Genomic DNA, 57,671 nt, shown 5'->3' with positions numbered 1-57,671 from the left:
ATGACTCTCTGGGCCATATGTATGGGGATCATTTTTTGCAAGAAGTGAGTGATCGGATCAAAAAAAGCGCGGAAGGATTCGATGTGATGATTGCTCGTATGGGTGGTGATGAATTCGCACTGATCTGCCAAAATGTTGAAGATGATCACGAGTTTTCGACGTTGGCTGATCGAGTGGTCAAGGAAATCGAGATCCCCTATCGCTTGCAAGGAAAAGATTATTACGTCTCGGCGAGTATTGGAGTAGCCGTGTATCCCGATCACGGATGTAGTGAAGAGCAATTGCTCAAAAATGCTGATGCTGCCATGTACGGAGTGAAGAAAAACGGCAAAAACGGATTTCAGCTTTTTACCAATGAGCTCGATGACCAAGTGTTGATGCGTATCGAACTGGAGAGGGATTTGAGAAAGCGGTAAAGAATGACGAGCTGGTTTTGTACTACCAGCCACAGATTCAAACGCCCATTACCCGCAACGGAAGTAGAGATTTCTAAACAGTCGATGGAATCATTTTGAAATTATTGATACAATGATGAGAGTCCCTTCGGGGGCTATTTTTTTAAGGAGGGTTTTTCCGATGAAGAACATTACGTTCATCAAACATGTCTATGAAACTCAACTGGGGGGTGAAATCTACTATGAACCCTAGTATTTTGAATGGCACCAGAAATCATCTGATCAACCAGCTTGTCTTTTTTGACGAGCAGTATTCACTCTTTTACGATCAATATGTACGGAACTACGGAAAAGAAAAGCAATCCATCGATGAGATTGTCGAGCGTTACAAGCAAACACTCGAAAGCCTTTTGGCAAAAGAAGACAGTGCACTCTTTCAATCGCTTAAAGCAATTACTTTATTAGGCAGCAGCGTAAAAGTGCTATTTGAAGAAGATCATTTTGAGGAGTCATTTACTGTGGTGTATCCCACAGACATTGACCCGGATAACAACAGAATTTCATTCTTATCGCCCATAGGCAGGCAGCTGCTGCTAGCGGCTCCACACGATTCTGTTGTGCTGGAAAGTCCGGTTGGCAGGCAACAGGTGCAGGTACGGGAGATAAGCTTTACATATATGGGGGGATTCTCGTCACCTTAGAAATCTACCCATCGCATCGATCATGTAAAAAGACACTAACACGATGTTAGTGTCTTTTCTTGTCCATTTTAGTAAAATGCAAGAAAAGCAAGCTGTGCGTACAGGAGGAAAAGACGATGAAAACAATTGCCTGTCCAACATGTGATCAGGACGTGCAATGGGATATGAATCACCTGCAGAAGCTGAAGGCGCGGTGGGTGATAGTTTGCGAAAAATGTGGTAACTCGTTATTCAGCGTGTCAGAAGAAGAAAAGGAAATGATTCTGGCAGGCATCCGCTTGACGGAAGAGTATGTACCGGATATCATCCATGCTTATCACAATGAGGATGTAAAGAATCTCCCTTCTAGGGTTTGGTTTGGAGAAATCAAAAAAAGCAAGTGAGAGTAGGACTGATTGCAAGCTTTCATTATACTTCGAGAAACATGGAAAAATGGGTCCCTAGACGCTAGCAATTTGTTAGTGTCTTTTTATATTTATTCAGGTAAAATTTAGTCGAACGATATTTCGGAAAAATAGAGTGAAAAGAAGGGATTTCATGATTGTTCTTGGGATGATGATTTTCATTTGGTTGTTATCTCTCTGGCTACAGCCGATCCTACAACCTTATGTGGAAGCCTTTCTGCTCTCATTATATGGGGATAGATATGAAACGTACATTCCTTATAAAATGACAGCCTTACATTATGCGGTATATGCCATGGCACTTGGTTTCATCCTGGGACTGCCACTTGAAATTAAATACAAAAGGGCAAAGTCAAAATGTCTCAAGAAGCTCAAGTTTTTTGACAGCCTCGAGTCCGAGAATATCCTGTTTATTCTTTCTCTTGCGCGTGATCAGCAGGGCTATGTGACGCCAATGGATATCGCGTCCCAATCTACTCTTACGATAGAAAAAGCCCAAAATATTTTAAGTAAGCTTCAAAAAGACGGTTTCGCTGAGCTAAGTGTAACTGAAAAGGGTGACATTCTCTATTATTTCGCGGGCTTTACTGAAGGTGAGGAATGAGCGGCGAATGATTAAATTTTTTGGTAGGTTAGTGATTCTTTTTTATGTTGTTGGCTTTTTTCTCATCCTTGCTTTGCTTACTGGTTTTTTTGTCATTGATGGAATCTATCGAGTCTTAGACAACACAATCTTCTTAGCAATCTTTATGAGTCTCATTTCCATTGGTTACGCGTTGTTTTACATGGAAGGAAAAAGGCTGGAAAAAAAGCAAATGCAACGAACACAGCAAGCTGTTGCAATGACGGTCGCCAATCGTAATCATGGAGTCGTCTCTGTTGCATCGTTTGCTCTGGAATCGCAGTTGCCGCTATCGCAGTGTGAGAAAATTCTAAAAGAGATGGAACACCGAAAGGTTCTGAGGACTTCCTCCTTACTTGGCAATATGGCCGTCTATCAGTTGGATGATCACGTATATGGACAAATGCCTTATGAAAGTGACGACAACGAGGAGGCTGATGATGAGGACTCAGAGTATGATGAGGAGGACACAGAATATGATGATGAGGAAACACAAGAGCTGGAACAATCGCAGCGCATACGCAAAAAAAGAATCGTTCGTGCTGTATTAATTACAGTTATCGGCACATTGATTGTGATCTCCGAAGAACAGATCTTACTAAACGTGAGCGAGTATCTCTATGCTGCAATTACTGCACTTATCTTTCTCGTTTTTATCGGACGTTACCTATTGTCCTCCCATCGAAAAGCGGATCAACGCCATTCGGAACACGATGTTTTGAGGTATGTCATGGATAAGGAAGGGGAACTCAATCCGAAAGAGATTCCTTATTATACGCATGAAAGCTATCAATCGATGGAGCCCATGATCGATAAATGGCACAAAAGAAACTACTGCTCGATTACGCATCAAGAAGACGGGGGAATCATTTATCTCTTTCCGAATTATACGGATGAGTCGGAAGTGTGCGAATATGACGAAGAGTATGATCCGATCCCTGAATGGATCGATAAAAGGTCGAGATTTCTGCTGTTTAGCTGTTTAGCATTTTTATTCAGCTTTGTAGGCGGCTATGCTCTTGTACATTGGAACAGCCTTATTTTCATTCTCGCTTGTACCATCATAGGAGGGATCTACGGTCATTTTGTCTTCACACAAAAACCGGAGCTAGAGAGAATGGAGCGAATCGCACTGCAAGTAGCTACGAAGAAGGGCGGTGCATTAGCTGTTTACGAGTTGGCTTACAATGCCAGAATCACCATGGATGAAGCGGCGAAGGTATTAGAAAAATGGGAGCAAACGAACATTGCGAGAAAAGTGTATCCGGAGGAAGGCGTGCCAGTTTACATGGTGAGTGGCGTGGTTTCTAAAGAACAAAGATTAAGCTCGGAGCATGTTTGAATACACTCCCATAATCTGCACATACTACCATCACTCCATCAATCACAACCAGAGGTGAACAGCAATGGCACGTTCGAATTCCTTAGTTTCTGGACAAGCTCGCGCAGCACTTGATCAATTAAAGTACGAGATCGCTGCTGAATTTGGAGTCGAGTTGGGTGCAGATACGTCGGCACGCCAAAATGGCTCTGTCGGCGGAGAAATGACAAAGCGTTTAGTACAATACGCGGAACAACAAATGTTTCGTCTGTAATCCCTCCTTGTGAGGGATTTTTCTTTCGCTTACATTTGTCCGAAATATCGCGTATAGTTAGGGGGAGCGACGAGACAGTCGCATGGACCGAAGAACAGCAATAGGGGGATTCTTGGCTTGAATAGCGACAATTTGCATCACTGTTTGTTTTTCACTTCCAATCGTTTATCCCGTGTGATCACGAAAATGGCGGAGGAATCCTTCCAGCGTTACGGGTTTTCTCCTACTCATGCGTATCTCATGTTGGCTGTAAACGAAAAGGAGAAAGTGACCCCGACCCAATTGGCGCAAATTCTTCATATGACACCATCAACGATTACTCGTTTTGTAGATAAACTCGTTGGAAAAGGATTTCTGGAGCGAGAAGTAGAGGGGAAAAACATCTTCGTTTTGCCTACGAAAAAAGGGCGGGAAGCTCAAGTGAACATAGAGGAAGCCATTACAGATATGTACAAAAGCTATGTGGCATTGCTTGGAGAAGCTCAGGCAAAATCAGTCACACAGATGATTCACGAAACAGTCGAAATGCTGGAAACGAACGAGTCTGATTCTTGATTCCAGCATTTGTAAGGAGCAGGAGCGTTGACAGTGTCCTGCCCCTTCTGCTGTGTTGACGTATGGTTGGGCTTACGGATCTGAAGGAGACAAGCTGCATGGAAAAGAGCTTCTCCTCGCGATTTCTACGGGTGGACCTGAGGACGCTTATCAACGTGAAGGATACAACTACTATTCCATCAGCGAACTGATCAAACCGCTGCATGCGATGGCGAATTTAACGGGAATGAAATTCTTGAAACCATTCTTGTTCCAAGGGGTATTGGGGGCTTCGGATGAACAAATTCAGCACAGTGCAGAAGAATATGTGGCTCATGCACTGAACGCTTCCATGGAGCCGGTAGGAAAATAATCAGACACGAGAGACGATGAGAAAGTTTTCATCGTCTTTTTTGTATGGCTTGATGTGGTTCTGGGTGCCCCAGCAAAAACCCTTGACCAACAGGTACGCCAAGTGCCAAAGCGACAGATAAGTCTTCCGGCTCCTCGATTCCTTCCAGTACCAGCTGCATTTGATCTTGGCAGTAATGGACGAAAAGCGAGACGAGCTTTTGCTTATTCGGCATGGAGGACAATTGCTTGCCGAAGTACCTGTCGAGCTTAACGATATCTGGTTCATACTCCACAATCTTTTTTAATGACGCGGCACCCGAGCCGATATCATCTAATGCGATCAGGAATCCATGCTGACGCAGCTCACGTATTTTTTGTCCCAACAATCTTATCTCCCACATCTTGTCTTCTTCATTGGCCTCGTTAATCTCCAAGACAATTCGACTGTTCCACGACCCAAACAAGCCCTCGGTAATAAACGATAGGAAAGCAGGATTCAACAACGTAGAAGGAAACACATTGATGAACAAGAGCGGGACATGATCGTGAATAGTCACACTCGTAAAGTATGATTCAATTGCTGTTTTCATCGACAACGTATCCAATTCATACAAGTGTCCTTCTGCACGAGCCTTTCGAAAAAGGAATGCTGGTGAGTGGCGTGTAGAGGATCGAAGAAGTGCTTCGTACCCGAAAAATTGCCCTGTCGTCAGATGCACCAGGGGCTGAAAAACAGGATATGGCGGTTCCTTTGCCAATACAACGTTCATGGAATCATATTCCTTCCTGCACCAAAGATTTGACTTGAAGAAAAATTGTTTCCTTAAGGAAAGATAAGTTGTCGATATTTTACAATATTGCGGTGTTGTTTGCAATGCAAGCATCATGCACAATTAAGTTTTGCATCAAGGAAACAAAATTGGATGTGTACAAAATATTTTTCATCTTGTAAACTAGGCTTGTAACCGACAATCAAGATTGGAGGAAATAGGAAATGGAAGCCTTTACGTTACCGGAACTGCCATATCGCTATGATGAGCTGGAACCTTACCTCGATGCGAGAACGATGGAAATTCATCACGGAAAGCATCATGCAACGTATGTGGCCAACTTAAACAAGGCGCTAGAAAACTACTCGCCGTTCAGGAATGCTTCGGTCGAAGAACTAATCAGTAACTTGGAGGATATCCCGGAAGACATTCGCATGGCAGTTCGAAATCATGGGGGTGGGCATTATGGACACAGCTTGTATTGGTCGATCATGAGTCCGACTGGCGGAGGGAAACCAACAGGGGATATTGCGAAAGGAATCGACAAGTATTTCGGAAGTTTTGAGGAAATGAAGGATGAATTGACAAAAGCAGCTGTCAGTCGTTTCGGTTCAGGCTGGGGATGGCTCGTTGTCAACCGAGACAAGTTGGAAGTGACGAGCACGCCCAATCAGGATACTCCTTTTATGGAGAACAAAACGCCGATATTGGTCGTAGATGTGTGGGAGCATGCTTATTACTTGCAGTATCAAAATAAACGCCCTGATTTTGTCTCGTCGTGGTGGAATGTGGTCAACTGGGAGGAAGTCAATCGTTTGTATAACGAAGCAATCCGCTAAGGCAGGTCCAGCCATGAACAGACATGCGGTCTATTTTCAAGAACAGGAAAAACGTCGAGAAATTTTGGTGTTGCTTAAGAAGCGCCGTTCGGTTAGTGTACAGGAACTGTCAAAGCATCTCGTCATAACTAAAGTCGCGGTGCGTAAGCATTTAGATGTTTTGCATAGGGAACGGTATATCGAATCTCGAATCGTTCGCCAACGAACAGGCAGACCAGCCTATGTGTATCATCTAACGAATACTGCTGAACAATTATTTCCGCGTCACTACAGCGATTTAGCTACAGAGATGGTGGCGGGTATTCAGGATTTGTATGGGGAAACTTTCGTCGATCAATTATTTGAGATGCGAAAGGCGCGGATGCTGCAAACCTATCGAGAGATAATGAGAGGTCAAGGTTTTGACCAGCGAGTGAAAACGTTGGCGAGCATACAAAAGGAAGAAGGATACATGCCTCACTTGGAAAAAATCAGAGATGGTTTGTATACGCTCGAAGAAGCAAATTGTCCTCTCCTACAAGTAGCCATTGGCTATCGCCAAGCATGTCAATGCGAGCTCTCCTTGTTTGAGTCGCTAGTAGACGCGCATGTAGAACGCACTTCGTGTATGGCGGAAGGACAAGTGAAATGCCGTTACCTGATAAAAGATAAGCTCAGCCATGAAGAATCGTAGTGAGCAAGACATCCGTTACATGGGCGGATGTCTTTTTCTTGTAAGCAAGGGGGCGGTCGGTAATTCATCATTTTGGCAAGGCGGGGCAACGTCTTTCTCGGGTTTTAGGGAGAGGGGTGTTCTTTTTTGTCATGGGAAGACGAATTGTTTACCGAAAGGGCAAGTGTCTATACAACCTGACGGGCGATCACGTATGGATAAAGGGAGGAGTATTTGGATGGAAAGGAGTGAGGACATGCCGATTGACAAGAAAAATCCTAAGAATAGAAAGCCAATTCTTAACCATCGAGGCACCTTGAAAAAGTCGAGTGCATCACTCCCGCTCCTCTTTGTCGCACCGAAGGAACAGATGCAGCGTCAGGTAGGTGCCATGGATAAGCAGAAATTGTATCGCTCCAAGAAACCGAAGGGCAAACGAAACCATGCGCCCCGGACTCCGGTCAATCAGACAGCTACTGAACAAGTCACACCACAGTCCACTTCTCCCACCTCCATGGATGCCAAGGATCTTATGCAAGAAAACAACAGACCTCAGCAAGAACTGATTCAAGCAAAGGTAGTCTACGTGGAAAAGGCGGGTCAATCGTTCATGCAGGTTGCTTTCCTAGAAGAAATTTGGGACGTAGAATGGGTCCATTCCTTACGCGTGCCCTGGAAGCTTGATTGGAAAGAGATGGAATGTCAAAGTAAGATCGATGTCCAACACGTTCGCCACGATGATAGCAAAAAGATTGTCTGGCTGTCAGGTGAGGTGGAAATCAAGGGTTTGGGGTTCACTGTCCATTCGCAAAAAGTAGAGCATGAAACGATTCGCATTCCCTTTACCTCCACAGTATTACGACCTTCCTTGCCCAAAGAAAATGTAGGAACAAGTGCCATTCTCCTTACAGCTCCAGCTTGTCCGACCAATAGATGGGTAGAAACGGGGGACTGGCAAATCAACATCACGGCAGATCCGCTCACCCATTCGCAATCAGGATGGAAGGGGTTCAGCGGCTTGGCAACCATTAGCGGTCGTGTATGGTGGTATCGGAAGCAGCTGGTTCCCGTTCCGCCCCCATACATAACGAAGAAGGTAAACAGTCTGTTCTAGAAAAAAGGGCCGATAACGCTTGGCATTAGCCAAATCCATGTTGAATCTAGTCCATATAATATAAAGAGAGTAGGTGGCTAATAAAGGAGTGAGTAAAAATGGGTATACATGGTGATGGCTGCAAATGTGGCCAAACTGAAGTTACGCAAAATAGCTGCAGGGTGGAAAACGCCCGTATGTTTGGAATGGCTTCAACCGAAACCACTTTTCCTAAAACGATTAAAGTACCTGTAACGTTGGCAGAAACGGCTGCTGTCGTATGTGTGGAGGCTAATGTCCATTTGGAGAAGCCTGCACTGGAGATCGTTCGGGTATTAAAGAGTGTCATTCTAGAGCAATGTGAGCTAGTTCCCACATTCAGCCCGTTGTCTGCAAAGTTGTTTGTTAGTGGTTTTATTCGCAAACATATCGAGTACACCACAGTCGATCAAGCAACGGGAACTGCTGTATGCGGTGATGTACGGCATACAACGGCGCTGATTCCATTCGATTTCTGTACGGATCTGACCTTTCCGGCTACAGGACCGACTTTGCAACTGGCACCAGATTTTGAGTCACACGGCGAATATTTGAATAAATCGGGTCATGCGGCAAAGATTAACGTAGGTTTGTTCGGCAATCGAAAAGTTTACAACGAGAGACCGTTTTGTGAGCTGTTATTCACGGAATTCACCGAATTAGACATCGGTTTGGAAAGTAAACGTTGCAAAGACACAACCAGAACATTCTCGACCGTTCGTGAAAAAATCGTCCTGCGTATTGGTCTGAAGGTTTTGCAAGATCAACAAGTTCCTATTCCAACAACACCCCCACCAAAACCGACATTTCCGCCACCTTGTCCTCCTAAGAAAAAATGGTAGTACAAACAACATAGAACCTATGAGACTATCCAGAAGCGATAATGGTACTGGGTAGTCTCTTTTTTTATGGAAAGGAAGGGTGACCCAATGAACAAAGCACTTCAGTACGTCAGAATGCAAGCGGAACAACGGTATTGGAAGGTACGCTTCTGATTCCGAATGCTTCAGGTAAACATCCTGCAATTGTGTTGGTACACGGGTCCAACTCTTCTGAACGGGAAAAGTATCGACAAGAAGCCGAAACGGGGCATGGGTAGCCTCATTAGCGGCATCACAATCACAGAATGAAGTAGGCTACCTGATTACAGTTGGTGCAGTTGGTGTCAAGCCTGTCCAGCAGCAGTCATGGTTGCTTGAAAACAGGCTGAATGATCAAGGCGTAACATCGAAAGCAATGGTCCGCTCCATCACGCTGCATGGGTTGAAGTTTGCCGTCTCAGCAGGGATGTTTCTTTGTCTAAAGAGTGATTATTCTTAAAATTAACAACTTTATACCCCTCATCTTACACATTTAATTATATAATTACTTAAAAACCAAATTTTACCAGGAGGGGCTTTATGAAAAAAATCTCATTTTTTCTTCTTATTATCTTATTTTTGACTTCTATCTTTATCACTCCAGATCTTACCTATGCCAAACAATTGCCTATATCTCAAAACAATATAACAAAATTGGTTATTCATTCTTCAATCAACAAACTTACGATTCGAGGCACTCCTAATGCTAGTTCTATAGATGCTCATTTAACAACTATCAATAATCCTAATAATATAGACTTTAATTTAACGCAAGATAAGGATATAGCATATTTATCAATAAATCGAAAGGTTGAAAAAAAAGAAATAATCGATTTATTAATTACTTTGCCACCCTACTTAAATATCGAAATTGTTGATAAAAAAAGCATCCTTGAATTATATGATCTTTCTGGAGAAGTATCTATTATGGATAATGAAGAAGACATTTATATTGAAAATACTAGTAATTTATCAATAAAAGACAAATCAGGGAATATAAAAGTCAATAATCGTAACCTTTTGGATGCTCCAAGCTCAAATCAAACATTAGATATAGAGGATGGCTCTGGTAGTATTGACTTAAGAAATATGAATAGTTCCATAAAAATAGCAGATAGATCCGGCGATGTTCATGTTAGCAGAGTCCATGGTCATGTTGATATTACAAATGATGCTGGTAATATAACTGTTAAAGATGTTACACAAAAAGTTATTATTGATGATGGATCCGGTGATATAAATGTTGAAAGAGTTGGGAACTTAATTCTTAAAGAAACTGGCTCTGGAAACGTAACCTATGATAAAGAACTGCCTATCCCTTCTCCCTCGCTTAGACTCAGTTCAATGAGTAATAGGTATGAGGGCATTTATATACAAAAAGATGGTGGCGAAAAAACTCCATTTCATTCACCAACACCAATTGATATAGAACCAAATTCAAATATAGTCATTTCTATTTCAAACTATAAAAATTCAACATTTGATAATTTTCATTTTGATACAGACTCAAGTTCACTTATCCCTAGTTTAATTAGAAATATAGGGGAAGGCGCCTCAGTTACGATAAATATTGATAATAGCGCCAATGTAGAACTTTTCAATACTCTTATTGTAGGAGAAAAAAACTACGATGAAAATGATAATCTTCTTGAAGATACAACTTCTATAGAGCCTGCTTTCATTAAAGATTTAATAATTGGGACGATTGCTTCTAAAAGTAGTGTAAACGTAAATATCAATAATTCAGCAAATGTTACTTTAGCTAATAATGACTCTACATTACATATTGGGGGTGGAAGTTTGATTGAAAGTGTTATAAATGTACTTTCTGATTCAGGTTCCACAACTATTAACTCTGAAGAGATTAATGTGAATATTAACAATAGCGCTAATATTAAATCGAAATCAGGGAAAAATATGGGAATACTCAGTATATATAAAGGGCAATTAATTAATGAAATTGTAGATGGTAGAGTCATCTCGAATAGCAAAATAAATCTTAATATTGAAAATTCTAGCAACGTATCATCCAAATCAATTACCATTATGGATGGTGAATTAATCGATGAATTAATTGACTCTGAAGACATTAATTCTAGTGAAATTGAAGTGAAATTTGTTGATACTGGAAACGTTAATGCACTGACTAAGGTAGAAGTAAAAGATGGTGAACTTATTGATGAAATGCTTGATATGGAAAATATGTATACTTCAACTGTACATGTAAATTTATTAAGGACTTCAAATGTTACTAGTCCCCTATTATCTGTTTATGAAGGTGAGTTAATTGATGAAACCTTAGACGGTGAGGGGTATTATACTTCGAATATTCAAATAAATTTTAATGATTCTTCCAATTTTTATGGGAAACAGTTGTTTATTGAAGAAGGTGAATTAGTTGACGAGGTAATCGATAGTGAAATTTCTAATGCGTCTACCATAAAAATAAATCTGAACAATACTAGTAATATAGATTGTGAAGAAGTAAAAATTATCGAAGGTGAACTTATTGATGAAACTGTGGATATTGAGGATGATTTTACGAATACGGTTATGGATCTTACCATGACCTCATCGGCTAAAGTTTCTGGAAATAAACTTGAAATTATTGGTGGTGAATTAGTTGATGAGATAGTAGATGCAGCTAATGGTATACGAAGTAGCGTTAATGTTTCTATAAATGATACAGGAAATTTCGACAAAAAGGGGTCTCAACTAAGCGAGGTTCTCATAACAGATGGTGAATTAATGGATGAAATTTTAGATGTAAGTGAATCTATTTCTATGTCGAGTGGAAATGTAAATATTGAATCAACAGGAAATGTCACTTCTAATAAAGTTATCCTTACAGACAGCCAATTAATGGATGAAATAGTTGATGGAACTTATGTCGGGGTAAGTGCACTTCATATAAATGCTACCAATTCAGCTAACGCAAAAACTCCTTCGTTAACCCTTCTAGGTGATAGTATTTTACTCCCGCCTATTGATATTGACTCTATAGAACGATCAAATATTATTTATCATGTAAAAAATTCTGGAGTTCACATATAAACTTTTGCTTATGTTTTCTGGAGAAGAGCACCATTTAAAAGATAGTCCTACACCTTGCAAAAGCAAGTTAGGTGAAGGCTATCTTTTTTTTCAGAACTTCGTGATGGATTTTTATTATTTCCCAAGACTAACCACAAACAAAATCCGTTTCGGGGCATAAACTCTCCGTTCTTAGGTAGTAGCGGTCACGCATTTCTTTTACCATTTTTATTAAAAAGCCGTGCGCTTTGGAAGGAGAAGGATGTGCGATGTTTCGAATCCGTTTTAGTATATTTTTGAGTGTATTTGTGGCGATGGTGGGGTTGATGATTATTGCCCCTGTAATGCCGCCGCTTATACGTGAATTAGGCCTCAGTGAAATTCACTCTGGCCTCATTATTTCACTCGGTTCTATTGCAATGGCGGTGATGGCACCTGTCTGGGGGCGGTTAAGCGATCTCAAAGGAAGGAAAGCGGTCATTGTCATTGGTTTCCTCGGAATGTTTGTGAGTTATGTCTTGTTCACAGCGACTATGTACGCAGGATTATCGCAGGTAATCAGTGGCGGGCTACTCGTTGTATTGCTTATTGTGGCACGCGGATTGATCGGTATGTTTATCCCAGCGGTTCCATCTGCAGCGCAGGCGTATATAGCGGATGTCACGAGCGAAAATGGTCGAGCGGCAGGAATGGCCTTAATCGGTGCAGCCAATGGGATGGGTCTCGTTCTTGGTCCAGCGATTGCTGCCGCCTTTGCGCTAATCGGTCTGATTTGGCCTTTATACATTGGTGCAGTGTTGCCGATTGTCGCATTAGGTATCGTGTGCTTCTTGATTCCAGCTCAAAAACCCATTATTCACGAAAAACCTCCCAAGGTGAAACCTTTTCAGAAAGGTCTCCCCTTATATTTGTTTGCCGGTTTGGCAACGATGCTCAGCATTATCACCTTACAAGTCGTTGGAGGATTTTATTTTCAGGATCAGTTGTCTTTGACAACAAAGGAAACCGCCAGAATGTTATCAGTAGGCCTTATGATTTCTGGTGTAGCGATGATTGTCACACAAGGACTGCAAATGAAAAATCCAAAATGGCAACCAAGATCGCTCATTCTTTTTGGGGCAGTGCTCTTACTAATCAGCTTGGCTCTCTTTCTTTTCTTTATCAATGTGATCGTCTATTACGTAGCATTTTTCTTGTTTGGTGTTGGAGCTGGGCTTATGATGCCAGGGTTTATGGCAGGGGCTTCCCTTGCTGTTGCTCGTGAACAGCAAGGAGGCGTAGCGGGACTTGTGGCATCGGTCCAAGGAATTTCCGCTGTCATCGCACCGATTCTCAGCACAAGCCTGTACCAGCTGAATAAGCACCTGCCTTTTGCCGTAGTAGCATTAGTTGTGATGCTGATGGGAGCGACATTGCTTTTCGTCAAAAGCAGGTCAAAAATCAACGAAAATACAATGATAGATTCGTAATCAAAAACGATATGGATACCTGACATTCTGGCATATAATGGGGATAGCATACTCATACGAGGAGGTCCTTTGCTCCGTGAAAATAAGCGAGTTATCCCAATTAACCAATGTCAGTACCCGGTCGATCCGTCATTATGAAGAAAAGGGCTTGCTACAGGCAGAGCGATTAGAAAATGATTACCGCCATTTCAATGAATCGGCAGTCAAGCGCGTCAAGATGATTCAACTGTACTTGAAGCTGGGGTTAACGGCGGATGAAATCAGAACGTTGTTCAGAGGGGAAGCAGCATCTCCCGATGATTACGAATATTGCGAGGAAATGCTGGCGATTTACGAACAAAAGCTCAGAAAAGTGAACGAACAGATTGAGGCACTCCAGGAGTGGAAGAAAACGCTCGAGAGGCAAATATCCATTACCCGTGGAAAAAAGGTTACGAGCTAGTTCATAGTCACGGCCCCGAAGTGATCAGCTGCTTCGGGGCCGTCTTATTACAACGAATGTAGGTTTTGCCCGATACCACCATCCACAGTTAACCTCGCACCAGTCGTAAAGGTAGCGTCAAAGGCGAGGAAAAGCACGGCTTTCGCCACTTCTTCTGATGAACCATGACGTTTCATTGGTGTAACCTTATCGCCAAGCTCCTGGAAGGTAGCGCGTTCTGCATCTGTGAATCCGGCAACTCCCATGGAAGGCGTATCAATGAAACCGGGACTCACGACATTGACGCGAATACCCTTGTCTAGCAGCTCCACCGCAAACCCGGAGGCCAAGGAACGCAATGCCGCTTTGGATGCACTGTAAACGCTCATGCCGGGGTAGCCGCCTTCATCTGCTACAGAAGATGTAAAAACGATCGCACCTCCTTCATGAATAAGCGGCGCCAAGCGTTGGACGGTAAAAAATGCCCCTTTCGTATTTACCTCAAAAATCCAATCGTAGGTCTCCTCAGTGACTTCCAAAAACGGTTCCAGAATGGAAGTGCCTGCATTCACATGGAGAAAATCGATCTTGCCAAAATGCTTTTCCACATCGTCTCCGAATGCTTGCACATCCTTCATGTTCGATACATCAGACATCATAACATGTGCCCGTTCGCCCAGCTCACGTTTTGCTTCTTCGGCATTTTTCGGATTGCGACCAGAGACGATGACCTCGGCGCCACCTGCCAGCAATGCTTTTGCCACGGCCAAGCCCATGCCATGTGTCCCTCCAGTTACGACTGCTTTTTTCCCTGTATAGTTGTTCATTTTTGTTCCTCCTTGAGTGAATGAGTTATCTTTCTGCATGTAGTCTAAACGTTCACGCTAATGTGAAGGTCAAGTGAGATTTGGCATCAGTATTTAGAAGGTAGACATAAAAAGACACTAGGCTCGTCCAACGAGTGTCTGTTTGCGTAGATGGAAAATGCATATCACGATCCCATCAACAATTGGGTTGCAGTCGAATGGCTTGGCTATTTTTGGTATAATGAGTGGGCGTTGCGGCTTGGATTCAAATTTGAAATGGAAGTGGCTGTCGTGTTCATGATCAACCTGGAGGATTTTCCTCACAACAAAGAGAGTCTTCTTCGACTACTTGAAAAATCAAGAACAAGTAAACTTTCCCATGAAGAAATGGCAAAATGGTGTTGGCTGTTCTGGTCTAGATGGCGCTCAGATGAAGAAGATTTATTTACGAAAACAGACGAGGAAACAATCGATACAGCAATTGAGATCGGAGAATGTTGGGTGGACAGACCTCAGAATGGAAGCCAAATCATCATTTTCGATGAGGAACAAATAGAAAAATGGATAAGTCAATTAAAAGAGGATCGAGATAAAGATAAATAGCTTTGGAGGAGAAAGCTTGGAGACACATCTTACCTTGAATTTCTTGTCCGCCTATGTCCACCATCATAAGTACTATCTGGAGGCTTGGCGGGCGAAAGGACTCTCATGGAATTGGGGAGCAGCACTTTTTGGCGTAGCATGGTTTGCCTATCGGAAGATGTATGGATGGGCGACCGTTATTTATTTGGTGAACCTCTTTGTGGGTTTTGCCTTAGGTGCAATGGCACTCGATGATGCTACTTTTAATGAAGTGTACATACTCTTTGCATTATTTCAACGAGCGATATTTGGACTAACCGGCAATTTTTTATACTATGTGTCGGCTGTTCGGAAAATAAAAAAAGCGCACAGTAAAAACGCCATGCTTGATATAGAAGATACACGAAAGCTTGGTGGCGTTAGTGTTCGCGGTGTAGTTGTGGTTGTGTTGGTCAATATTGGCTTTAGTCTGCTAGATGTACTACTCACATCGTGAAGAGAATTTTCTCACATGGGGAGGGAGATAGCATGGGTGTAGCTTATAAGCTGCATTGTGAACGTTGCTCATACAACCAAAATGTGTACATGGGCGTTGGATTCAGATATGGTTATTTGAGCGAAATCGAAGAATGGTTCGAGGATCCAGCTGGCAAGGAGCGAATCCGAGAATTTATGAAGGACGATCGTACAAAGTATAACTGCTTCCATGGTCTATATGTTTGCGAAAAATGCAAATACCTGCTAAATGCCCACTATTTGCACTTGCAGTCGGACACTGATTCGTATTTACAAAGCTATGATTGTCCACGGTGTTCAGAGAAAATGCCATCTATACCGATTGACAAGGAGCTGGATCACGGGTATTCGCCGACTTGTCCCGAATGCGGGGAGGAAAAGTTGTCCGTGGAAGGTTTTTTGGATTGGGATTAGGGGGAGTATCTAAATCGTAAAGGTGGATGCAAATGAAAAGTTGGCCAAATACTTTCCTACAACCTGAAGTATTAAAACAGCGCATGCTCGTCTTGAGTGCTCTGGATATTCTAATGTGTCAAGAGGAATGGCTGCGCAGATATCAGTTCGCTCCACAATGGGATGAAAACACAGCATTCGCGAGCATTAACAACGGAGCAGGCGACGATCTTTACATCCTGTTCACCCCCGAGGGCGTTATTGTAAAAGGGTTTGATCATGAATCGGAAATGAGTCCTCATGCCAGGGAAGAATACGAGGTTTGGCCTGGCATCTATGAGCAAGTCCCTCCCGCTTTGCTTCATCGACTCGATGACGAAGCGCTTACCAAAGAGGATGTTACGTTTTGCTTATGGCGAGAATCTACTGATCACGTGTGGAAAACGGGAGACGTACATAATCCGCAAGGGCTGGATGACGGATCAGATTTTTTACTTGGGATGATATATGATATTCCAGAAGACTATGTAGAGTGGGCAGAGGCTTACTACGAGGTGAAGGTTTCGCTTGATGTAGTTGGTTACACGTTTTCAAATACTACCATTACCGAAGAAATGATTACGGAGCTGAATCCGGAAGTTGATCTGGAACTCGCGATCAAGGAACTTCAAGCGATTGGATTTACAGTTACGTAAAGTACGCCATGACTCATAAAAATACAATGGAAAGAAGATGACGATATGCCAAAAGGTATGTATTCTCAAGGGGTTGCCGTCCTGCTGTCAACGGCGGTTCCGATTCACGAAATAGCAGACATGCTCAAGGATCAATTCGAAATTGCCGACATCATGGAAACGTTCGATCAATGGGTGTTCAGCGGTCCTAGCTTGCTTATTCCGTATCGTCCAGAAGTAAACGGATATATTCAGGTCGACGTCGTCGATAAGCCTTGGCCGGATAGTATGGGAGACCCGGCAGAAGATACGATGCTGTTTGGCGCTTGGTCGATGGGCTTTTTCGGACCGTTTACGTTCTCGAATAGCCTGGAGCGGTCAGCTCAGCAGTCGTGGGGATATCCTGAAGGGCGGCAAGCTGCATCCGAGCACAAAGCGTTTCTCCGTATTCGTTCTTCTTTCGTGTTGGGAGAGTCGAACGATCAGGCTCCTGTACTGCCTGCGGATTATGAAGCGCTCCCGGAGTTGATGACTGTCAATGCCATTGCTGAGTCGCTGATGAAAATGCCAGAAGCCCTTTGCTTTTTTAATCCGAATGGGGAGTGCCTCGCGTCTGGCGAGCTGATGCAAGAGCTGAATCTACGCTATGAGCAAATACAGCTCCTTCCGCTGGAGCTGTGGTCCAATGTCCGGTTGTTCAATCTTCCAGAAGGATGGCTCTTGATGGATACCGTCGGCATGCAGCAGTTGGATGCGATCGATCATGAGGCGGTATTTAATGGGGATGCCTACGATCCGAATGAGGTCGCGAGTTTCCTGCGGAATATATCGAACTATGTATATGAGAATGGTCCTGTTATCAATGACGGAGATACAACCGATGGGCCGGGTGAAGAAATTTGGAAGTGTGTCTTGCTGGAGGAAGGGTTGGCAAGCCCACCGCGTGATGTGCTTCGCTGGTATCCGTTGGATGGAAGGGAAAAGCCTGCTGGATTGGAATAATCACTTGGTAGTACAAGGAACTTAATAGGAAAAAGCACGACCATCCCCCTGTTTCAGGGCATTGTCGTGCTTTTATTTGTTAGTATGAGAATTTAAGAGAAGCCAGGCTCACTGTACCTACTTATTTGATAATCTCCTCGTAGATCAGCATGCCGTCATGTGTATACACGCCTATCTTCTTGATCCCCGAGATGGTGTACTCGATGGCAACTGTCTCATTCGTAGGGGTGATCAGCAATTGATGTGGAAAGTTGAAGCTTTGATTGTTAGCTGTGTTCGCAATGATCTGGGAATCAGTATGAAACAATTGTCCCGTCTGCTTGAGCTCTTTCATTAGTTCTGGCTTATTTAGCACATATTGTTGCGGTGAGACGACTTTATCTGCCGCATTAATTTTGGTAAAGGTATATTGCTTGTTGGCTTTCGTCACAGCCAGAAAGTGACCATCGGGTGTTGGGTGGATAAACGCATACTTTTTGGAAGCAATGAGTCCTTTTTTATTCATCAGCACATAAAATTCTTCGTTCCCCAGCTTGCCTGAGACAATGAATGCTCCACTGTGCATATTCGATTCGACTTTATAGTTACGAGACGGCTTCAGCATAATTTTGCCTTCATTGCTGATAAAATGTGTCTGGCCATTTATTTTCACTCGATGCCAGCCTTCACCATACCCGAAATATTCATCGAAAAATGGCTTGCTCAGTATTTTTCCGTGAATAGTTCGCATGCCCATCTTGTAGTATTCGTCCCCTTTTGCGTCTTTTACCATTTCACCATAGGGCAAGTAATACGGATCAAACGTTTTCGTAGTCGGTTCGGCTAAGTAGAATGGATGATCCGCGTCCGGAAACTTCTTGGTAATTTTCCCTGTTTTGGCATTGTACAGATACGGCAGGTTTCCCGGATAGTCCGTGCCCGTAAACCATTCCCCATGTATTTGCTTGAAAGCAACATCGCAACAGGTACCCATCGGTGAAACGTTGCCCTGCTTATCGTAGACCAAATATTCCACATGCTTAAAAAAGCTGCCATTATAAAAATAACCGTACCCATTTCGGAGCGGGTACACTTCACTTTTATAAGCGAGATAATTGCTTTTTATTACTTTTCCAGACGGTGAAACCAATGACATGGTGTAAGCCTTTGGAGGTGAATCGTGCTTGTAAAGTGGTTGCTTCGTGAAAAGAAAGATGGCTCTGTCAAATGAGACGGGATTTGCAGGTTTTGATACACCACTGGTAATTGCGGTGGATTTAATGGGTCTTCCTGCTCTTCGGCCTTGATTGGCGAAGTAGAGAAGAAGGTGAGGAACAGAACGAGCATGGTTTTTAATAAGGTAGAAAATTTCACGATAGGTATTCCTTTCTAGTAGGTTGATGAGTTGGGCCGTAATCTATGACGTTTCAACTGTGACAAATGTTACCATTCGTGTAAAAATGAAATCCAAAATCTCGAAAGGAGGCTACGAATATGCCTGACGGTGACAAATTGTCAGAAACAGCGAAGGCTTTTATTCGGCAATGTACAAGAAGGGAAACCATTACGGACAGAGAGCAAGTAAAAAAAATCCTCCAACAGCATGGAATTCCAGCCTTTAACGCTTTGTTGGATGTGCAGGAAAAGTACGGGGGATTGAGCTATTCATTTGGGGGTGAGATCGATAATAGTTTTTGCATAGATATATGGGGGGATTTTGCTCATCGAGATGGTGAGGAATGCAGATTACCAGCGGTTTTAAATTATGAAGGACAAATGGTGGTAGCTTGTTTTCATGTGATGGATGATCGGTTGAGTAAGGCTGGTTATATAGATGAGGACGGCAGGTTGTATACGCTACACTATACTAAATTTCAAGTAATTGCCGAAAATATCGAGGAACTGTTAGAGAGTGAAAGTGTCAAATACAGCCTGCTGCGAGAGAAAAAACAATGGGTAGTAAAACGGATAGAACAGTCAGGCGTTGCGCATTGGCTCTCAAGTATAGATCAGAAACCTATTCTTATTGAGCAGGCGAGTCAGGGATATCAAAAGTGGTGGAAGAGCCATGATGGCCGGTTATATGTTCATGTTCGAAATGGAAGTGGAATATATGCGGTGGCTTATGCGATGGAAGTCGCTGATCTTACGCAGCTCGGTCTTAGCAGTTATTCCATTCTGCGTGGGTTTCCGTTTGATTGCTCCTACCAATATGATCGTGAATGTGCCGAAGTCAAGAATACGATGGAAATGTTTCATTTTCAATCTCGTTTATACAAAACCTGTGATTATTCCAGGATCACCGTTCCCCAGGTAAAGGAAGCGAAGGACATCTATTTGTATGTCACGGGGCAGAAAACCTACGAAAGAGAGCGACCAATCGAAGACTTTTTATTGAAATTTCCTGGGCTTGTACTACCTATCGAAGATTTTGATCAAAGTCTGCTGGAGTTTGCTTTGTGCAATGGAGATGAACGGATTCTAAAGCTGATCACGTATATAGCCAGCTTGGCAAATCACCATCATCATAGAAGTACTTCAGCTGAGAACAACGTGGATCATTTACTGTTCCATGAATATTTGCGACGGATCCACGTATTCATCGAAGCTCATCCAATGAACGTGCATCCATTGTACTTTCATCCCTATCGTGCAGCAGGTGTACCGGCTGAGCTTGATATCGATGAGAAAAATACAGTCGTGACAAGAATGAGGGGTAACCATGCACAAACCGTTAGTAAGTTAACGCTGTACTATATGACTTGTGCCAAAGAAGGGAATGAGATCGCTGCTCACATCTATCGAATCTATGAACCTATGCTTTTACTATATGCACTCGAAGGAAGTATACGTGTAGATCATGGACTTATTGAGGTTGGTGGCAGCGCCTTTCATCCCTCAAGTTGGCAGGCGAGGGCTGGTAAAGATCCATTCGATGTGTATCACAGAACAGCTGAAGCCTGGAAAAATCGGAATGTAGAGTATGCCATTGATCAAATCAAACGCGTGAAATGGGATAAGAAAATCGGGAATACGGTGGAGCGAGGCTTTGGTATGGCAAAAAGAAATGACGAAACGTTGAAAGCTGCATTCACTCATTTAGAGAGCCGTCTAGGAAAAGATCTTTCTGAATCACCTTTGGCTTCTGATCATACAGAATGCATTCTGGCAAAGCTATCCCATGACTACCCGCTCCTACAAACTGATGAAGGCGCCATCGCATACTTGATTTGCCAGCGATATCTAGGTTGGGCTCATTTAGTGGACCGAAAACATCCTGTCGCAACCAAAAGCCCGTGCTTGTACGAACCATTTATTGAAATACTTTATGAAGAGGAACAAATCGAGAAATGGGAAAGGAAGACGATGAATTTGAGTCGGCTCATGGAACAGGAATCCATCGAAAAGTACGCGGAAGTACTGCGAAAGCAAAAAGATCGAGATAAGAAAACGCGAAATTTATATTGACCATTTCAATATTTGTTCGGTTTTTAATGAGGTTCTTTGTTGTTTGTTAAAAAAATTACGGGGGTAATACTTTTGTGCAGACCTTTCGATCACCTTAAATCCGAACGATATGGAAATGAATCCGGTATCGGGAATGTTCATCGTTTTCCAATCAAAACCGCTTTCTGAGTACATTCCCTGGAACCGAAATCCGACAAAGCGTAGACAACCCCAAATACCCAAACAGCGGATACAAAAACATGAGCAACTGACTGTACCCAATTAGGCACAATACGAAAGAAGCAGAGAATAAATACAAGTAAAGCCGTGATTCCGGAACGTCCAATAATTCACGCAACTGCTGACCAATCCCGAACACGTTCGAAATCAGTGTGGTAAAAATCTCGGAATAGAGTACGAAAACAAAGAACAGCTGGAGCCACTCGTTCCATTGGTCCGTTACAAAAAGAATGGGGATATTCATGAGACGGACATCGTCCCAGTTGGCCAACATAGCCGTATGGACGACGAGGAGCATGAATCCAAGCACGACCCCGCCAATGACGGCTGCCCGAAACAAAACGACCCTGTCGCGGATCGCATAGCCGATCGGGATGAGAACGGATTGGGCCATGGCCAAATTAAAGGACACGTATAAGACTGTTTTCCATAAGAAGGAGTAATCGGATGGGGTTGAAAAAGGCATGGGTGATTCTGCGGTGCCATCCAGCAAAATGAGAAGAGCGAATAATAACATGGACGGAACAACAATCGCATTCACGACGAGTAGTTGCTCCAACCCTTTTCGCAGAAGCAACAGAGCGAACAAAACGGTGGCTGTGGTCCCGATCAAATACGGAATGTCAAACTGCTCCTCTAATACCGATCCCGCTCCTGCCAACATGACAGTCGTTACGCCAAAAAGGGTGAGAAAGACCAAAATATTCATCGCATGACCGATCATCGGTCCAAACAGTTTTTGATTAAAGGATTCATAGGAGGGTGTGCGCAATTGATGAGCGATTAGCATCATCTTGTAGCCCAGCCAAACAAAAAGAGATGTGGCGAGCAGGATGCCGATTGTTCCGGCATGGCCGTAGGCGGTGAAAAACGCGAGAATTTCTTGACCGCTCGCAAACCCGGCGCCTACGACGGTTCCAATGTACGTTGCTGCGACCTGGATACTTTTTCCCCACAACTTCATACTGGTTTTTTCCTTTCCCATCCAAATAGATGCTAGTACAAGTGTATGAGTTTCGGAGAAAAACAGAATGAGAAAACTTGTCTATCTCACACCCAACCAAGGAAAAAAGCGAATGGCACGTGACCATTCGCTTTTTCGTTTAGAAACTGACATTTTACAGAAGAAACATGGCCACGATTGTCGTCACCAAAAGTCCGATCGCCACGGGATACAGATTTCGTCTCGCCAGCTCAAAAGGGTCTACGCCACAAATCGCCGCAGCCGGAATCAATGCCCAAGGAATGATCGTTCCACCGCCGACCCAGATGGCGGCAATTTGTCCTAGCGCTGTTAACGTAGCCGCACCGGCACCCAAAGCAGTTGCGAACAGCTGAGCCAAAGAGCCAGCTAGTGTAATCCCGGAGAAGCCTGAGCCATCCAGCCCTGTAATGACACCTACTGCGGATACAGTAAGAGCAGCTACTTCCTTGTTAATCGGAATCGTATGTGCAAGCGCCACGCCGAGGTCATTCACGATTCCATGTGAACCCTGCGGCAGGACCTCCCCAAACACCTTGATAAACCCACTGTCGCCCATATAAAAGAAGGCAGCAATCGGGATGACCGGACCAAATACTTTAAAGCCGAACTGAAAGCCTTGAATGAGATGTGTGGTTACCTGCTCGAGACCACTTTGCTTGTGTGCGAGCATCGTTGCGATGATGAGAATGAGCAAGGCGGTTCCGCCTACAAGCGCCGTTGCATCGCCTCCGCGTAAATCAAAAGCAAACATGGCCACGACATCAAGGATAAATAATACCGGCACAAGTCCAGCCAACGTACGACGCACGCCATCTGACAAAGGGACTCGTACGGAAGTAAAAACATCATCGGATACGACTGTCTCTTTGGGAGACGCGAGCACGCCGAGCTTCATGTCCTTTTTCAAATACCAGAATGCGATTGCAGTTGTCACAACACCCATAATGAAAACGAGAGGCACACTGGCAGTAATCACGTCCGAGACTGGAATTCCTGCGGCTTTGGACGTTAAAGTAGGAGCCCCTTGAATAATAAAATCGCCGGATAGTGCAATCCCGTGTCCAAACAAGTTCATCGAAACGGCGACACCCATCGCAGGCAAGCCAGCTCGCAATGCCACGGGCAACATGACAGCACCGATCAGTGCGACAGCTGGAGAAGGCCAGAAAAACCAGGAAATGACCATCATGACGATCCCGATCACCCAATAAGCCAATGTAGGATTTCGAACCAAATGGGTCATCGGTCGAATCATCGTTTCATTTACGCCCGTATCGGTCAAAACGTGACTCATGGCAACGATGATACAGATAACTAAAATCGTCGGCAATAGCTCGGTAATCGCATAGATGAAGCTGCCGAATATTCCACCGACGGCTGTTGTCACAGACCCTGTCGCGACGAAACCGAGGATCGCTATGCCCACTATACTAATCAGACTCGTATCTTTTCGCAAAACCATGACGAGAATAATGCCGATCACAAACAAGACGTACACACCATGTATCCACAAAAGCTCGATTCCCATGTCGCACCCTCCTTTTTCGTTACTCCGATGAAAGTACCTTGATGTCACAACATATGCGAAAAATAGGCCATGGGTGAACGCACATCCTAGAGCGGACAAGTGTATCAACGGAGAAACTGGCATTTTTGTCCATGATATGCCACTATTAATGAATGACGAATATTTGGGTTCCAAGCAAGAGAGGGGGATCGGCACATCGACGTCCTTAACCAGTTCGTCGTGCAGCCAACTACGATGAATTCGACTACACCCATCCAACGTAAAATGGACCAAGCAATTGAGCTTTTGGAGCGCCGTTTCCTGGAAAGAAGTGAATTGATTCGCCTTTTAATGCTCGGCATCATGAGCGGGGAAAATGCTTTGTTAATCGGTCCGCCGGGAACTGCGAAGTCTCAACTAGCACGGTCTGTCTCTCAGCTTTTTGGATCGGAACATTGGTTTGAGTATTTGCTTACCCGTTTTACGACGCCCGATGAGATATTCGGTCCAGTCTCTCTTCAACAATTGAAACTGGATCAATACGTACGAAAAACAGCAGGCTATTTGCCTAACGCTCAGTTTGCGTTTTTGGACGAAATTTTCAAAGCGAACAGCGCGATTTTGAATGCGCTGCTTTCTATATTGAACGAACGAATTTATTTCAATGGCAGAGAAAAAGAGGAGGTTCCGTTGCAGTTCTTAATCGCTGCCTCGAATGAACTTCCCGATGACGATGATCAATTGACCGCTCTGTATGACCGCTTCCTGTTCCGCTATGAGGTTCACTATTTGAAGCATGCTGCAAGCTATGAGCGCATGTTTTCATTGCCAACGACGCCTCTTCCGGTTGTGTTCTCTCTGTATGACGTGAAGGATATTCAAGCGACAGCGAAGCAAGTGGTCATTCCAGAAACCATCATTTATTTCTTGTACCGTCTAAAACAAGACCTGGAAGCAAAAGAGTATGTGCTCTCCGACCGTCGCTGGAGCAAAATCGCGCATGTATGGCGTACTTCTGCCGCTTTGCATGGACGTGAGCAGGTGACAATCTGGGACACCGTTTTCACTCCGCATATGCTGTGGAATGTTCCTGAGGACTTGACGGTCATGCAAGAAGCGTTTGAACAACAATTTACGGAAATGCTGAAGAATGATATGGAGAACGAATTGCCACTCCAACGCTTCGGACAAATTGCAGATAAATGGAAGGAAAAAGAATCGGAGCTGCATGCGTTCCAGTTTAAAAAGGAAGTGGGCGCAAAGCTGGGCAAGGAAGCGATGGAGCGCAATGTCCGTTTGTTGGAGGAGAGTCGCGATGAGGTGGAAGAGACGTCGCGAGATTTGCGTAATCGTCTCATTCAGTGGGAGAAGCGGGAACACGATTTGCATGCCTATGTTCTGGAAAAAAACCGCTTGATTCCGCATGTAGAAAAATACGCGGTCAAATATTCGTACCTGCGAATTGAAGGCGAACAGATTTTGCAGCAGCTACAGCGCACGTATCGGACGATTTTTGATAAGGAAATCCCTGGGGCGGATTATGATTTTACGTTGTAGGGGGTAGTTCGTATGATCATTCGCGCTAGTGGTGTTGATCGCTATGTATTTGAAACATACCTCGCCTCTTCGCGCACTGCTCAGGAATGGGTTCATGAGGCGCGAACACGAGCAGCATGGTTTGATTTGGAGCTCCTGGCCGATTTTTTCCTCGTCTTTTATTTGGAAAAGCCGGAGATCGATCTGACGCAAGAATCCACTCCTTTTCATCATTGGATGATTCGTACGCTCATGAAGCAGTATTTTACACGCATGATTCATCCTCGTACAGTCGGGCAGGAAAGTGCGTCGTTCAAAACCGCAATCAAGGCCTTGTTGTGGCTGACAGAGACGTTTTCCGAGGAAGTGAAGCAGCGGGAGAAGGATCAGCGGTCCTCTCCGCTCTTGACTGGCTTAAAAGACCAGCAAGGTCAGGAAGGAAGTCAACAAGCACAGCTTTCCGAGCTACTGACAGAAAAACAAAAGACCAAGCTCGAGTTAGTTGGTTATACGCTTCAACAGGGGAAGCGGGTCGTGGAAGACAAGCAAGAGGCCATGGACACCAAGCCGTTAGTGCGGGCAGAGGTATTGTCGTTGCAAAATCGTATTACTGAGCTGCAAGAAGAAATGAAAGTCCAGTTCACGAAACGGACCAAGCTTCTGCAAAAGGTGAAAAAACTGGAGAGTGACCTCGCTCAGAGGGAAAAGCAGCTGGATCGACTCCAAAAGCAAGAGAAGGAAGCGATTGCCGCTTTTGAAAAAGAGCTGGGACAATGGCTGGAGCAATCGTTAAAGGCGACGCTATCCGCTGAAGAACTCGATACGCTTTTTGTTGAAGAGGTATTTACGGCCAGTCAGCGTTTTGCCAACCGAAGCTGGGGTCATGAGCTAGGCAAGCTGCGCAGGCAAAGCTTTGAGCAGTATTTGAAATGGATTGAGAAATTGAAGAGACATCCTGACCTGGTTGCTTTTCTGAACGAGGTAGGAAGGCAAGTTCATCGCTTTCGTGTGAAGCGCAAAGAAATTCGCTCCAGACATTTTCCTGAGGAATACTATGATTTGCGGCAATCGGGCGATATTGCACACATGCTGCCTGGTGAAGCCGTGCTTCTTGCTGATCCGGACTTCGAGAATTACTTCATGCTCAAATGGCTGGAGCAAAAGCTCATGACCTACGATACCTCGGGATGGGTGGAAGAACCGCCAAAAGGTCCGGTAATCTGTATGCTAGACACATCCCATTCGATGCGAGGAAGTAAGCTGCGGCTTGCGCAAATCTTCCTCATGACGTTTGCCGCCCTTTCGATGCTGGAAAAGCGTGATTTTATCCTCCTCTTGTTCGGGGCAAAAGGCGAGATCAAAGAGCAACCGCTTTATCACAAAAAACCTGATTGGCCTGCCTTCTATGGCTTGGCGCAAATGGCGTTTGGCGGTGGAACTCACTTTGACGCCCCGATGAAGCGAGCCATCGAGCTGGTTGAAAAGGAACAGGCGTGGCGTGGAGCAGATTTTGTCATGGTAACAGATGGAATTGGAGGCATTTCTCCTTATGTCCAAGAAAAGCTCATCTCTTTAGGCCAGCAGAAACAAGTTCGTTTGCACAGCTTGATTGTGGGTTCTGCGAGGCAGCATCTCGTACAAGCGTATGATTTGCTGGGCGTTTCTCATCGTGTCAAATTTGCGACGAGCTGGGAAGCGGATGGGGAAGAGAACACCGGACTACTCCTAGATGTATTTCAAACAGCCAAATAAGTGATTCGACGTCACTTCCAAATCTCGTCTCCTCTCATGGGACGGGATTTTTTTAGGGAAGCTTAAGAAAAATTTTATCTCTTACCTCCTTTTTTCTTTAATAATTTCGCCTATGCTGAGCGTAGCTAACAATAGGAAAGGGGAAAAGGAGGGCACTATGAAGGAACTGATCAAGCTGGCCAAGCTTATACGGGGAGCCAATGTCTTGTTTTCAAATATTGCACAAAAAGAGCTAGAGACAAATGAAATCAATTGGCAACAAGTATTGATTCTCGAAATTCTTGGAAATGGGCCAAAAACGATGGGGGACATTAGCAAGGCTGTTGATTTGTCAAACAGCACAACTTCAGGCTTAATTAGTAGGCTGGAGGAGGAAAATTTGGTACGAAGATTCCGAGACCAAACGGATCGCCGAATCGTGTGGGTTTCACTGTCGGATCGATTATGCAGTGCATAAAGGAATCGGCTGAAAAAAGTGGATAGACCGCTTCTTCTCAGCCGATGATTATGACCCCAATTAGCCGACTCTCGCTGCCATCGTACGTCCGAATTCAAGCTCGTCGAATTTGCTCTGAACGACTTGACGATCGTATTCCCACACGGCATCCTCCAGCGCATACTCCACCGGAACATCCCGGATAATCGTAGCCAGCTTTCTGCTCAAGTACACCTGATCGCGATTCTCTTCCAGCTTGCTGCGCATTTTCGGCGTACAATTTGCCAGATTTACATATAAGTTGTCCAGATCACCATGCTCGGTAATCAACTTTGTCGCTGTTTTCTCGCCGATACCTGGGCAGCCTGGAATACAGTCAGATGCATCTCCCATTAAAGCTTTGACATCAACGACCTGTTCAGGTGAAATGCCACGCAATGCCAAGAGGCTCGCTGGATTATAATGCTCGTGTTTGCCACCATTTTTCAGGATTTTTACACTAACTCGCTCAGATATGAGCTGCAAGCTATCGTAATCACCCGTCGCAATGATGACCTCGTGTCCTTCTTCGGAAAGACGTGTGGAGAGCGTACCCAATACATCATCGCCTTCATAGCCTGGGCAACCCAAGTTTGGAACCGAGAACGCATCCGTTACTTCTTTCACCAAATCGAATTGAGGAATAAGCTCATCCGGTGCCGCTTGGCGATTTGATTTATAGCCGTCATACCATTGACTGCGAACCAATGACTCGCGCGAAGCGACATCCCAGCCTACTACAAGATGAGTAGGGCGCGTCAACTCTGCGTAATCGAGCATCATTTTTGTAAATCCATAAACCGCATTTGTGTACACACCTGTTGAAGTCTGGCGATAGGCTCCACCCCAAGCAGAACCATAAAAGGCGCGAAATAAAAAGCTCATGCCATCGATGAGCAGTACTTTTCCTGAATTACTCACAAAACCTTGCCCCTCTCACTACCAAACTATACGCACCATTATAGCATAAAGGAGCGGGACAACCTTGTCAGATTTTACAACTGAAATATCGTGAGAAAACGTGCATGTACTTTTATTACGGTGGGATGATAGTACCACAAGAGGTCAACACCACCTCTTGAAATCAACTTCCGGTCTCAAGGCGAGAAGCAAAACGCTGACGGTTCAACCCCGTCCCGGGAGAAAAAACGCGTCGGGAGGAATCAATCATGGCTAACAACCAAGGTGGAACCAACAATCTGGTAGTTCCTCAAGCGAACCAAGCTTTGGATCAACTGAAGTATGAGATTGCATCTGAATTCGGTGTAAATCTCGGACCAGACACTACTTCTCGTCAAAACGGTTCTGTTGGTGGCGAAATTACCAAGCGTCTGGTGAGCTTCGCTGAGCAACAAATGGCAGGTCGCCAAGTTTAACGTACTGACAAGTAAATAGCTGGATGAAGAGAGGTCCCTTTTTAGGGGCCTTTCTATGTTTACCATGAAAAGCCCTTTTCTTTCCTGGGTGGTGCAAACACACAAGCACAATCGCGGACTAGTCATATGGTGTAACGAACAGTTAACTATCCTCGTTTGTCCAGTGGAAAGGAGCGACGTCCGGCTATGAAGAAAAAAGAAGTAAAGCAGCTTTTAAAAAAGCATCCCGAATTTGAAGCGTGGGTTCTAGAAGATTCCATGCGGATTAGAGCGGTCAAAACCAACCCCGATATGGCGGAAGAATTGTTTAAAAGATGGAACGATCGAAAAAAAGGGATGCTTGATTTTGAAGGCATCTCGCAAAAAACCAAACGTGCAAGCGAAATGCTGACAGGCGTGCAATCCATCATGGAAATGATGTCGGATTATTCGAAGAAACAATAAGATTACATTTGGTATGATTGGAGAAGGCTAGCTCATTAGCCTTCTTTTTCTTTTTCATTTCGGGGTGTGTTTTGTTATACTAGAAAATGGGAGGGAGCATGTCTATGTTCAAATCAATGGTTAGTCTCATGTTGGTCACAGCATTGACGCTCGTCTCTGGGACAAGCATATTCAGCCAGACAGCAGAAGGGGTTTACGCCCATACAACGAAACAACAACCAGCGATCAGCGTAACACCAGCCAAGACATATCCTGGGGACGTTATTTTTGTACGCAGTAAAGAGCCACAAACCGTAACGGTATTCTCTCAGAACTATCGTTTGCAAAAGACACAGGATGAGTATGCCCGGTTTATCCCGATTCCTTTTAACACGAAAGCGGGCACCTATAAAGTTACATCTGCTGACAAAAAGCTTTCCGTATCAGTGACAATCGCACCGAAAAAATTTGAAGTAGACAAGCTTACGGTAAGTAAACAGCTCAACAAAATGCGACAGGATACGAATCGAATCAATGCTGATCAAAAAAAGATCAATGCAGCCAGATCAAACTCGAGAGCGATTCCGTATTTCTCGGAGCCGTTTAAACAGCCAGCAGTCGGAAAATTAACGACTCCATTCGGCTACCAACGCGTAGTAAATGGTGTACCAGCCAATCGGCACTCGGCGATCGACATCGCGAACAAAACAGGAACGCCAATTTGGGCGAGCAACCATGGGAAAGTGGTTCTGGCCGACTCTTTATACTTAACAGGTAATACCATCATCATCGATCACGGGTTAAATATTTTTTCCATATATGCTCACTTGTCCAAGCTAGATGTCAAGACAGGGCAAGAAGTGAAACAGGGACAGGTGATTGGACAAATGGGTAGCACCGGTTTTTCTACAGGTCCTCACCTTCATTACGGCATGTTAGTGGGTAATACGTATGTAAATCCGCAGCCGTTTTTTGATGCATCACCTTTCCTCTGGAAGTAATTGGAGGTGTCTTCATGAGAGTCACAAATGTGCCAAGCAAGGTGCTCAACAACATGGTTCATTTCTTGGCGCCGTATGAACAGGCAGTTGAAGAGCTAAAGTTAAAACTAAAAGGAATAAAATACGGCTTTCTAAAAAGCGGCCGTTATTCTCCTATTGAATTTGTTGTCGGACGAGTAAAAAAAGTCGACAGTTTATTAAAGAAGGCGAACGAAAAAGGAATCGACTTTTTGGGAGATCATTGGCAAAGTGACGTCGCCAAGGAAGTCCAGGATATCGCGGGCCTTCGAGTCGTATGTCGCTATGTAGACGACGTGCGCGAGGTGCTCCAGTTGTTGCAGGAGCGGGAGGATATCGTCATTCACGATGTCAAAGACTACATCGCAGCTCCAAAGGATTCCGGCTACAGAAGTATTCACATGATTGTTTCTTATACGGTCTACCACGGCAGCGAAAAGAAAACACTCTTTTGTGAGATCCAAATCCGTACATTGGGCATGAACTTCTGGGCGACGAATGAACACGAACTGCGCTACAAGTATGCGGGCAACATTCCGACAGATGTCTTGGAGCAGCTTCATGAAGCGTCTGTGATCACACATCAGCTAGACGTGTTGATGAACAATTTGCGTCAAGAAATTCTCACACCGGCAGAAGTTGATACGACATTGGAAGAAAAATTGGAAGAAATATTTTCCTTGTATGTCAAGCAGGATTTGGATTCTGCCGCCGCTTTGTACAGAGAACATGTCAGTGGCTTCGAAGAGGCTTTTGCGGACAATCCTAAGTTTAAAATGATTCACGATTTGTTGGGGATCCGGTTGAAATAACGTCTTTTGTTGTCTACAAACCAAATGTAACCTGAAAAAACGCGACAAAGTAGGAAAGGATATAGACTAACATGCGCTTTTTGCTAACGAACCTACTCGTTGTGGTGATGGTTTTGTTCAACCTTGGCATGTCTTCCGCTTTTGCCGAGGAGTCATCAAGCCTGGAACCTAACACTCTCACTGGACAATCAGCCATTCTGATTGATGCTACAACGGGACAAGTCTTGTTTGAAAAGAACCCTCATGAGAAGCTGTACCCTGCTAGTATTACAAAAATCGCAACAGGTATTTACGCGATAGAAAAAGGGAAACTGGATGACACTGTCACTGTCTCAAAAAAAGCACGCCGTGAAGAAGGTACACGTGTCTATTTGGAAGAGGGGGAACAGATTTCCCTACGCAATTTATTGTACGGACTGCTCATGAATTCAGGTAACGACGCTGGTACAGCGATTGCTGAGCATATGAGCCAGACGACAGAGCGTTTTGCAGTGGATTTGAACGCCTATTTGAAAGAAAAAGTAGGTGTCACCGAAACGAATTTTACCAATCCACACGGACTGCATGATCCGAATCATTACACGACTGTTGCTGACATGGCCAAAATTTCGCAGTACGCGATGAAAAACCCCGTTTTCAGGGAAGTTGTCGGTACGAAGCGGCTGCCTTGGCATGGACAAACGTGGGAAACGGTATTGGTGAATCACAACAAGCTCCTGCGCGATTATGAAGGTGCAACGGGAATCAAGAACGGTTTTACTGATCAAGCGATGCATACCCTGGTAGGCTCCGCCAAGCGTGGAGAAATGGAGCTCATCGCTGTCACGATGAAGGCCTCTACAAGTGCAAATGCATACAAAGATGTGAAAAAACTACTGGACTTTGGTTTTCAAGGATTTGAGACCAAACCAATTGCCAAAAAAGGGGATTCTTTTTCAGAAGTAGCTGTTCCTGGCAACAACTCGGTCGTGACTTTTACAGCCAAGGAGGACTTGTATGCGACGGTTCCCAAAGGTGTGGAGCCATTGGTAGAGCTAAAAGCAGATGGGAACCTGTCTGTTAAGGCTGGCAAGCTAGCCGTCTCTTATCCGTTGCTTCGTCATGATCCGCCTGCTCCAGCTCCTACTACTGTGTTTGGGGATATAGAAAGTAGCGACACACATCCACTGGCCCGCTATAGCGTATTGATCGTCTGGTTAGGAATGAACCTTTTCTTAATCGTGTTTACGTTTTCCCGTGCACAGAGGAATAAACGAATCCGCGAGCGCAGTCTTCAACGGCGGTTCTATTAATGCGAAAATGAGAATCAAAACAGGACGTAGCTATATGCACGTCCTGTTTTTTTGCGAAATGACGGTGAAACCGAGTGTTCCATGTAGGTCATCTCTTGTTGAGTTGTGATGGATAGATGCCGTGTCCAATCGTGGAAACCGAGCGTACATTAGAGTAATAACTTTTCATCCGGTGAGGGGGAGTGAGATGGACAACCGAATCTATGATCACCCTGCCGTGTCCGTCATCATCCCAATAAGTGACAGCACCAGGAATACGAAAAAGCTGCTCTCTGCTGTCAAAAGAATAGATCCACACACGGAAGTAATCGTCGTATGCAACGGAGTGAGCTCCCATGAAACTACCCTATCCAATGCATGGGGAGCACAAGTCATTTCAACCGGTTTGGAAGTAGACAGCCATGAGGCAAGAGCGATTGGGTCTGCTCACGCGAGGGGAGATGTTGTCCTCTTTATCGACGAACGCCTCGCCATGCCTCTTTTATACTTGAAGAAATATGTCATGCTAGTCAAAAAGGGATCAGATGTCATTATCACGACATGCTCGGACCGCTCGTTATCAAGAAGAGGAAAGCGTTCACCAAGAAGTGCCTATTGCTTGTTGAACCATCTTCTTGGTCAAAAAAGAATGGGCTCCGCTTCCTTTGAAAACATTCCATTTGCCTTGAGCCGGAATGCTCTAGAGGCGATTGGTTCCGAGAGTTTATGCAATCCGGCAGTTGCTTTGGTTCAAGCATCAGCCTTGGGACTCAAAATGACGACAATCGCCCCGTTTTCTCCGGAAAAACAACCAACCGGCACTCGTGATATCGTACGAAAAGACATCCGTACGATTTACCGGGAGCATGCGCAGGCAATCCAGTTATTAACGGGTGGAACGAAGCTCCGACATGCAGATCAGGATGGACAACGACACCGCGACTTGGTGCATTCAACAGACGTTCTGCATTTGCGCTCGGTCTTTCATCTGGAATCGCGCGTAAAGGAGGGTGGTGGATGGGGTGGCAAACGCAAAGCGAAATATGCGAGATCCCACAAAAAAACGCAGAGAAGAGCACATTAATGGCAAAGAAAAATGCCAGAATTTACATCGGTTAAGTGTCATCCTCTCTGTTCACCACGAGCGGACGATTAAAAAAGTACTCAACCAAATTGAGAAGCTCCGGCCCATGGAAATCGTACTTGTTGTGGATGGCTGCCTGGATCAATCGGTGAAAAAGATACTCACGTATTCTTCTTGTCCACTCACAGCGTTTGTGTACCCATTTCCATTAGGGGATGATGTATGGAGAGCAATTGGTGCCAAGGAGGCCACAGGAGATGTGTGGCTGTTTCTCGATGCGGATCACGTTGTAGCTGCAAATGACATGCAGTCCTTTGTCAGAACGTGTTACCGGGGAGCAGACATCGCTTTGAGAAAGCCCATAACACCACTTCGACAACCATCAATAGAACCGGATACCGTTTTGCTAGCGAAGACATTTCTCAATACCTTAGTTTCACGACATGAACTAGGAACTTCCTCGATGTACGATTTACCTTTTGCCATGACGCGACAAGCTGCCTCTATCATCGGCGTTCAACATTTGGTCGTACCTGCCGTTGCGCACGCCATTGCTCTGCACAATCAATTGCGAGTCGAGCCATCTCCTTACATTGCATCAGCAAAGCTTACGAGAAAAAGAGCGACACAAAAAAAGAATAAACCGAGCGTTAACCAGACGATCCTGGGAGATCACTTGGAAGCAATGGATTACGTGATGTCCCTTAAATGAATGAAACCGTTGTCGAGGCGATGCCATCTGTCGGTATCGCTTATTCGTTATTTTCAAAAGTCTCGTGCAAACATGCAATCTTAAGTCACTGGAATCATTTGATCTCTTGACTTTGCATTGTTCGGTTTTTGTAGTACGATAGGCAAGTAGGTCATTTTTTCTTGATAAAGGAGCAAACAGATTATGAGTATCCATATTGGAGCACAGCAAGGTCAAATTGCTGAAACCATCCTACTGCCGGGCGATCCGCTACGGGCCCAATACATTGCTGAAACTTTCCTCGAAGGAGCAGAGTGCTACAACAACGTGCGTGGCATGCTCGGCTTCACAGGTACATACAAAGGTAAGCGCGTTTCTGTACAAGGAACGGGCATGGGAGTTCCTTCTATCTCGATCTACGTCAATGAACTCATGCAATCTTATGGTGTTCAAAACTTGATCCGCGTAGGCACATGCGGCGCGATACAGGAAGACATCAAAGTACGTGATGTGATTATTGGTATGGCTGCATCCTCCGATTCTCAAACGAATCGTCTCCTGCTCAATCAGGTTGATTTTGCTCCGACTGCTAACTTTGATTTGCTGTACAAAGCGTATCAAGCAGCGACAGAGCGCAATCTGTCTGTGAAAGTGGGCAATATCTTTACGAGCGACAGCTTCTATCGCGAGAACCTAGATTTGTACAAAAAATTGGCATCCTATCAAGTGCTTGCTGTTGAAATGGAATCTTCCGCGCTGTACACTTTGGCTGCAAAATACAAGCGCAACGCATTGTCTATTCTCACCGTAAGTGATCACATCCTGACGGGTGAAGAAACATCCGCTGACGAGCGCCAAACAACCTTCAATGAAATGATTGAAGTGGCGCTGGACGCAGCTCTGATCAAGTAAATTAGCATGCAGACGACATCCCACTGGCAAACTATCGTCAGTGGGATTTTATGTAGAGGATAGAAAAAGGGGATGGAATCATGAAACATAATTACCCTGCCTTTTTTGAAACGGCATTTGACGAAGGGTATACGATAGAGCAGGATGGCTATTTATATCGGTTATTCCGCCAAGATATGGGCAAGCTTCAGGTGAAAACAGGAAAAATCGTGGCGAATGATCCGTTTGTCATGTTTGAGACGGAACCGTTTGAGGAGGTTTTCCCAAAGGGGAGCTTCTCCGTACAGCTCGCTATCGCGCAAGTTCAATCCCTGTCAAAGGAAGAGCAAACGGATGATTCTCTCGAGCCAGATGAACGGGTAGCATTGGCACGGATTGCCTTCTCAGACAAACCTGTCGTGTCTTGGAAAATGGCTGTTTGGGCAGAGTCAGATGTGTCACAGCTTGGCGAAGGAGAGTTTTTTGGTTACGGTGTGGATGCGGGTACAGGCTCGTTCATGGATGCAGAAGCTTGCGCACTTTTGGAACGAGAAATGGAGAAGGACGAGATGTTTTATGAGACGTTAACGAAGAAAATGGACCAAACGTATAAACACACGCGTAGTTGGGGTCTGATCGATATAGGGGAAGGCTGTAATGTCGCTATGTTTTCAACAGGATGGGGAGACGGTAGCTACGCGAGCTATATCGGTTACGATGCCGAGGGACAAATCGCACGATTGGTAACAGATTTTTACTTGTTAAATTGGATGGGAACGGCTGAAGAATAGAAGTTGGGGTAAACGGGGAAGGAAGAGAGAAGAAAAGCATATAAACGCCAAAGTAGAGTGCCTCCAGTGGCACTCTTTTTATTGGTTATTTTTTCTTATTTCGTTCAAGGTACTGCGCCAGGTTATTCAAGGTATTTTCGTACGATCTTTTTTTCGGTGTAGAGGTGATCGTTTTGGATTTTGGGATTACTTTGGTCATTTGGGGACCTCCGGGCGTTTTTAGTTATAGTGATCTTAATTATAATATAAATGAATTTACAATAAATGTAAATGGTGTTTTTTATTTAAAATGAATTTTTTTATTATTTATTATAATGAAATTTAAGTAGTATTATGCCGTTTATGTAGATGGATGATGAATGTCTTAGTGTGTTGTGAAGCTGATAAACATACTGGACAAGCTCCTTATTACTAATTAGGTTTTAGGTTTTTATGAGAGCAAGTTTCGGTAATACATGTATGTCATATGGCACCGATAGATGGGAAAAGCTATTTATTTTGCGTTATCTTTCAATTAGATCCATGTAAGAAGGAGTTTGTGACACCTAGCTTATAAGAACAGGTGAGTACCCCTTTCAGAAATTATGCATTTCATTTTGAGTCCGATAATATATATTATGTAAACTGATAAAAAGAGTAGAAATCGGTTAGGTGTAAATGTAATGGGATTTCTTGTACAGCGACACAATACTAATCCTATAAGCGACACAATAGTACTCCCATTAGCATATTTGTGTCGGGATTCCGATACAAATATGGCATCTTAAAATACAGTCCATTTTTTCGCGACACAAAAGTATTACCTTAATGTGCGATTTGCGACACAAAAATACCATCTTAAAGTGCAGTTTTAGACACAAAATTATTACCTTATGGTGAAGTGCTGCTTTTCATGATAACGTACCCTTTGAGGAATACACGATGCAAACTCCCAATTTGGTTGAAGATGAAGGATTTTACACTTTTCATTTCAGTTCATGAAATGGCTCTTTTATGAACTGAAAACGATTAAATTATTTAAAGTTTACATAACATCAAAAAATTGATTTTTTGTTCTTTAACGTTATTGGATCATCCATCCGGTATTACTTACTTACTTAACTTTTAGATAAACTTACTTTTTAGAATGAATGATCTACGCCCCATTATCTGCTCATAAACATTCAACGTCTTCAGTTTGTCATGCAGTTCGATGCTTACGCGGTCCTTACCCTGTTTTACCTCTCCCACAACGGTGTCGTCTATCTCATCACTGTTCTTGAAAGAGATAAAGTTACGTTTGTATGTCACCTGATCGCCGGTTACAGGATCGGTGGTTACAGGATCGGTGGCTGGTCTCCCTTCTCCATCAAACAACGGTGTATCCATTTGACCAAATTCTAGCAGGTCTGTAATGTCCCCGAATGCAATCTTCATGTATTTCGCGATGATGCGCTGAACCCTAAGTCCCATGTCATCAGCCATTGCTTCCTTTTCCCGGCTTGAATTTGAGTTTTCCCACAAGTTTTTTCCAACCAAAAGCATAAGCTGCCATCTTGTTGTAGCCGACGGCGATAGCTGCTCGGTTACCATTGAAGTCACGAAGGTATACCAAAACAAAGAGACGCTGTTTTTCGCATAATTCTGTTGACTCAGTTTTAACTGGGACAGACACCGCTTAGGCTATCTTTGGCTTGGGATCTTTTACGATAACATTACCTTTGCGAATAGTAACGTTACCATTTAGTTTCTCATCCCATTTGTCTTGATTTTTCAATTTGCATATAAGTGAGTCGATTACCCCGAACTGCTCTGCAATATCTTTAAGCATCAAGTTTCCACCACTTTCCAAATACAATGTTTCTGCTCTGTCTCTGTTGGGCCTACGAGCTCTAGCCATTACATCACCACCACCTTCTCTCTCAAATAAAAATGTCACTCTTTTACCAGTGACAACGTCGAGAGTATATTTCTTTAATAACGGATTACGCTTTAAAGGTGCTTTTGTTACGTACACGACATAGTCCTTGCTGTTCCAAATTGTATAGCTGCTATTTTGGAAAACTAGCATTCTTTACAAACCAATTTGAGCAACTTGGGGAAACCAGCTACAAATTTGAACATGAAAAAAACCCATAATTCAATAAGATTTACGGGTCACGAACGAAATCAAATGGCCTAACTAATTGTGTATGGCTTAACCAGCCGTGGGTTATAGGAAACACATCTGCAATTCCGTATCTATTATCAGTTTGTACACTATTGCAAATAATATACCTTGCAATCTATTTACCCCCACGCTAGTATAATTGTTTTGTTTTACCGAACAAGCTGTAAGGACAATTGGTGAAATTTCAGATAATAAAGTTGTTCTACAATCAACCGAAAACAATGCAGTAAAATCTCGCCTGCCAAGATCAAGCGCTGGATCAATAAATAGTAGTAAAAATGCATTGAACTCTTAGTTACTGCAATTATCTAGGTACCAGACTGTACTTAATCAACAGTGCCAGTTATGACAGATGCTATGGTTATCATTCTACGATTTTCATGTTCTACGATATCTACTGCAACTTCACCTTACAATGTTTCCATTTTTCTACGCTGAGTATTGATTTACTAGCTTGCTTGTACCGAATAATCGGCACAAACTTGTATTGAGATTTGAATACTTTATCTTGTTTGGACTTTACTTTCGCCTGCTACAAAAGCAAATCTTAATCCGTCATATTGTCTATTTTCATCATACAAATGAAGAGATAGATCAGCCTGGTCCCCTCTGCCTCGGAATAAAGCAAAACGGTTATCCATTATGGATAACCGTCAATATCTTATGAGTTTGTACTGACTAGATTCTACCTAATGCTCTATCAGCTTCTATTTGAAGTTGTATCGTTTTAGTTCCCATGTATTTCTGTGCAGTCCCTAGAATCGTTCTGTCATTTCCGAGTATTTCCAACACCGTTATTGAAAAAATGTTCTTTAAGTGAGCATCTTCGTCATTAGATACTTCTTCAAAATATTTAAAAATACTTTCTAACAAATTGATGTTCCTTTCTTCACTTAATAGTTTAATTATTTCAGGCATGAAGATGTCCTCAATTATGACAGTTTCTAGCACCTCACCGTAATCCGCGATTGATTTTCTATACGCGTCATCAGCTGACGGTAAGAAATCTAACATTACTTTCAAGAATTCTTCCGATTTTTTATTCATAACCACCAACTCCTCTATTTAAACAGTCTTATTGCATCCTCTAAATCATCCGTTAAAGCATCAAGTATATCTAAGTCATTAAGACCAAGTTTCCCGGATTTCCCTAGTTCATTTAACTGCTTTACCCGGTCCTTTGCTTTTTGTAGATGCTTTGAAGAACCTTCGTAAAACTCCTTTGTTAGTATATAAGCAGTTCCGCCATCCCCTTCTGTTGCACCTGGTCTATAAAGTTCATTTACTATATTTCTTAATTCTATATTTTCAACAGCAGATAACAATTTTTCTCTAGTAGAACCAGTAAATTCGGGCATTTTTTCTAAAAGTCTAGTAACTCTATTAATAGCACAATTATGCACCCATATACCAAGATTAGATACAAAGTAAGAATGAAAATTCGCTACTTCAAAATTATAAACTGTAGCTTCGCGCTTCTCATTCTCAATCTTATCTATTGCGAGTGTATTACCGTCGCTTGAAACAAGCAAATCATTAACTTTAAGATCTTTTACAAGCGTCCATCCTTTACCATTCAACCAAATTGGATGTTCAGCAGTAGCTTCAATGATCTCGTCGCCGATATAAATTTTATAAATTTCATCAGCTTGTTTTTGGAACAGCCCTACAACTTCTTTATAAGCTACCTCACCAGTCTCTTCATCTTTTGAAAGAACCTTATCCCCTACCTCGATTTCCTCAATAGGTTTCTCCCCTTCGTCTGTAAGAACCTTTGTTCCAGCAGTAAAACAATTACAATCATAGACATCATTAATTTCGTCAATTAATTCCTTAATTGTTTTACTTACTTTGACAGTGATAGTAGACCCGACACGCATGACACGTGTGGCCGCCCCCCCTGCAAGCGAAAAGATGATTGCATCGCCTTGCAGCATAAACTCAATTCTTCCCCCCGAGAAGTCTCGGTGTTCGTCTTTAATAGAATTGCTAACCAATCTCTTCGTTATTTTTCCTCTTTCAGTAATAGGTTCATAGTATGTTCCTTTATTTTTTGCATCTATTTCTTGTTGGGCAACTAGTCCGCTCCATCTGTTGGTAACTACCTCATACATAATTACGGACATCAGTAAATCTTTATCGTAAGAGCCTGTTTGTTTGCCATGATACATTTTCATGTTTTTAAGCGTTCTTTGCATCGTTTTAATGTCTTCGGTAGATACTTCCTGATTGTATGTCTTAACTAGCTCATCAATATTAAGAGTTTCTGTATCTTTTGCACTGACCAGTCTAAACCATGAATCAATTGTATACCTTTCTGCAACGTCTTTTGCTCGGATTTTTACAATGTAAGTTCCATTTTTTAAAGTTGGCTGGGTAGTCGGCATATTGATGGAACCATCCCACGTAAAGGTATGCTTCACATTCTTCGCCAAAAACCTTCTCGTTTCTAGGTAAACTACATGAGTTGGATTATCTTTAGGTACTACGGTAATGACCGTTTCCTGATGATCTTCGTAGTATTTCCATGAAATCGTTCCGACAATGTTTAAGGCTGGATCTATAGCCATATACCCCGTATCCCGTACTACTTTATGAAACTTTGTATGGTAGATGGGAGTTGGAGCAGTCTGTAACGAGCGTAGAGCCGCTCTTTTCTCTTTCCTTGGATTTTGCTTCCATACTTTCGCATAAAATACGCCTATGTCGCCTGGAATAAATAACACGTCTTCCTGATTCGCATAAAACGTCTGGAGCTCATTTCCGTCTTTATCTTCCAACGTTAGAATGTTGTTGTCGACATATAAATTCATATCGGCAATCTCATCCAGCGTAAGCTTGAAATAATCAACATCGTATGGTGAAGACAAACGGTCGGAATAAATCCCGTCCCATTCCGCTACGGTAGCTGTTTCACGAGAACTGTCGAAATCTGACTCTACTGTCATTCTGGTCAATAAATTTGCATTTGCCTTTGCGGTAAGCTTTACATAATACGTCGTATTCGGCGCAAGCTTAGCTTCCACCATGGAGAATAGCGAACCGAAAGGGCCATCATGATCATCATTTTGCACAATCACATTCTGCATGGCAGAATCGCTGTACAAGGTAAGAACCGTGTCTACCTCTCCACCGTTCTCTTGATACGGAGATGTAAACAAGCGATGCAATCCCTCTTTTTCTGTGGTGAACTGATAGATGACCTCTTTTGTATTCTTCGTCACATCGACGAAAGTGTTAACCGCTACATTCTCAATGATCGGGACTGGATCTGAAGTTACGACAAAATGCTCATAGGCCCCATAAAAAGTAATGGGATTATCATTGATGACTGTGGCGGTAAAGGTATGGCCAGCCCTAATTGCTTCACTCTTTGAGGTGCTTTTTTTATCAATATCTGTGATCTTACCGTCTGGACTCTTGACTTCAAAACGATAGGTATCGTAACGTGTAGCAGTTGTTTTGATTTTCGAACTTTTTTTACTCTGATTTAGAATGCTTACACTTTCATTCTTTAAAAGAGTTCGTTTTAACAAGGCGGGTTGCAAACTTTCACTTCTTGCTATAGTGCTTTCAAATCCGCTGAACGTCACTGGAGAAGCCGAAGTAACAGTTACAACTACCTTTCCACCTGCGGGAATTTCAAGTAAATCTTTAGAGAAATCACGTTCTAGACTATGACTGGTTCCATCTACTTCGTACATGGCATAATCAAATTTATTCCCAGACTCATATGTAACATTCGTCTTTATTTCTCGTGTTACAGCACTTTTGTTTACAAAAACATAAGATTGACCTTGTTGTACTTGTTGGTTAAATGTTAAAGAAACCGCTGACTCTTCTTTTAAGATGTCATAGTAACCTGCGAACGTAACCGGCAGTTCAGTGGTCACTGTTGCTGTCAGCTTCCCCCCTGGAGGTACGGATACTTGGAGTTGGGAAGTGTCGTTGGCCTCCATAGCAATAGAACCGTCACTCTTCATCACTTGATAAGTAAATTGATTTTTGTTGTAGGCCGCATCTGTTAGAACTTGTACGGTATCTTGACTTGTATTCCGAATCCCAATTGTTTCGTTTTTAACCGCTGTTCGTTTGAAAAGAGCAGGGGTAGGACTCACTCTTGCTTCCAATCCATCTTTAAAACCTTGGAATGTCACAGGTTTTAAAGATATGACGGTGACCACTACTCTACTGCCCGGAGGCATTGAAATTTGTCTTCCATTATCACTTGCAGACTGACGTGTTGGCGCTCCTTGATAGTACAAGGTATAATCGTATTTCTTATCCTGGGAGGAATAAGCATCTGTATCTAGATTCTGGTATTTGCTCGTACTCGTGTTTGTGAATACATAAGACTCGCCTTGATTCAGTTGAAGTTTAAAGCGTATCGAACTAGAACCATCCTCTTTAAAGAGGTCATAATATCCATAAAAGGTAACGCTCTGATCGGAGGAAATGGTAACCGTCAGCTTTCCACCTGCTGGTATCTCCAAGCTTGTCGCAGTTGCATCGTTTTGTTGTTTGACAACAGAACCAGTATTAGAGGCAATCTGATAACTGTATTTATTCCTACTTGACGCATTCGTTTCAATCTTCAATTCTTTCGTGCTTGTGTTTAAAAAGCTTACCGTCTCACTATTAAACACTTGGTGCTTAAAAAGTGCGGGATTTGCGCTGGGGCTTCTTTTTACACCTTTCTCAAATCCTTGGAAGGTCACAGGTATGGAAGACGTGACCGTGACGACCATTTTTCCACCGACTGGAATATACTTCGATCTCAAAGTTGTATCCAGGGCATACGAATTGCCAGTGCCGTCGCTATTATAGACGGTGTATTCAAATCGATTTCCTTTTGAAGAAGAAGCATTTGTTTCAATCTCTTGAATCTTTCCACTAACATTCGTAAAGATATAAGATTCGCCTTGTTTGACTTCTTGTTTGAATAGAAGATCTTCTACCTGTTCTTCTTTAAAATGATCAAAATATCCGTGGAATGTTACCGGATTATCTTTGGTTACTGTTGCAGTCAACGTCGCACCAGCTGGAACAGGTATGCTTCTTAAGGAGGAATTGTCCTGTTGGCTCACGATAGACCCATCACGACTTGTAACTTGGTAAGTAAATACTTTATTTGGGCCAGCATCTGTTAGCGCTTTAAGGTCGAATGAGCTTGTATTTCTCACACTGACTGTTTCATTTTTGGTAACCGTTCTTTCCCAAAGAGCAGGATCAACACTTGGGGTTCCGACAAAGATAGGATCATATACTTGGAACGTGATCGGCGTACTAGACTTAACCGTTACGACTATCTCTCCACCCGCGGAGACAGCATTCGATCTTGCATATGAATTAGCAGCCTGGGAATGTACTGTGCCATCGCTTTTGTAAATAGCAAAATCAAATCTCGTATCTGTCGAATACGCAGCATCGGTATCTAACCTTAATGTCTTTTCACTATTATTGACAAAACGATAGGACTCGCCTTGATTCAGTTTGTGACTGATGACAGTTCCATCGGAGGTGTCCTCTTCTTTGAAGATGTCATAATAACCACCAAATGTTACAGGATCATCAGATGTCGAAGTGGCTACAAACTTTCCACCTGCTGGAACGGAATAGGAAACTGTTGACGTATCGACAGCCTGTTTATAGATCGAACCATCATTGTTGAATATATGGTAACTGAATTTCTTTTTCGTACCACCAGTGTATTGAATGGACTCACTTTGTGAGCTTGTATTTACTGCAATAAACGTTTCATCTTTACTCAACGTTTTTTTAAATAAAGCGGGTTCTGATGCAGAATAATAGGTTGTCTTTTCTACATCTCCCGTAAACGTTACAGGAAATCCAGTAACCGTAACAACAAGCCTTCCATCTAGCGGGATCGACCTTGAAGTAGCAATGGAGTCTAGGTCATGAGCGACGCCCTCTCCCTCTGCATTGTACGCAGCATAGTCATACGTCCTACCATCACTTCTCGAAGTATCGGCCTTCAACGAAGAACTTGATTTAGGATTACTATTTTCAAAAACATAAGTCTCACCTTCGGAAATGGTTAGCTCGAATGTTTCCCCCGCAACTCGGCTCATCAGCTTGGGGATTTCCTCTTCTATTTCGTCAGTTTGTGATTCATCGGTTAATTCATCTACAGCAGGCTCTTCTGAAGAAGCATCTACCACTTCAACATTTACATTCGTCACTTTGTCTTTGTAAGTAGCAGTGAGCGTGGTTTTGCCCGGAGCTTGAGCAATGACCTTGCCTTCTTCGATACGAATCAATTCTTTGTGCTCGATTTCCCACGTGACAGATTGGGTTACATCTTCAACAACCTTATCTGCCCACAATGCCTTAACAAGTAAAACAACAGAGTCATCTACTCCCATTTGAATTTCGTCTGGAAGGATCGATAACGCTACTATTTCGTTTTCTGCTTCTAATTCTTCCTCGTTTTCTTGCTTTCTCTCGCCTAAGGGTAACTTACTATCTATAGACCCTTCGCCTTCTATTTCTGTTGTACTCGTTACACCTTCTGAAGATGTATTTTCATTTGATTCCGCTGTGTTCATTTGAATATCTGGATTCGTAGATGCATATGAAAGAGGTACTACCATATTCAATAGCACACTCAGCACTAGAAGCACGGACAAATATCTTTTCATGTTAATGTTCACTTTGCTCTCCTCATTGGTTAGGTTTCTACTAGTTTGACATTCGAGAACAGCGCTTAAGAAAATGGAGTTTTGTTCAATATACATTCAGTAGAAAGAGTCACTATCTCAGTAAAATACTTCGAAATTTAATAAACCCAAACTGAAAAATGATAGCTCCACGATCAATAATCAAATTCACCTACTCGAATATGTAATTTCGCTGTAATGTACCCTCTTACCAAATCAACTCATTAGGCCTTTTGATACAATTGAATCTACTGTCTACCCGACTTGAGCAGCACTGACTAATGACTAGAAACACAGAGATCACTATTGTTGTTAATCAAATACGATTCTGTTCACAATTACTACCTCACTTTCCATATTTTATTACGAGTAAAAATGATATCATTACTTGCTAATATACAAAATGGGTATAATGTCATATTTTCCATGTTGCACAATCGGGGATTTAGTCTATCACTTAATTAAAAACAATATTCTTCATAACCTAATTGCAAATAGTCTTTGAGCGTGTAATATGAACAATTGGTCCCAGCATTTGAGATAAGTGATTTGAGTAGAAATGACTTGCATTATGTAATTAATTGAGGAAAATAAGTAGGATCTTCAAGAGTTTTACAGAGAACAATTGGCTTTACTGCAAGAAATTTCATTGTACCAAAGTGTATTGCCTGCTACTATGAAAGCGGCAGATGAACTACCGGGAGCCACGGACAATGCAGCAGGCCAGATACGCAGCGTATTGATTAAAGCAGGGAATTAGCGAAAATTCTCCCGTATTTTTACCGAGTTTAGCCTTCTCGATCGCGTTTTACCTCCTGGTTAGGAAGAGTGTACTTGTACAAACTATGCAAAAAAGCAGCCGCTCCCATCAGCTTTACATGAAAAGGGCTACATTAAACAAATCAAGTTAAGATAGATCGGATTTAAACAGCTTCTCCTAAACCTCTCCTTTATTTATGTTATGGTCAATTATAACGAGATAGACACTTTATATAACAGGCGCCTATCTCGTTAGCATTCCGTATGTACTAAATGGTTGTTCACTAAGTAAGATCGAGTAAAAATACTATTTTCCTGTGACATGTGTCTGTTCACAATCATTTAGTTCTTTTTTGCACCATACTTTGGATCTGCACAATATATTCGTCCAGGAGCTGGCTCAACTCCACAACTTCTATATTGGAAAAACCTTTTACATTCGCAAGATCTATTAGCTGTCCTCGTAAATCTTCCATTTCTTTCTCTAAATCCTCCTGATTCTTTTCCAGCAGTGTCATACATCTGGGTTTAGGGGAAAGGGGTTCTACATCTAATTGGTCTATAGGAGAGACGACGATACATTCCAAAGAATCCAATTTTTTCACAGCTACAGACTATCATTCCTTCCTTTTTATGTATGTTAAGGACATTTTTACTATACTAGACTCTCCTAAAAACTCGGTATTGCAAAAATAAGGAAACATAAAAAAAGCCAGTACCTTTTGTAGGTACTGACCTTTGTCTACTCTATTTAACCGCCTACTCCATGTGTGTACATCTGTACTGTGCTTTTGGTATTAGATGATGTTTCAGTATTTGCGATACCGATGCACAGGCCAAAAACTAGCAAAAGCGATAACGAGTACGTCTTCAGCTTCATACTGTGAACCTCCCTATTATTTCTTGATAATTACGTTCGTGTTGCTCTGACGCGTGCTGACGGTACGCCCAAAACAGTGCTGTATTGCGCTTAAATGCTTGTTGATTATTCAACTGGTCAGCTAAGTCTAAGCAACATAGAATCTCATCGAGCGCTTTATTAATGCGCCCTTTCTTCAATTTATATTCGACTTTATAATACCTGAAATTGTAATGTCTGCCAATATTAACCGAACCTTTGTAATCAGAGAAACGCTTTATTTCTTCAGAATACCGATCCAGTTTATCATCAATATCAATGTCGTATTTACTAGCTGCCTCCATAATAGTTAAAAGTCCCGCTTGGATTTCAACTGGATATTTTGATAGAAACTCCAGATAATCAGGTAAAATAGCGGTTTCCCCCATCAGCAAACTATACGTGTATAAATTAGCTCTTGCCCAGATTCTGAACTTCTCAATTTCTTTTAACCCCACTTCATCCACGAGTTCAAACCATGCAAGATCTGCATAGCCTTGAACAAACTCTCTCGCTTCACTGTACAATCCTTGCATTTGTAATGCGACACCTTTTAAGAGATAACCTTGTCCATAATACACAACTAAATGACGGTCCGTTTTTAACGGTTCGCATACCTTGTTGTTTTTCCTTTTACGCAACTCATTATCATAGACTTTAAAAGATAAAGAGCGTAATTCGTCAGCGTAGATTTCCATATCACCCCAACTTTGCAACTCGAAGCACACAGTCGATAACTGAAGCAGCCCATCTACTTGGTAATTCTCAGGTAAGCGGTTTCGGTAAGGTTTAAATCTGATTACCGCCTCCCAATTTTCTTCAGCATTCGTTCCCTGGACTGTTGCTCGAAATAATCGATACTGACTGATAACAAAGCGGTCCGAGTGACTGTCCTTCTCATTATCAACTACGTGTTGATAGAACGGGACAGACTGAATTAGCTTTCCATTCGCAAAGAGCTGCTCTGCCACTGAAAAGAGGATACCCACATTCTTACGGTCATCCAGTAACTTAGAGACTACCTGCTGAATGCTATCATGTAGGCCAATTTCCGCACATCGAATAAGGTATGGTATCAATCGTGGTCTTGATACCTTTTCTTTTGTGAAGCACTCGCTTGTATACAAATCATATAGCCATCCAGAAGGCTGACCAAAAACCTTAGCCAGTGCGTCTAGTTGTCCTATCGTAATAGATCGTTTGCTCCGTACAATATCACTAAGGTGTCCATGATTAATACCAGACAGTTCTCCGAGCTTGCTTAGCGTATAACCGTTTTGCTTCTGAAGCCTATCAATCTCCGACCGCAACGACCGTTGCAATGTCTCTTGCAGCCTCATATACAAACACTCCTCTATTCCCTTAAAAGGTTCATTATTGTCCAGTAATGTTTACATTAAAACATTTAATCATACTCTCTTTTAGTTTACTTTTATTTGCAAAACAGAGAATACAACCGTTTGTAAAATACTGGAATCATGGTAATGCGTAAATTATAATTCGCCAAGTATAATGGATGATTAAAAATTCACGAACGGACTAACATAAGAGTAAATGGACTAAGGAGCTTCTCAACTTGAATCTATCTGACGCAAGGAAACAAAAAGGACTATCACAGGAGAAAGTAAGTCGGATCATAAATGTATCACTTAAACACTACCAAAACATCGAATATGGCATCACGATACCAACGGTTACGATTGCGCTTCACATTTGCGAAGTCCTCAACATCGATCCACGAGACGTTGACGAGTGGAAGGACAGACGTAAACCTAATTAAGTGGGGTATCCTATGAGAAATGTAATTTTTCAACTCTAAAGTTAAATAAGCAAAAAAGCCGGATTACCGTAGGGTAATTCGGCTTTAAATTTATCGCAAGTTCTAGTTGCGGACATATGCCTCAAGCAAAGCAATCATTTCTTGATTTCCCCTCCTTCTTGCTTCCTCCAACGGAGTCATAAAGGTGGATGGATAATCTGGGCCGTAAGGAGTCGAAAGATTCGGATTTGCTCCGTGATCCAATAACAACTTTGCTATGTCTACTCTATCATCCTGTACTACTCTCATTAGTGGTGATCGATGGTTCTGATAATTTAAATCAGGCTCAGCACCATACTTTAGTAACTCGGCCAACATGTCATAGTTGTCAATTGCCAAAGTGATCACTGAGTATTTTCCTTCCAGGTGATTTGGATTTGCTCCATGTTCAAGGAGGAGTTTAGCCATTTCCAAATGGCCATTACTAGCTGCGGCATGAATGGGACGACTCTTCCTTCCTACCTCCCCTTCTATGTATGCATTTGGGTCCATTCCAGCTTTCAAATATAACTTCACCTTGTCTATCTTATTATCCAGAGCTGAAGCATTAAAAGTTAAGGCGTCAAACCGACTCCAAGAATCATCTATTTCTTGTCTTGCCTGCCTTGCTTCTTCTGAAGCCAGTTGATCATCTGCAATGGCAACTATCTTATCACCCTTTGTAAGTCTAATTACTTGATCATAATCGAGATTCATCGATACTTCAGGTTGATTAGATTTATCATTTCCGGACTTGGCCACTTGATTAGATACTTCATCTTTAGCTTTACTTAAGCTTGGCGTTCCGTCTTGAGTTGGAACGTCAGGGTTTGGATTGATTTCCTTTTTCAGATTAGGCGCTTTATCCGCTGCGGTATTTTGGTTCTGAGCATTCGAATTTGAATTTGATGATAACGACTTACTCCCAGTCATGCTCTGGAAAACAATCGCCCATATGGATAAGCAAATAACAATAACTGACCCCAAAAGTAAACTTCGTTTCAATTTAATTGACATGTTTTCTGCCCTCCCGATAAAGTAGCAGGTAGATTATACCATAACCTTTACAGATTGACTCACCAAATACGATTCTCAACTGATGCATTCTAAGGCGTTATCAGTGATATCATGACCTCTTATTTTGTAAGTACAATTTTTCCTCAGTGCATAAAATACAACGCATTCTCCTTAAATCAAAAACGAGATAGCCTCTTGGAAAGGGGCTATCTCGCGGTATTTCCGTAGATAGTAATAAACAAAATACATACATGAACTGTATCTGAATTTCGTTAGAGAGCGAATTTCAGCAGAATGTGTACCTGGTAACCAAGGTCGTAACTGCTTCTTCTTATCCTTCCTTTGTGCCCTCTCCCCCACTCTTTTTACCATCAAAACCGCCCCCTTTTCAACCTGATCTCATGGACAGTGTCCCATGTCCGATGTCCCGTTACTTGCTAAATGGAGTGTACCGACAATAAGCGCGAGGCTTCCTTTACAGCTTTGTTATTCAACTCATTGCTTCCATACATAATGAAAAAGCGGATGAGCTCTGCTTCAGAGAACACATAATTTTGTTGCATGTGTTTCAAGTGTTCATCTTCCACGTACTCTTGGGTCATAGCATACAAATCGTATATCGCCTTTTGTTCAGATACATGCAGATAAGCGTAAGTTTTCTTGAAAGATTGAGCATAAGGTGAAAGCTGTTGCATGTGTTTTTGCAAATGATGGAAAAATGCTTTGGCAAATGGTAAGAACCCCTGAAGCATGGCATGTTCAATTCCAGTGATGATAAAGACCCTAGATATCGAAGGAATGTCTGTAGAAACGTATGTATCCTCGCCATTGTCTTCCCTTTCACGGTAATAGTTAACAGCATGTCTTAAGCGATCCAACTGATTATACTGCTTACTTTCAACTGAAAATTCTACTCGTTGATACCCATTGATAGCCCGATTAAACCAATTGAGCTTCATTAATATCCATACTCATTCAAGGCACATTAAAGTACTTAGCATTCTTTATATTATTTATAAGGTAATTATTCGAGAATAGACTCTCTATGTACTTGTTCCTCTACTAGTGAATGATCCGTTTTCATTTCAGTTCATGAAATGTCGATTTTATGAACTGAAAGTCATTATAACGAATTAAATAAATTTTACTGTGATTCAATTTTCAATTTGTGATGAAAAAATTGATTTTTTCATTCAACCTCTGTTTCCTTTTCTCACCAATCCTCCTCTCCATGACTATTTAATTGAACTAGTTATTCAGTCATGATCCTCCACCCTTTAGATGGTGCGGTCAGTAACCTTTTCAACAAGGCAACTATGCCTGTGTGGCCGCATCCATTCCAACTTAGTGTCCCATGCAGCTCATCCCCTCAAGTTGATATTTCCTGACAATGTGATTATTGACGAAGTTGAAGAAATCCCTTTCAGAGAGTTCTCCTCCTTCGTAATCATTTTTGCCAAACAGAAAGATGTCAATCGAGCGATTATCATCAAACTTCACACCAAGCGCAAGCTGCTCGATAGAAAGCTGTGATTCGACCATATAAGCGTGCTATAAATCGCAAAAATCATTATCACACTAGCGTTTTCTTGTTTTTTTGTTCTACATGCAATACACACTTTTAGTTGGTCCATAGAAATATGTAGAATCTATTAAACAAAATGTGACATAAAATGCTAAAATCAAGAATATATAGGGAACCCAACTAGGATGGGTCAAATCGCATACCCAACTCATTGTTCCTCCCCAATTGATTATGGTTTACAAGGTTTCCGATAAACAAGTAAGAAAGAGAGGATAAAAGATGAAAAAAAGAGTTAGATACCAAAAAAGATATGCATTCCTTGGTGCTGTAGCGGGATATTTCATAGCTTTACTTGCATCCACGATACTTCCGACTTTTATTATGTTAGCCATACCTTTGCTAACAACAGCCATAGGGTTTGTCTTTGCTGAAAAGAAAGAGCAGCAATTAAGTAGATTCACGGTACCAGAACCGGACCAGAGAATTACTTCTACTGAAGCGGAGAGTGAACAAACGAAAAGGGAACCGGAATCTACCTACTCCTCAGAAATACGAGAGTATCTTCAAATTATTAAGGAAATTGTTGTTAACGAAAATGACAAGCGCAACCTCGATGATGAAATTTCCGAAAAGACAACCAACCTTTGTTCTAAGATCGATACTCTCCTCCCCTACATAGAAACGCTCGGTAGTGCGCAAACGAAGCATGATATTAAAATGCTCGTTATGAAAGACTTGAATAGTGTCATCAACCCCTTCTTGAGGCTGAGTGTTGAAAACAAGTTGAATAATAGGCGTAAATTATTAGATGGTCTCCGTGACATTAACCTAAAGCTGAAAGTGATCTCTACATCCATTGAACAACACGACATCTATGAGTTGGAGAGAAAGCTTAATCTTATTACCGAAAAATATAATGCCAAAGAAATTTATTAATTACTGTTAAGGAGCGTGTTATAGTAATGACGACACAGGCTGTCCAATTAGTTAAACAAGAAGACATCATCAAGATCCAATCTGAAGCAGAAAATGTGGTACGCCAGCTGCAAACTGATAATCAAAGCCAGATGGATTCAATTTTTGAGCAGCTGGGTAATTTGGGTGAAAGCACCCAACGAAATGCCGCTGAATCTCTTGAAATTCTAAAACGACCTGTGAAAGATCTGATGGATGGGAAAAACAATGATATTCCCAATACACTCTTAAAGCTTCGTACTTGCACAGAAGAATTGAATCCTAATAAAATCTTTCAAAGCGGTGGGATCAGCAATCTTTTCAACAGAATCTTAGGGAAAAACCCAATTTCCACCTATATTCGAAAATATGAATCCGTTAGAACACAAATTGATAACATCATTGCCTCCTTGCTTAATGGCAGTGACAAGTTAAAAGAAGATGTCATTAACTTGAAATACATTAAGAAAAAATCCGGTGAAAATATTTATGAATTAGAAAAACGGATTTACTTCGGCAACAAGTTGCTTGAGATGCTTGAAGTCGAAAGCAATAAGCCTGAAAATCAACTTCGCAAACCCGAATTTGAAAAAGCGATGGTCAAAGTCGTAACAAGAGTAAAAAATATGAGTCAAATGATCAACATTTTACAACAATCCATCGCTTCTGTTGATGTTATTGCGGACAATAACGAAAAGTTGGATGAAGCTGTCTTTAACGCGATTACGATGACGCAAAACGTTGTCACGGTGTCCGCTGCAATTCAGTTGGCATTGAATAATCAGAAGAAGGTAATCGAAGCTGTACAAGGTACCAATCAAGCCATTGAGGATATGCTGGTAGCCAATGCTCAAAGCTTAAAACAGAATACACAAGAAATCACCTCGATGCTGGAGCAACCAAGTATCGCAATCAATAAACTACAGCAGGCATTTAATGATGTGTATAGTGCAATCCAAATTACCGAAGATTCAAATCGGAGAATTATCAATTCTAGTAAAAACTTCATCCAAGAGATGGATAAGCTCAATGCAGACATGAGAGTAAAACTCGGTATGGCAGATCCAAATCAACTTTCTGCACCAGCCAATCAGCCAACCTCACTTCTACAGTAAATAAACAAAAGAGGAAACCAAGTGATCGTTACGTGGTTTCCTCTTTTGTTTACCTCTTTTTGTTCGTTGAAATATTGTATCAGACAGAAGTATTTGACCCTATGCCCAACCAGGGCCGTAAAAGTATTATTACTATCGATATATGTTTTTTCCTGACATTCTTCTAAAAGTCCTTCCTTAGAAAATGACAAATTAATCTACCACATATAAATGATCCCTTACAGATTCAATGAAAGGCCCAATATCTTGAAGCATTTCACAATAATTTTTACTGTTTTTCATGCTCTCCAAAGATTCCTTATCTCTCCAAACACTTACGACACCGAAATAGGGATTGTTCGCTTCTAAGCTAGGTTCCATGAAGTAAACATCTACACATCCTGCGTCTTTGTTGATAGGAACAAGAACATTTCGTCCTATTTGGCGCAGTTTTTCCTCCATTCCCGTTTTGCTGCTGATCGTTACCACTCGAACATACATCTTCTTTCCTCCTTGTTCTAAAATCATTCGCTTTTAACGAATTGCACCTTTTAACCACGAATCCAACTTCATCAAATCATCAGTGGAACAGTTTGCGTTTAATTCTCTGTGTAAAGAAGCGATCGTTTGACGTTTTAATACAGTCTGCCAAGCATCCTCCGCTTCGTCCATCACATCGGATAGCAAGCAGGTGCTGTTTTCATTTAACTGCAACATCCCTTCTAAAATGCCCGTCGAACGATAGAGAGATTTCACGCCTTCTATTGCCATGAACACATCATAAATGGTGATGTCTTCTGGTGAAGCTTGCAGTCGAAAGCCGCCTTTTGCTCCAGGGACGGATAAAACAATCCCGGCCTGTACAAGTCTTCTCATTAACTTTTGCAAATAAGTTGGAGAGACGTGGAGCTGTTGACTTAGGGCTTCACCAGATAACATCGCCTGTCTAGGTAGTCGAGTTAGCACTAGAAGAGCATATACGGCCTGTTCGACGCCAGACTTCATATTCATGATTCATCATTTGTGTTGAACATCTGTTTTTGTTGAGCGATTTTCAATTTTTCTGGTGTCACATCATTACCCAACGGGTCTAATATAGTTAGCCCAGAAAATGTGTGCAAGACTTGGCCTCGGATGATTTTCAGATATTCTTGACGGAGTTGTTGTTGTTCTTCTTTTTCTTTTTGGGTTAAACCATCTTCGCGTTGTTTTTTCGCTAGGCTATTTATTCGTTTTAAAATCGGGATCATCACTTTTTCCACCTTTCAATTTATAGAAGTTCCTTTGCAAGCAACCGGTACGACTGCAATCTCGCCTCGTGACTATGACTGATTGTCCCAAGCACCGCTTCTGTAACCCCGTATTTTTCATCGTGTTCACGCAGCGTATTGGCAACATCTTTTGCACTTCCTACCAGGAAACGCTTGCGGTTGTGCTCAATCTGCATTTTGTCCATTTCGGTATAGGAATAATTCAATGCTTCTTCCGGTGAGAAGATTTGAAACGGCATGCCTTTATCCAGAAACAGCAAGTTCAGATCCAGGCTCACTGCGTGATATTCAGCTTCCTCTGTTGTTTCTGCCGCCATCACAAAATAGCCAACATTGATTTTGGGTGTCTCCATAAACGCTGATGGCGTGAAGTTCGTGCGATACGCTTCAAGCATGGGAGACTCTAATTGTCCACTGATAAACTGGGCAAAAGAGTAACCAATCCCGAATCTTCCTGCCTGTGCAGCGCTGCTTCCACTCGATCCCAACAGCCACACCTCTGGAACTGGTGCATCGACTGGTGCAGCCAATGTGCGACTATACACATGGTCTTCAGGCATCGTGTCCGTCATAAACATCATCGTTTCCATCAGCTTATCGTACTGGTTAAGCAAATTTGGTTGTCTTCCTTCGTGCAGGGCAAGCGTGGAGAACCGGTCTCCCCCTGGAGCACGACCCATACCGAAATCAATACGATTGGGATAAAGCGTTGCTAACGTTTTAAAAACCTCGGCCATTTTTAATGGAGAGTAGTGCATGAGCATAATTCCACCCGAACCAACGCGAATGTTGTTTGTCACGGAAGCAATGTGTGCAATCATGATCTCAGGTGAGGCGCTTGCCAAGTTTACAGCCCCATGATGCTCCGAGTACCAAATTCTGTTGTAGCCCAAATCATCCACGAGCCTCGCCAGCTCAATCGTATTTTGAAACGTTTGGGCAGAAGTTTGTCCGTTCGCTGTAGGTGTTTGATCCAAGACACTCAATTTCATAGTAAGACCTTCTTTCGTAGTTAATGAGGACATTTAATATCCGTAATTTTGTTTTATAAAATGACGACAAATCATGTATTTATCGAAAAGGCCCGATAGGTAAACCAAGCTACTCCTTTCAGGGAAACCGCCACATGACCATGCATGTGATGATATGTGGCGGTACTTCCAATTTATCTGTGATCGTTACTTGCCATTCCAGTACGTCACTTCGTCAACACCCAACCTTACAGTCGGGAACCCTGGTTGTGTTGCTTTGCCTACAGGAATCATAAGAATGTTCACCCAGTTATCTGGAACGTCAAATGCTTTTCGGAACTCTTCCGTGTTGTAACCAAGCATCGGTACAGTGTCGTATCCTCTTGCCTTTGCCGCGAGCATCAATTGCATCCCAACAAGACCTCCATCAAGGTGCTGCCACTCTCTCCATACTTGTTCACTCACTGTACCGTAGTACCCTTCCACACTTTCATTAATACTGTTTTTCACTTCCTCTGGCATAAAACCGGCTTCTACTGCTCTTTGATTGATTTTGTCTGCATTTTCCACGGTATAAGCGTTCATATCTCCTAGCACCACAATGACTGCGGATGCATCAACCACTTGACGTTGTCCCAATGCCATAGGAAGCAACTTTTCCTTGAGCGCCTTTTCTGTAAAAACCATAAAACGCCAAGGATTCAGATTTGTACCACTCGGAGCGAGCATTGCCTCTCCAATGAGTTCTTTGATTTCTTCCTCTGAGATTGTATAAGAAGGATCAAAAGTCCGAACAGAACGACGATCACGAATTACGTCATAAAAATTTGCTGTGCGATTTGCTGTTTTCATCATAACAGTACCTCCTACATATTTTTTGCATGATACTTCTATGGGTATAATGGTTATAGTCCCTATCCCTCATAACTTGGTGACGACCCTATTATGCAAGGAAAAGGAAATATTGCAAAGTACGCACTTTTACGTACTATAGGAACGCAAACGTGCTATAGGTACGTCGACGTACCTATATATTTATAAAGGAGTTAAAGGAAATGAAACAGTACAACAACAGACTGGAAGTCGTTTTAGAGGTAATTGGTGGAAAGTGGAAGGCTCATATTTTATATCACTTAACAAGGGGACCTATTCGAACAGGAGAATTAAAACGATTAGTAACGGGGATTTCACAAAAAATGCTCACGGTACAATTAAAAGAGCTTGAAAGAGACGGCTTGATCACCAGAAGAACATACGATCAAGTGCCGCCAAGAGTTGAATATGCCCTGACTGAATATGGTGAATCATTAAAAGAAGTTTTAAAAGTCCTATGTAATTGGGGCGGAGACTATCTGAAGCATCGTTATCCGAATGGTGAAGTGTCCGTAAAAAATCAGGATGACATTATTTGATGAACCTAACTGGTGTAACAGAAAGAGGAGCCGCATCCGCAGCTCCTTTTTTGGTCCACCGACGGTCCCTGAGTTTATGATATCCATTTCAGGCCGATCGCGGACACAAGAACTAGGCTGATGAATAAGATGCGTATCCACTCCTTCGGTTCTCCGAAAGCGAACATCCCCAGAATCGTGCTCCCCACTGTCCCAATACCTGTCCATACGGCGTAGGCTGTGCCCATGGAAATCCGCGTCATTGCGAACATCAACAACGAAAAGCTGGCTGTGAACGCTGCGACCAAAAGCAACCAAGATCCCCAACCGCTGCGCTTCGCAACATGTTTGATCGCAAGAACCCCAAGCACTTCACACAGACCGGCGGTCAACAACGCCATCCACTCCATTTTTATTCCCCCTCTTATTGCTTTCCTCACTTTGGGTCACCAGCTTGAGCCCGATCACACCTGCCAAAAGCGTCGCAATGAACACGAGCTTAAGCGGATGGACCGGCTCATTGAGGAGGAGGATTTCCGTCATCACGGTTCCCCCTGTACCCAGTCCTGTAAAAACCGCGTAAACCGTGCCGACGGGTAGTTTTTTCGCCGCGTCGATCAGAACCTTGAAGCTGTACAAAATCGCCGCGATGGTAATAATCCATTCCCACCACGTGGTTGCATGCTTCAACCCATATACCCATACCACCTCGAACATTCCAGCTAGTAGCAGAAACATCCACTCTTTTTGCAAGCCTTTCTTCCCCCTGTTGTTGTCGATTTCTTACCAACAGTGTAAATCAGACATCGCATAACGTATAATGATTGATATCGATGTATACATCATTTTTTTTGATACCTTGTGCGAAGGGATGGAAATGCAGATGGAATTAACGGATCTTAAAGTGTTTTTGGCCGTTGCGGCGGAAGGCAGCGTATCCGGGGCAGCAACAAAACTGGAATACGTCCAATCGAATGTGACAGCCCGGATTCGCAAGTTGGAAGCGGAGCTTGGCGTTCCGCTGTTTCACCGTCATCCCAAAGGGGTGAAGTTGACCGATAAAGGAACCGTCTTCCGGGATTACGCGCTCTCCATCGTAAATTTAGCCGATGAATCGGTGAAAGTGGTGCA

63 protein-coding genes and 1 pseudogene (2 of these 64 only partly in view) are annotated in these 57,671 nt (G+C 42.7%); 39 read left to right on the top strand and 25 right to left on the bottom strand.

Annotation, left to right across the window (positions count from 1 at the left end; all coding sequences use genetic code 11):
* The 8 genes and pseudogenes from HP398_RS04055 to HP398_RS04020 all read left to right on the top strand — a co-directional run.
* Window positions 1-416 carry the final stretch of a diguanylate cyclase domain-containing protein gene (locus HP398_RS04055; protein WP_173621915.1) on the top strand. 742 nt of this gene lie to the left of the window's left edge, so 416 of the gene's 1,158 nt are visible here — the last part of the coding sequence; its start codon lies off the left edge, out of view; the stop codon is at window positions 414-416.
* 221 nt (window positions 417-637) lie between these two features.
* The gene (locus HP398_RS04050; protein WP_035291094.1) at window positions 638-1,096 is read left to right on the top strand and encodes a GreA/GreB family elongation factor; all 459 of its coding nucleotides are present in this window, start codon (window positions 638-640) and stop codon (window positions 1,094-1,096) included.
* A gap of 116 nt (window positions 1,097-1,212) precedes the next feature.
* Window positions 1,213-1,479, top strand: coding sequence for a hypothetical protein (locus HP398_RS04045; protein WP_173621914.1), 267 nt, complete (start codon window positions 1,213-1,215; stop codon window positions 1,477-1,479).
* A gap of 169 nt (window positions 1,480-1,648) precedes the next feature.
* Complete coding sequence (locus tag HP398_RS04040) at window positions 1,649-2,104, top strand: MarR family transcriptional regulator (protein ID WP_254475823.1); 456 nt, start codon at window positions 1,649-1,651, stop codon at window positions 2,102-2,104.
* Window positions 2,105-2,111: 7 nt separating this feature from the next.
* On the top strand, window positions 2,112-3,464 hold the full coding sequence (locus HP398_RS04035; protein WP_173621912.1) for a DNA primase: 1,353 nt from the start codon (window positions 2,112-2,114) through the stop codon (window positions 3,462-3,464).
* Window positions 3,465-3,528: 64 nt separating this feature from the next.
* Window positions 3,529-3,717, top strand: a complete 189-nt coding sequence (locus HP398_RS04030) for an alpha/beta-type small acid-soluble spore protein (protein ID WP_017248903.1) — start codon at window positions 3,529-3,531, stop codon at window positions 3,715-3,717.
* A gap of 117 nt (window positions 3,718-3,834) precedes the next feature.
* Window positions 3,835-4,272 (top strand): MarR family winged helix-turn-helix transcriptional regulator, encoded by a 438-nt coding sequence (locus HP398_RS04025; protein WP_017248902.1) that lies wholly within the window; start codon window positions 3,835-3,837, stop codon window positions 4,270-4,272.
* A 52-nt stretch (window positions 4,273-4,324) separates the two neighbouring features.
* Window positions 4,325-4,624, top strand: a pseudogene (locus tag HP398_RS04020) (NAD(P)H-dependent oxidoreductase); the annotation flags it as partial.
* A gap of 28 nt (window positions 4,625-4,652) precedes the next feature.
* Here the strand turns inward: HP398_RS04020 and HP398_RS04015 are convergent.
* Complete coding sequence (locus HP398_RS04015) at window positions 4,653-5,375, bottom strand: EAL domain-containing protein (protein WP_017248900.1); 723 nt, start codon at window positions 5,373-5,375, stop codon at window positions 4,653-4,655.
* A 224-nt stretch (window positions 5,376-5,599) separates the two neighbouring features.
* Between HP398_RS04015 and HP398_RS04010 the strand changes: the two genes are divergently transcribed.
* The 7 genes from HP398_RS04010 to HP398_RS03980 all read left to right on the top strand — a co-directional run bounded on the left by HP398_RS04010 (window position 5,600) and on the right by HP398_RS03980 (window position 13,802).
* A complete protein-coding gene (locus tag HP398_RS04010; protein WP_173621910.1) occupies window positions 5,600-6,214 on the top strand; it encodes a superoxide dismutase in 615 nt (204 codons plus the stop codon).
* Between the two features lie 13 nt (window positions 6,215-6,227).
* Window positions 6,228-6,887, top strand: coding sequence for a helix-turn-helix transcriptional regulator (locus tag HP398_RS04005; protein WP_173621909.1), 660 nt, complete (start codon window positions 6,228-6,230; stop codon window positions 6,885-6,887).
* 217 nt (window positions 6,888-7,104) lie between these two features.
* A complete protein-coding gene (locus tag HP398_RS04000) occupies window positions 7,105-7,980 on the top strand; it encodes a hypothetical protein (protein ID WP_173621908.1) in 876 nt (291 codons plus the stop codon).
* 185 nt (window positions 7,981-8,165) lie between these two features.
* Window positions 8,166-8,840 (top strand): CsxC family protein, encoded by a 675-nt coding sequence (locus HP398_RS03995; protein WP_254475821.1) that lies wholly within the window; start codon window positions 8,166-8,168, stop codon window positions 8,838-8,840.
* Between the two features lie 558 nt (window positions 8,841-9,398).
* On the top strand, window positions 9,399-11,912 hold the full coding sequence (locus HP398_RS03990; RefSeq protein WP_173621907.1) for a hypothetical protein: 2,514 nt from the start codon (window positions 9,399-9,401) through the stop codon (window positions 11,910-11,912).
* Window positions 11,913-12,160: 248 nt separating this feature from the next.
* Window positions 12,161-13,360 carry an MFS transporter gene (locus HP398_RS03985; protein ID WP_173621906.1) on the top strand — a complete coding sequence of 400 codons (1,200 nt, stop codon included), beginning with the start codon at window positions 12,161-12,163 and terminating at the stop codon, window positions 13,358-13,360.
* 76 nt (window positions 13,361-13,436) lie between these two features.
* Window positions 13,437-13,802: a MerR family transcriptional regulator gene (locus HP398_RS03980; RefSeq protein WP_017248892.1), complete on the top strand. Its 366-nt coding sequence runs from the start codon at window positions 13,437-13,439 to the stop codon at window positions 13,800-13,802.
* Window positions 13,803-13,849: 47 nt separating this feature from the next.
* On the opposite strand, the gene HP398_RS03975 is transcribed toward HP398_RS03980, so the two are convergent.
* Entirely contained in the window at window positions 13,850-14,608 is a 759-nt protein-coding gene (locus HP398_RS03975) for an SDR family oxidoreductase (protein WP_173621905.1), read from the bottom strand.
* A gap of 150 nt (window positions 14,609-14,758) precedes the next feature.
* Here HP398_RS03975 and HP398_RS03970 point away from each other — a divergent pair, with 150 nt between their 5' ends.
* From HP398_RS03970 to HP398_RS03950, 5 genes are read left to right on the top strand one after another with little or no spacing between them, the layout of a single operon-like run.
* A complete protein-coding gene (locus HP398_RS03970; RefSeq protein ID WP_173621904.1) occupies window positions 14,759-15,190 on the top strand; it encodes a hypothetical protein in 432 nt (143 codons plus the stop codon).
* 16 nt (window positions 15,191-15,206) lie between these two features.
* Entirely contained in the window at window positions 15,207-15,665 is a 459-nt protein-coding gene (locus HP398_RS03965; RefSeq protein ID WP_173621903.1) for a DUF2628 domain-containing protein, read from the top strand.
* 32 nt (window positions 15,666-15,697) lie between these two features.
* Window positions 15,698-16,099, top strand: a complete 402-nt coding sequence (locus HP398_RS03960; protein ID WP_069844923.1) for a hypothetical protein — start codon at window positions 15,698-15,700, stop codon at window positions 16,097-16,099.
* A gap of 32 nt (window positions 16,100-16,131) precedes the next feature.
* Window positions 16,132-16,773 carry a hypothetical protein gene (locus HP398_RS03955; protein WP_173621902.1) on the top strand — a complete coding sequence of 214 codons (642 nt, stop codon included), beginning with the start codon at window positions 16,132-16,134 and terminating at the stop codon, window positions 16,771-16,773.
* Between the two features lie 45 nt (window positions 16,774-16,818).
* Window positions 16,819-17,754, top strand: coding sequence for a DUF4261 domain-containing protein (locus HP398_RS03950; protein WP_173621901.1), 936 nt, complete (start codon window positions 16,819-16,821; stop codon window positions 17,752-17,754).
* Window positions 17,755-17,875: 121 nt separating this feature from the next.
* Here the strand turns inward: HP398_RS03950 and HP398_RS03945 are convergent, their stop codons facing one another.
* Entirely contained in the window at window positions 17,876-18,889 is a 1,014-nt protein-coding gene (locus tag HP398_RS03945) for a hypothetical protein (RefSeq protein ID WP_254475819.1), read from the bottom strand.
* Window positions 18,859-19,107 (bottom strand): hypothetical protein, encoded by a 249-nt coding sequence (locus HP398_RS30795; protein WP_254475817.1) that lies wholly within the window; start codon window positions 19,105-19,107, stop codon window positions 18,859-18,861. Before HP398_RS30795 ends, HP398_RS03945 begins: the two co-directional genes overlap by 31 nt.
* Before the next feature lie 261 nt (window positions 19,108-19,368).
* Between HP398_RS30795 and HP398_RS03940 the strand changes: the two genes are divergently transcribed.
* Entirely contained in the window at window positions 19,369-21,201 is a 1,833-nt protein-coding gene (locus tag HP398_RS03940; protein WP_371736713.1) for a hypothetical protein, read from the top strand.
* Window positions 21,202-21,352: 151 nt separating this feature from the next.
* Here HP398_RS03940 and HP398_RS03935 read toward each other — a convergent pair whose 3' ends face one another.
* Window positions 21,353-22,384 carry a YkvI family membrane protein gene (locus HP398_RS03935; protein WP_173621899.1) on the bottom strand — a complete coding sequence of 344 codons (1,032 nt, stop codon included), beginning with the start codon at window positions 22,382-22,384 and terminating at the stop codon, window positions 21,353-21,355.
* A 154-nt stretch (window positions 22,385-22,538) separates the two neighbouring features.
* Entirely contained in the window at window positions 22,539-23,933 is a 1,395-nt protein-coding gene (locus HP398_RS03930) for a hypothetical protein (RefSeq protein ID WP_069844928.1), read from the bottom strand.
* A gap of 234 nt (window positions 23,934-24,167) precedes the next feature.
* Between HP398_RS03930 and HP398_RS03925 the strand changes: the two genes are divergently transcribed.
* The 3 genes from HP398_RS03925 (at window position 24,168) to HP398_RS03915 (ending at window position 27,657) form a co-directional block, all read left to right on the top strand.
* Entirely contained in the window at window positions 24,168-25,469 is a 1,302-nt protein-coding gene (locus HP398_RS03925; RefSeq protein WP_173621969.1) for an AAA family ATPase, read from the top strand.
* A gap of 12 nt (window positions 25,470-25,481) precedes the next feature.
* Complete coding sequence (locus HP398_RS03920; RefSeq protein ID WP_173621898.1) at window positions 25,482-27,200, top strand: hypothetical protein; 1,719 nt, start codon at window positions 25,482-25,484, stop codon at window positions 27,198-27,200.
* 157 nt (window positions 27,201-27,357) lie between these two features.
* Window positions 27,358-27,657 (top strand): MarR family transcriptional regulator, encoded by a 300-nt coding sequence (locus HP398_RS03915; protein WP_017248611.1) that lies wholly within the window; start codon window positions 27,358-27,360, stop codon window positions 27,655-27,657.
* Window positions 27,658-27,717: 60 nt separating this feature from the next.
* On the opposite strand, the gene HP398_RS03910 is transcribed toward HP398_RS03915, so the two are convergent.
* A complete protein-coding gene (locus tag HP398_RS03910; RefSeq protein ID WP_173621897.1) occupies window positions 27,718-28,596 on the bottom strand; it encodes a 5'-3' exonuclease in 879 nt (292 codons plus the stop codon).
* Between the two features lie 248 nt (window positions 28,597-28,844).
* Here HP398_RS03910 and HP398_RS03905 point away from each other — a divergent pair, with 248 nt between their 5' ends.
* The 9 genes from HP398_RS03905 to HP398_RS03865 all read left to right on the top strand — a co-directional run bounded on the left by HP398_RS03905 (window position 28,845) and on the right by HP398_RS03865 (window position 36,033).
* Window positions 28,845-29,051 (top strand): alpha/beta-type small acid-soluble spore protein, encoded by a 207-nt coding sequence (locus tag HP398_RS03905; RefSeq protein WP_007729231.1) that lies wholly within the window; start codon window positions 28,845-28,847, stop codon window positions 29,049-29,051.
* A 186-nt stretch (window positions 29,052-29,237) separates the two neighbouring features.
* Window positions 29,238-29,495 carry a hypothetical protein gene (locus tag HP398_RS03900; protein ID WP_017248609.1) on the top strand — a complete coding sequence of 86 codons (258 nt, stop codon included), beginning with the start codon at window positions 29,238-29,240 and terminating at the stop codon, window positions 29,493-29,495.
* Window positions 29,496-29,599: 104 nt separating this feature from the next.
* A complete protein-coding gene (locus tag HP398_RS03895) occupies window positions 29,600-30,475 on the top strand; it encodes a M23 family metallopeptidase (protein WP_017248608.1) in 876 nt (291 codons plus the stop codon).
* 14 nt (window positions 30,476-30,489) lie between these two features.
* Complete coding sequence (locus tag HP398_RS03890; RefSeq protein ID WP_173621896.1) at window positions 30,490-31,305, top strand: GTP pyrophosphokinase; 816 nt, start codon at window positions 30,490-30,492, stop codon at window positions 31,303-31,305.
* A gap of 71 nt (window positions 31,306-31,376) precedes the next feature.
* Window positions 31,377-32,597, top strand: coding sequence for a D-alanyl-D-alanine carboxypeptidase family protein (locus HP398_RS03885; RefSeq protein ID WP_173621895.1), 1,221 nt, complete (start codon window positions 31,377-31,379; stop codon window positions 32,595-32,597).
* Window positions 32,598-32,784: 187 nt separating this feature from the next.
* Window positions 32,785-33,660 carry a glycosyltransferase gene (locus HP398_RS03880; protein ID WP_017248605.1) on the top strand — a complete coding sequence of 292 codons (876 nt, stop codon included), beginning with the start codon at window positions 32,785-32,787 and terminating at the stop codon, window positions 33,658-33,660.
* Window positions 33,620-34,372 (top strand): glycosyltransferase family A protein, encoded by a 753-nt coding sequence (locus HP398_RS03875; RefSeq protein ID WP_017248604.1) that lies wholly within the window; start codon window positions 33,620-33,622, stop codon window positions 34,370-34,372. Before HP398_RS03880 ends, HP398_RS03875 begins: the two co-directional genes overlap by 41 nt.
* Before the next feature lie 183 nt (window positions 34,373-34,555).
* Window positions 34,556-35,263 (top strand): purine-nucleoside phosphorylase, encoded by a 708-nt coding sequence (gene deoD / locus HP398_RS03870; protein WP_017248603.1) that lies wholly within the window; start codon window positions 34,556-34,558, stop codon window positions 35,261-35,263.
* An 80-nt stretch (window positions 35,264-35,343) separates the two neighbouring features.
* On the top strand, window positions 35,344-36,033 hold the full coding sequence (locus HP398_RS03865; RefSeq protein WP_173621894.1) for a DUF4241 domain-containing protein: 690 nt from the start codon (window positions 35,344-35,346) through the stop codon (window positions 36,031-36,033).
* Window positions 36,034-37,137: 1,104 nt separating this feature from the next.
* On the opposite strand, the gene HP398_RS03860 is transcribed toward HP398_RS03865, so the two are convergent.
* The 5 genes from HP398_RS03860 to HP398_RS03840 form a co-directional block, all read right to left on the bottom strand.
* Entirely contained in the window at window positions 37,138-37,485 is a 348-nt protein-coding gene (locus HP398_RS03860; protein WP_173621893.1) for a terminase small subunit, read from the bottom strand.
* A 4-nt stretch (window positions 37,486-37,489) separates the two neighbouring features.
* On the bottom strand, window positions 37,490-37,687 hold the full coding sequence (locus HP398_RS03855; RefSeq protein ID WP_173621892.1) for a terminase small subunit: 198 nt from the start codon (window positions 37,685-37,687) through the stop codon (window positions 37,490-37,492).
* A gap of 3 nt (window positions 37,688-37,690) precedes the next feature.
* Window positions 37,691-38,029 (bottom strand): phage terminase small subunit-related protein, encoded by a 339-nt coding sequence (locus HP398_RS03850; RefSeq protein WP_371736707.1) that lies wholly within the window; start codon window positions 38,027-38,029, stop codon window positions 37,691-37,693.
* An 831-nt stretch (window positions 38,030-38,860) separates the two neighbouring features.
* Complete coding sequence (locus HP398_RS03845) at window positions 38,861-39,229, bottom strand: DUF7674 family protein (RefSeq protein ID WP_007726607.1); 369 nt, start codon at window positions 39,227-39,229, stop codon at window positions 38,861-38,863.
* 14 nt (window positions 39,230-39,243) lie between these two features.
* Window positions 39,244-44,856 carry a polymorphic toxin-type HINT domain-containing protein gene (locus tag HP398_RS03840; RefSeq protein WP_173621891.1) on the bottom strand — a complete coding sequence of 1,871 codons (5,613 nt, stop codon included), beginning with the start codon at window positions 44,854-44,856 and terminating at the stop codon, window positions 39,244-39,246.
* Window positions 44,857-45,487: 631 nt separating this feature from the next.
* On the opposite strand from HP398_RS03840, the gene HP398_RS31120 reads away from it, so the two are divergent.
* Complete coding sequence (locus HP398_RS31120; RefSeq protein WP_256436289.1) at window positions 45,488-45,622, top strand: hypothetical protein; 135 nt, start codon at window positions 45,488-45,490, stop codon at window positions 45,620-45,622.
* A 337-nt stretch (window positions 45,623-45,959) separates the two neighbouring features.
* On the opposite strand, the gene HP398_RS03835 is transcribed toward HP398_RS31120, so the two are convergent.
* The 3 genes from HP398_RS03835 to HP398_RS03830 all read right to left on the bottom strand — a co-directional run bounded on the left by HP398_RS03835 (window position 45,960) and on the right by HP398_RS03830 (window position 47,859).
* Window positions 45,960-46,226 carry a Spo0E family sporulation regulatory protein-aspartic acid phosphatase gene (locus tag HP398_RS03835; RefSeq protein WP_254613038.1) on the bottom strand — a complete coding sequence of 89 codons (267 nt, stop codon included), beginning with the start codon at window positions 46,224-46,226 and terminating at the stop codon, window positions 45,960-45,962.
* A gap of 146 nt (window positions 46,227-46,372) precedes the next feature.
* A complete protein-coding gene (locus HP398_RS31115; RefSeq protein WP_256436288.1) occupies window positions 46,373-46,501 on the bottom strand; it encodes a hypothetical protein in 129 nt (42 codons plus the stop codon).
* Entirely contained in the window at window positions 46,498-47,859 is a 1,362-nt protein-coding gene (locus HP398_RS03830) for a helix-turn-helix domain-containing protein (protein WP_173621890.1), read from the bottom strand. Before HP398_RS03830 ends, HP398_RS31115 begins: the two co-directional genes overlap by 4 nt.
* Before the next feature lie 236 nt (window positions 47,860-48,095).
* Between HP398_RS03830 and HP398_RS03825 the strand changes: the two genes are divergently transcribed.
* The gene (locus HP398_RS03825; protein WP_173621889.1) at window positions 48,096-48,299 is read left to right on the top strand and encodes a helix-turn-helix transcriptional regulator; all 204 of its coding nucleotides are present in this window, start codon (window positions 48,096-48,098) and stop codon (window positions 48,297-48,299) included.
* Between the two features lie 102 nt (window positions 48,300-48,401).
* Here HP398_RS03825 and HP398_RS03820 read toward each other — a convergent pair whose 3' ends face one another.
* The 3 genes from HP398_RS03820 to HP398_RS30670 all read right to left on the bottom strand — a co-directional run bounded on the left by HP398_RS03820 (window position 48,402) and on the right by HP398_RS30670 (window position 50,876).
* On the bottom strand, window positions 48,402-49,334 hold the full coding sequence (locus HP398_RS03820; protein WP_173621888.1) for an ankyrin repeat domain-containing protein: 933 nt from the start codon (window positions 49,332-49,334) through the stop codon (window positions 48,402-48,404).
* Window positions 49,335-49,771: 437 nt separating this feature from the next.
* Window positions 49,772-50,293 carry a hypothetical protein gene (locus HP398_RS03815; protein WP_173621887.1) on the bottom strand — a complete coding sequence of 174 codons (522 nt, stop codon included), beginning with the start codon at window positions 50,291-50,293 and terminating at the stop codon, window positions 49,772-49,774.
* Between the two features lie 385 nt (window positions 50,294-50,678).
* On the bottom strand, window positions 50,679-50,876 hold the full coding sequence (locus HP398_RS30670; protein ID WP_254475812.1) for a VWA domain-containing protein: 198 nt from the start codon (window positions 50,874-50,876) through the stop codon (window positions 50,679-50,681).
* 262 nt (window positions 50,877-51,138) lie between these two features.
* Here HP398_RS30670 and HP398_RS03810 point away from each other — a divergent pair, with 262 nt between their 5' ends.
* Both HP398_RS03810 and HP398_RS03805 read left to right on the top strand, forming a co-directional pair.
* Window positions 51,139-51,795, top strand: a complete 657-nt coding sequence (locus tag HP398_RS03810) for a hypothetical protein (protein WP_017248599.1) — start codon at window positions 51,139-51,141, stop codon at window positions 51,793-51,795.
* Between the two features lie 26 nt (window positions 51,796-51,821).
* Window positions 51,822-52,928: a toxic anion resistance protein gene (locus HP398_RS03805; RefSeq protein ID WP_173621886.1), complete on the top strand. Its 1,107-nt coding sequence runs from the start codon at window positions 51,822-51,824 to the stop codon at window positions 52,926-52,928.
* 192 nt (window positions 52,929-53,120) lie between these two features.
* On the opposite strand, the gene HP398_RS03800 is transcribed toward HP398_RS03805, so the two are convergent.
* The 5 genes from HP398_RS03800 to HP398_RS03780 form a co-directional block, all read right to left on the bottom strand.
* Window positions 53,121-53,435 carry a putative quinol monooxygenase gene (locus HP398_RS03800; RefSeq protein ID WP_254475810.1) on the bottom strand — a complete coding sequence of 105 codons (315 nt, stop codon included), beginning with the start codon at window positions 53,433-53,435 and terminating at the stop codon, window positions 53,121-53,123.
* A gap of 6 nt (window positions 53,436-53,441) precedes the next feature.
* A complete protein-coding gene (locus HP398_RS03795; RefSeq protein ID WP_173621885.1) occupies window positions 53,442-53,918 on the bottom strand; it encodes an Rrf2 family transcriptional regulator in 477 nt (158 codons plus the stop codon).
* On the bottom strand, window positions 53,915-54,157 hold the full coding sequence (locus HP398_RS03790) for a DUF896 domain-containing protein (protein ID WP_017248595.1): 243 nt from the start codon (window positions 54,155-54,157) through the stop codon (window positions 53,915-53,917). Before HP398_RS03790 ends, HP398_RS03795 begins: the two co-directional genes overlap by 4 nt.
* A gap of 20 nt (window positions 54,158-54,177) precedes the next feature.
* Window positions 54,178-55,170, bottom strand: a complete 993-nt coding sequence (locus tag HP398_RS03785) for an LLM class flavin-dependent oxidoreductase (RefSeq protein ID WP_017248594.1) — start codon at window positions 55,168-55,170, stop codon at window positions 54,178-54,180.
* 186 nt (window positions 55,171-55,356) lie between these two features.
* Window positions 55,357-56,004 (bottom strand): nitroreductase family protein, encoded by a 648-nt coding sequence (locus HP398_RS03780; protein WP_017248593.1) that lies wholly within the window; start codon window positions 56,002-56,004, stop codon window positions 55,357-55,359.
* Between the two features lie 200 nt (window positions 56,005-56,204).
* Here HP398_RS03780 and HP398_RS03775 point away from each other — a divergent pair, with 200 nt between their 5' ends.
* Window positions 56,205-56,561, top strand: a complete 357-nt coding sequence (locus tag HP398_RS03775; RefSeq protein WP_173621884.1) for a winged helix-turn-helix transcriptional regulator — start codon at window positions 56,205-56,207, stop codon at window positions 56,559-56,561.
* A gap of 74 nt (window positions 56,562-56,635) precedes the next feature.
* Here the strand turns inward: HP398_RS03775 and HP398_RS03770 are convergent, their stop codons facing one another.
* Together HP398_RS03770 and HP398_RS03765 are read right to left on the bottom strand one after the other, a co-directional pair.
* Window positions 56,636-56,950 (bottom strand): DMT family transporter, encoded by a 315-nt coding sequence (locus tag HP398_RS03770; protein WP_173621883.1) that lies wholly within the window; start codon window positions 56,948-56,950, stop codon window positions 56,636-56,638.
* Window positions 56,913-57,293 (bottom strand): DMT family transporter, encoded by a 381-nt coding sequence (locus tag HP398_RS03765; RefSeq protein ID WP_305852143.1) that lies wholly within the window; start codon window positions 57,291-57,293, stop codon window positions 56,913-56,915. The genes HP398_RS03770 and HP398_RS03765 overlap by 38 nt, the downstream gene beginning before the upstream one ends.
* 130 nt (window positions 57,294-57,423) lie before the next feature.
* Between HP398_RS03765 and HP398_RS03760 the strand changes: the two genes are divergently transcribed.
* On the top strand, window positions 57,424-57,671 hold the start of the coding sequence (locus HP398_RS03760) for a LysR family transcriptional regulator (RefSeq protein ID WP_173621964.1). It continues 607 nt past the right edge of the window; only the first 248 of its 855 coding nucleotides appear in the window; it begins with the start codon at window positions 57,424-57,426; the stop codon falls past the right edge of the window.

The organism is Brevibacillus sp. HB1.4B (assembly GCF_013284285.1).
Classification (GTDB): domain Bacteria; phylum Bacillota; class Bacilli; order Brevibacillales; family Brevibacillaceae; genus Brevibacillus; species Brevibacillus porteri.
This window is presented reverse-complemented; position numbering and strand designations above follow the sequence as displayed.

Coding starts and splice junctions, on each gene's coding strand:
- HP398_RS03915 (WP_017248611.1), top strand. CDS start 27,358: ATGAAGGAACTGATCAAGCTGGCCAAGCTTATACGGGGAGCCAATGTC.
- HP398_RS03775 (WP_173621884.1), top strand. CDS start 56,205: ATGAAACAGTACAACAACAGACTGGAAGTCGTTTTAGAGGTAATTGGT.
- HP398_RS03990 (WP_173621907.1), top strand. CDS start 9,399: ATGAAAAAAATCTCATTTTTTCTTCTTATTATCTTATTTTTGACTTCT.
- HP398_RS03950 (WP_173621901.1), top strand. CDS start 16,819: ATGCCAAAAGGTATGTATTCTCAAGGGGTTGCCGTCCTGCTGTCAACG.
- HP398_RS04010 (WP_173621910.1), top strand. CDS start 5,600: ATGGAAGCCTTTACGTTACCGGAACTGCCATATCGCTATGATGAGCTG.
- HP398_RS03795 (WP_173621885.1), bottom strand. CDS start 53,918: ATGAATATGAAGTCTGGCGTCGAACAGGCCGTATATGCTCTTCTAGTG.
- HP398_RS04040 (WP_254475823.1), top strand. CDS start 1,649: ATGATGATTTTCATTTGGTTGTTATCTCTCTGGCTACAGCCGATCCTA.
- HP398_RS03875 (WP_017248604.1), top strand. CDS start 33,620: ATGCGAGATCCCACAAAAAAACGCAGAGAAGAGCACATTAATGGCAAA.
- HP398_RS03975 (WP_173621905.1), bottom strand. CDS start 14,608: ATGAACAACTATACAGGGAAAAAAGCAGTCGTAACTGGAGGGACACAT.
- HP398_RS04035 (WP_173621912.1), top strand. CDS start 2,112: ATGATTAAATTTTTTGGTAGGTTAGTGATTCTTTTTTATGTTGTTGGC.
- HP398_RS03770 (WP_173621883.1), bottom strand. CDS start 56,950: ATGGAGTGGATGGCGTTGTTGACCGCCGGTCTGTGTGAAGTGCTTGGG.
- HP398_RS03860 (WP_173621893.1), bottom strand. CDS start 37,485: ATGGGACTTAGGGTTCAGCGCATCATCGCGAAATACATGAAGATTGCA.
- HP398_RS03810 (WP_017248599.1), top strand. CDS start 51,139: ATGAAAAAAAGAGTTAGATACCAAAAAAGATATGCATTCCTTGGTGCT.
- HP398_RS03880 (WP_017248605.1), top strand. CDS start 32,785: ATGGACAACCGAATCTATGATCACCCTGCCGTGTCCGTCATCATCCCA.
- HP398_RS03925 (WP_173621969.1), top strand. CDS start 24,168: ATGAATTCGACTACACCCATCCAACGTAAAATGGACCAAGCAATTGAG.
- HP398_RS04015 (WP_017248900.1), bottom strand. CDS start 5,375: ATGAACGTTGTATTGGCAAAGGAACCGCCATATCCTGTTTTTCAGCCC.
- HP398_RS03985 (WP_173621906.1), top strand. CDS start 12,161: ATGTTTCGAATCCGTTTTAGTATATTTTTGAGTGTATTTGTGGCGATG.
- HP398_RS04050 (WP_035291094.1), top strand. CDS start 638: ATGAACCCTAGTATTTTGAATGGCACCAGAAATCATCTGATCAACCAG.
- HP398_RS03960 (WP_069844923.1), top strand. CDS start 15,698: ATGGGTGTAGCTTATAAGCTGCATTGTGAACGTTGCTCATACAACCAA.
- HP398_RS03800 (WP_254475810.1), bottom strand. CDS start 53,435: ATGATTTTAGAACAAGGAGGAAAGAAGATGTATGTTCGAGTGGTAACG.
- HP398_RS03930 (WP_069844928.1), bottom strand. CDS start 23,933: ATGGGAATCGAGCTTTTGTGGATACATGGTGTGTACGTCTTGTTTGTG.
- HP398_RS03780 (WP_017248593.1), bottom strand. CDS start 56,004: ATGATGAAAACAGCAAATCGCACAGCAAATTTTTATGACGTAATTCGT.
- HP398_RS03815 (WP_173621887.1), bottom strand. CDS start 50,293: ATGAAGCTCAATTGGTTTAATCGGGCTATCAATGGGTATCAACGAGTA.
- HP398_RS03885 (WP_173621895.1), top strand. CDS start 31,377: ATGCGCTTTTTGCTAACGAACCTACTCGTTGTGGTGATGGTTTTGTTC.
- deoD (WP_017248603.1), top strand. CDS start 34,556: ATGAGTATCCATATTGGAGCACAGCAAGGTCAAATTGCTGAAACCATC.
- HP398_RS03970 (WP_173621904.1), top strand. CDS start 14,759: ATGGAAAATGCATATCACGATCCCATCAACAATTGGGTTGCAGTCGAA.
- HP398_RS03865 (WP_173621894.1), top strand. CDS start 35,344: ATGAAACATAATTACCCTGCCTTTTTTGAAACGGCATTTGACGAAGGG.
- HP398_RS03945 (WP_254475819.1), bottom strand. CDS start 18,889: ATGTCATTGGTTTCACCGTCTGGAAAAGTAATAAAAAGCAATTATCTC.
- HP398_RS04045 (WP_173621914.1), top strand. CDS start 1,213: ATGAAAACAATTGCCTGTCCAACATGTGATCAGGACGTGCAATGGGAT.
- HP398_RS31115 (WP_256436288.1), bottom strand. CDS start 46,501: ATGAAGCTGAAGACGTACTCGTTATCGCTTTTGCTAGTTTTTGGCCTG.
- HP398_RS04005 (WP_173621909.1), top strand. CDS start 6,228: ATGAACAGACATGCGGTCTATTTTCAAGAACAGGAAAAACGTCGAGAA.
- HP398_RS03890 (WP_173621896.1), top strand. CDS start 30,490: ATGAGAGTCACAAATGTGCCAAGCAAGGTGCTCAACAACATGGTTCAT.
- HP398_RS03805 (WP_173621886.1), top strand. CDS start 51,822: ATGACGACACAGGCTGTCCAATTAGTTAAACAAGAAGACATCATCAAG.
- HP398_RS03955 (WP_173621902.1), top strand. CDS start 16,132: ATGAAAAGTTGGCCAAATACTTTCCTACAACCTGAAGTATTAAAACAG.
- HP398_RS30670 (WP_254475812.1), bottom strand. CDS start 50,876: ATGGTCGAATCACAGCTTTCTATCGAGCAGCTTGCGCTTGGTGTGAAG.
- HP398_RS03895 (WP_017248608.1), top strand. CDS start 29,600: ATGTTCAAATCAATGGTTAGTCTCATGTTGGTCACAGCATTGACGCTC.
- HP398_RS03935 (WP_173621899.1), bottom strand. CDS start 22,384: ATGAAGTTGTGGGGAAAAAGTATCCAGGTCGCAGCAACGTACATTGGA.
- HP398_RS03900 (WP_017248609.1), top strand. CDS start 29,238: ATGAAGAAAAAAGAAGTAAAGCAGCTTTTAAAAAAGCATCCCGAATTT.
- HP398_RS03820 (WP_173621888.1), bottom strand. CDS start 49,334: ATGTCAATTAAATTGAAACGAAGTTTACTTTTGGGGTCAGTTATTGTT.
- HP398_RS03830 (WP_173621890.1), bottom strand. CDS start 47,859: ATGAGGCTGCAAGAGACATTGCAACGGTCGTTGCGGTCGGAGATTGAT.
- HP398_RS04000 (WP_173621908.1), top strand. CDS start 7,105: ATGGAAAGGAGTGAGGACATGCCGATTGACAAGAAAAATCCTAAGAAT.
- HP398_RS03790 (WP_017248595.1), bottom strand. CDS start 54,157: ATGATCCCGATTTTAAAACGAATAAATAGCCTAGCGAAAAAACAACGC.
- HP398_RS03905 (WP_007729231.1), top strand. CDS start 28,845: ATGGCTAACAACCAAGGTGGAACCAACAATCTGGTAGTTCCTCAAGCG.
- HP398_RS03845 (WP_007726607.1), bottom strand. CDS start 39,229: ATGAATAAAAAATCGGAAGAATTCTTGAAAGTAATGTTAGATTTCTTA.
- HP398_RS03785 (WP_017248594.1), bottom strand. CDS start 55,170: ATGAAATTGAGTGTCTTGGATCAAACACCTACAGCGAACGGACAAACT.
- HP398_RS04030 (WP_017248903.1), top strand. CDS start 3,529: ATGGCACGTTCGAATTCCTTAGTTTCTGGACAAGCTCGCGCAGCACTT.
- HP398_RS03920 (WP_173621898.1), top strand. CDS start 25,482: ATGATCATTCGCGCTAGTGGTGTTGATCGCTATGTATTTGAAACATAC.
- HP398_RS03995 (WP_254475821.1), top strand. CDS start 8,166: ATGGCTTCAACCGAAACCACTTTTCCTAAAACGATTAAAGTACCTGTA.